The following is a 46489-nucleotide window of genomic DNA, read 5'->3' as shown; positions in this document are numbered from 1 at the left end:
GCCGACCCGGCTTGATGCCCGTCGGCAGCAAAGGCTCAAGCCGGGCCCACTGGTCGTTCGTCAGATCCCCACGTCCCACAGGACGTGATCATCAACGAACAAGATCCACTTTCGCAACAGACCCTAGTCGTCCTCGTGGAGGTTCTCCGGCAACAGGTGGCGTGCGACGTGAAGCAGCCGCTCCACCCGGTGCGGATCAGGGTCCGGCGTCCGCGCCGGTACTCCTTCGACAGCCGACCCAGGGGCAGTTGGACGACGGTGATGTGGTCGGCGACGGTGCTCGAGCCCGCGTTGCCCGGCCTGAGCAGGGCTGCCACCGGTTCCCCGGTGCCGCCCTGTCCGTGGTCGACGAAGCCCGTCAAAGGATGGTGCCCGTAGGTTCGCTTCCAGGTGGGTGCGGCGTCCTCCTTGTCCGAGTGCGCGATCACGAGCACCCCGTCGAGGTCGGCGGTCACCGTCCCGCCCGCATCAGCGGCCCTGTCACCGGCCAACCGCCAAACATGCTCGCGTACTTCGGCCCGAGCGGCGCGGACCGCTCGCAAAGCCTTCTCCCCGGCCGCGGCGAGGGTGTCGATGAGGCGGGAGACCGTCGGGCCGGAGGCGACCGGCCCGAACACGGACGGCTTGGCCCGCAGCATGGCGACATCGACGAGGCAGCCCCCGCCCAGTGCGACGTCCAGGAGGACCTTCCCGGGATCGTGGATGGCCCGCGGCTTGCGCCACGGCGCGAGAGCCGCGGATATCGACTGGTCGAGGCCCGTCTTGCGGACCGCCTCCATCAGCAGGACCGAACCGGCCTGCGAGACCACCTGGCGGCCGTCTCCCCGGACACGGACACGCGGGTACGACGCGATGGCTCTCTCACCTGGAGAATGCTCTTTCCCCCGCAGCCAACAGGATCCTCAGCAAGTCCTGTCGTTGCAGGTCAAGGGTACTTTCCGCGTTTTTGATCAGCTTGTGGACAGGCCACCTCGTGAAAGCGCGAGGCCAGCCATGCCGCGAGGGCGAGGTCGTACATACGGGTGATGGCCTGGACGGCTTGGTGGAGGACGTCGCCGCGCTGCCGTCAGTCGCGGAGGACCTTGTAGGTCCTCATGCGGGAGAAGGTGTGCTCGACGCGGGCGCGGACCTTGCGATACAGCGCGTTGTCCTCTTCTTCGCTCTTCAGCAGCGGCCGTCCGGGGCGTTTGCGACGTCCTGGCTGGGGCGGTTCACGAGGCGGTGTGCCCGCACGGCGTATCCGCCGGTGAGAACCAGTGGGTACGGGGGAGCCGAGCGCGATCACATCCGCCAGGAGCCGCGTGTGCAGCTCCGGCATGTCCGTCACGCGGCGGCCCGGGTGCGGGAGGCGAGCCGGGGGAAGGCGTCTTCCCACACGGTGCGCACGGTGCGGCCGACGCGGGTGCGCAGCACCGGCCACAGCTGGAGGAGCAGGCCCTGGTCGAGGTAGCGGGGCAGGTCGTCGTGCAGGCCCTCGTGCAGGACGGTGCGGTACAGGCCCATGCGCTGGCGCGGCTTGCCCAGGTCGTACGACGTCATCCCGGACCAGGCCATGTGCAGCGGTAGCTCCACGACCCCCTGGGTGGGGCCGTGCAGCTCGTCCAGCGACTCCGGTAGACGCCGCCGGAACTCCTCCTGGTACAACGCGAGATCCTCAGCGGCCGCGTCCGAGAGGCCGCTCGGCACGGGTGCGGGGCGCTGTTGGGGTGGAGGGCACGCCTCCATTATGACCGTAGGGGAGAGCGGTAAGGGGCATGATGCGCGAGCTTGCCTCCGCAGTGAGCGGGACGTGCTCGTGGAGGTGTCTGGGCGTGACAATAGGGCAGTGAGTCGAGAACCCGGTCCGGCCTGTCCTCGTCCGTGAGCCGGTCAGGTCGACGCCCGTCCGGTGACCCATCACGTGTAGTGACGGGCAATCCGTCCCTCAGCTCCTGGGACCGGCAGTCTCCCCGTCGGCCCGAAAGTCCCTGAGAAGTCCCACAGATGAAACCGAATCCCTTCCTGGCTCGCATACGTGCGGGTCAGGAGGGGATTCGCGTTACCTTTTCCTAGAGCTTTCAGATGTCCCGGAAGATCTCGATCTGCGCCCCCACCGAGTTCAGCCGCTCCGCCAGGTCCTCGTACCCCCGGTTGATGACGTAGACGTTGCGGAGCACCGACGTGCCCTCCGCGGCCATCATCGCCAGCAGGACGACCACGGCCGGGCGCAGGGCCGGCGGGCACATCATCTCGGCGGCGCGCCAGCGGGTGGGGCCCTCGACCAGGACCCGGTGGGGGTCGAGCAACTGCAGCCGGCCGCCGAGGCGGTTGAGGTCGGTCAGGTAGATGGCGCGGTTGTCGTAGACCCAGTCGTGGATCAGGGTCTGGCCCTGCGCCACCGCCGCGATCGCCGCGAAGAACGGGACGTTGTCGATGTTCAGGCCGGGGAACGGCATCGGGTGGATCTTGTCGATCGGCGCCTCCAGCTTGGAGGGCCGGACCGTGAGGTCGACCAGCCGGGTGCGGCCGTTGTCCGCGACGTACTCGGGGGTGCGGTCGTGGTCGAGGCCCATCTCCTCCAGGACCGCGAGCTCGATCTCCAGGAACTCGATCGGCACCCGGCGCACCGTCAGCTCGGACTCGGTGACGACGGCCGCGGCGAGCAGGCTCATCGCCTCGACCGGGTCCTCGGAGGGGGAGTAGTCCACGTCGACGTCGATGCTCTCCATGCCGTGCACGGTGAGCGTGGTGGTGCCGATGCCCTCGACCCTGACGCCCAGGGCCTCCAGGAAGAAGCACAGGTCCTGGACCATGTAGTTGGACGAGGCGTTGCGGATGACGGTCACGCCGTCGTGCCGGGCGGCGGCCAGCAGCGCGTTCTCGGTGACCGTGTCGCCGCGTTCGGTCAGCACGATCGGCCGGTCCGGGGCGACGGAACGGTCCACCACCGCGTGGTACTGGCCCTCCGTCGCGGCGATCTCCAGGCCGAACCGGCGCAGCGCGATCATGTGCGGCTCGACGGTGCGCGTGCCGAGGTCGCAGCCGCCGGCGTACGGCAGCATGAAGCGGTCCGTGCGGTGCAGCAGCGGGCCGAGGAACATGATGATGGAGCGGGTGCGGCGGGCCGCGTCCGCGTCGATGGAGTCGAGGTCCAGCGTGGCGGGCGGCACGATCTCCAGGTCGACGCCCTCGTTGATCCACCGCGTGCGGACGCCGATCGAGCCCAGCACCTCGAGGAGGCGGTACACCTCCTCGATGCGGGCGACGCGGCGCAGCACCGTGCGCCCCTTGTTGAGCAGGGAGGCGCACAGCAGTGCCACGCACGCGTTCTTGCTCGTCTTCACATCGATGGAGCCCGACAGGCGGCGGCCGCCGACGACCCGCAGGTGCATCGGACCGGAGTAGCCCAGGGAGACGATCTCGCTGTCGAGCGCCTCACCGATGCGGGCGATCATCTCAAGGCTGATGTTCTGGTTGCCGCGCTCGATGCGGTTGACGGCGCTCTGGCTGGTGGCGAGTGCCTCCGCCAGTTGCGCCTGTGTCCAGCCGCGGTGTTGCCGGGCGTCACGGATGAGCTTGCCGATGCGTACGAGGTAGTCGTCTGACATGAGAGCGAGGCTATCTCAGATATGAGATGGCGCCTCCCGGGGGCCTCTTGGCTGAGCCGTTCGGGTGATGTGAGGTCAGTGTCCCCTGCTGCGCCGGGTGCTGCGCGTGCGCCGCCATCCGAAAGGTCCGGGCAGGTCCATCGATGTCGTACGGCGTCCTGTGCTGCTCGTGGTGTGGCGCGGCCCGCGCCCGCCGCCGGTCGTGATGGACCAGGAGCGCTTGTTGATGTTGAGCCGCACCCCCGGAAAGATCCTGAAGCTCTTGCGGAACGTCAGCGGCATCCCTGTCTCCCTCCCTGGGGTCACGACGTCGGGTTCACGACGCCCTCCCGGTGCGCATACCCCGTCCGGGCCCCGTGATGACGGGCGTCGGCATCTGGAGGCGGCGTTCCGGCGGGGGAGGGGCGCGCCCATATGGCCGGAGGGTTATGTTCCGCATCATTGTCCATGGTGACTTGTTGTTTTCCTCGTGCCTGACAGAACGCCGCATGACGCAGGTTCAGCGCGGATTCCGCTCATCCGTGGGGTTCTTCCGTTCTCCGGGTCCGCGCAGGGAAGGGTGGGCAAGTGCCCGGGGGCCAGTTACGGTGATCCCGTCCCGACCGCGCGTCGAGGCACGGACCTGTGTGCGTCATCCACGCAGCGGTCCCGCCGGCGTGGCACATCGGACTTCCCGTGGGCGGCCCCTTCCTCCCGGCCCCACTTCTGCATCCCTCCTTCTCTCCCGCAGCGGCCCTCCGTGTCCAGGAGCGCTCTTCGGCTGCGACCTCCCCCCTCACCACCAGCGTCTCGTGCCGCCGCACGCCCGTGCGGCGGCGGCAAGAACCCCCGGAGGGGTCGGCCATGAGGAGAAGGGGGTAATCGTGAGCAAGGGCGCGACCTGGAGGGACGGTGCCGGCGGCGCGACGACGCGGCCCTTCGCCACCCGGCGACGGGCACTCCTCGCCATGTCCGTGGGTGTGTTCTGCATCCAGCTCGATTCGTTCGGTCTGAACCTCGCCCTGCCGCAGATCGGCCGCGACCTGCACGCGGGCGGGGACGGTCTCCAGTGGGTGATCAGCGCGTACCTGCTGTCCACCGGCACGCTGATGCTGGGGGCGGGACGGCTCGGCGACCTGTTCGGCCGACGGCGGCTGCTGGTCGCGGGGCTTGCCGTGTTCGGCGCGTCCTCGCTGCTCTGCGCGCTCGCCCCGACCCTGCCCGTCCTCGTGGGCGCCCGGGTGGCCCAGGGCGCCGGAGCCGCGATGATCATGCCGGTGGGACTGTCCCTGCTGACCAACGTCTACCCGGCCGAACTGCGGGGCCGTGCCACCGGCTGGGCCCTCGGCATCGGCGGGATCGCCACCGCCTGCGGTCCGTTCATCGGAGGCGCCCTGACCGAGTCGGTGTCCTGGCGTGCCGTGTTCTGGCTCAACGTCCCGCTCGCCGTACTTGGCGCGGTCTGTGCGTCACGTACCGCCGAGAGCTACGACACCCGTGCGCCCCGCAGCGTCGACTGGAGCGGCCTGGCCGGCTCCACGGCCGCGCTCGCCGCGCTCTGCGTCGTCATCGACCGCGGACCGCGCCGGCCGTGGCCCGCCGCGCCGGCGGGCGTGGCCGTCGCGGTAGCCCTGCTGGTCCTGTTCGTACGGCGTGAGCGGGCCGCGGCCCATCCGTTGGTGGAGCTCAGCCTCTTCCGCAACGGGCCGTACATGGCGCTCACCCTGGCCGGTGCCGCGGCCAACACCACCACCGTGATGTTCCTGTTCGTCGTCCCCCTGACGCTCCAGGGCCAGTGGGATCTCCCGGTCGTCCTCGCGGGTACCGCGTTCCTCGCTCCCGCGCTGGCCATGGCGCTCGCCGGGCCGCTCGCCGGGCGGGTGCCGCCGCGGTCCGCGGTGCGGCTGATGGCGGGCTGCCTGTGCGGGGGAGCGCTGGTTCTGGCGTGCCTCGCCCGGACCTCCTCCCTCACCTTGTACGTAGCCGTGGCCACCGTGGGGGGCGCGGTCCTCGGAGTGGCCAACTCGCTGACGCTCATCGCCACCCAGGCGGTGATCCGGCCGGAGCGGGCCGGGGAGGCGTCGGGAGTCACCAAGACGGTCATCACCGTGGCCGCCGGCCTCGGCGTCGGACTGGCCGGGGCCGTCACCGACCAAGGCCGCGGCGTGGGTTCGGAAGCGGCCGCCGACACGGCACTGCTGATCACCGCATCGGGCTGCCTGGCGGCGTGTGTGGTCCTCGCCGTGTGGATCAGGCTCCGGGAGGGCGTGGCGCGGGCCGGGGCGCATCACTGACACGAAAGCCCGCACGGCCGGGTTCGCTGGGCAGACGCCTCGGTCGGATGAGCACGGACAGCGGGCCCGCGCATGACCATTCGGCCGTCGTGTATTAGGGTTATCTCGACATCGAGATATCTGCCGAAGGTGCACCGCAGCCGCCGCGATCCGGTAAGGGATGCCTAACTTAGCCTTACCTTAGCGGATTCGTCGAGGGGTAGTGGCGGCACCACGCGGCGGTAGCCGCAAAGGGTTTGCGGTGTGGTGGTACGCGCACATCAATGAAGGAGACTGTCGTGTCGGCGAACAGCTTCGACGCCCGCAGCACGCTGCAGGTGGGCGACGAGTCGTACGAGATCTTCCGGCTGGACAAGGTCGAGGGCGCCGCACGCCTTCCCTACAGCCTGAAGGTGCTGCTGGAGAACCTGCTCCGCACTGAGGACGGCGCGAACATCACCGCCGACCACATCCGTGCGCTCGGCTCCTGGGACTCCCAGGCCCAGCCGTCGGAGGAGATCCAGTTCACCCCGGCCCGTGTGATCATGCAGGACTTCACCGGTGTCCCCTGTGTCGTGGACCTCGCCACCATGCGCGAGGCCGTCAAGGAGCTGGGCGGCGACCCGGCGAAGATCAACCCGCTGGCGCCGGCCGAGCTGGTCATCGACCACTCCGTCATCGCCGACAAGTTCGGCACCAACGACGCGTTCAAGCAGAACGTCGACCTGGAGTACGGCCGCAACAAGGAGCGCTACCAGTTCCTGCGCTGGGGCCAGACCGCCTTCGACGAGTTCAAGGTCGTCCCGCCCGGCACCGGCATCGTCCACCAGGTGAACATCGAGCACCTGGCCCGCGTCGTCATGACCCGTGGCGGCAAGGCCTACCCCGACACCCTGGTCGGCACCGACTCGCACACCACCATGGTCAACGGCCTCGGTGTCCTCGGCTGGGGCGTCGGCGGCATCGAGGCCGAGGCCGCCATGCTGGGCCAGCCGGTCTCCATGCTGATCCCGCGCGTCGTCGGCTTCAAGCTGACCGGCGAGCTGCGGCCCGGCACCACCGCCACCGACCTGGTGCTGACCATCACCGAGATGCTGCGCAAGCACGGCGTCGTCGGCAAGTTCGTCGAGTTCTACGGCGAGGGCGTCGCCGCGACGAGCCTGGCCAACCGCGCCACCATCGGCAACATGTCGCCGGAGTTCGGCTCCACCGCCGCGATCTTCCCGATCGACGACGAGACGCTGAACTACCTGCGCCTGACCGGCCGCAGCGACCAGCAGGTCGCCCTCGTCGAGGCGTACGCCAAGGAGCAGGGCCTCTGGCTGGACCCGCAGGCCGAGCCGGACTTCTCCGAGAAGCTCGAGCTGGACCTGTCCACCGTCGTGCCGTCCATCGCCGGCCCGAAGCGCCCGCAGGACCGCATCGTCCTCGCCGACGCCAAGGCCCAGTTCGCCCAGGACGTACGCAACTACGTCAAGGACGGCGGCGACGTCGACGAGGCCAGCAAGGAGTCCTTCCCGGCCTCCGACGCCCCGGCCATCTCCAACGGCGCCCCCAGCAACAAGGTGAAGGTCACCGCCCCCGACGGCACCGAGTACGACCTGGACCACGGCGCCGTCACCGTCGCCGCCATCACCTCCTGCACCAACACGTCGAACCCGTACGTCATGGTCGCCGCCGCCCTGGTGGCGAAGAAGGCGGTGGAGAAGGGCCTGACCCGCAAGCCGTGGGTCAAGACCACCCTCGCCCCGGGCTCCAAGGTCGTCACCGACTACTTCGACAAGGCGGGCCTGACCCCGTACCTCGACAAGGTCGGCTTCAACCTCGTCGGCTACGGCTGCACCACCTGCATCGGCAACTCCGGCCCGCTGCCGGACGAGGTCTCCCGGGCCGTCAACGAGCACGACCTCGCCGTCACCTCGGTCCTCTCCGGCAACCGCAACTTCGAGGGCCGGATCAACCCCGACGTCAAGATGAACTACCTGGCGTCCCCGCCGCTGGTCGTCGCGTACGCCCTCGCCGGCTCGATGACGGTGGACATCACCCGCGAGTCCCTCGGCCTGGACCAGGACGGCAACCCCGTCTTCCTGAAGGACATCTGGCCGACCGAGGCCGAGGTCAACGACGTCGTCGCCAACACCATCGGCGAGGACATGTTCTCCAAGTCCTACGCCGACGTCTTCGCCGGTGACGCCCAGTGGCAGGCGCTGCCGATCCCGACCGGCAACACCTTCGAGTGGGACGCCGAGTCCACCTACGTCCGCAAGCCCCCGTACTTCGAGGGCATGGGCATGGAGCCGGCCCCGGTCGAGGACATCACCGGCGCCCGCGTCCTCGCCAAGCTCGGCGACTCGGTCACCACCGACCACATCTCCCCGGCCGGCGCCATCAAGGCCGACACCCCGGCCGGCCAGTACCTCACGGAGCACGGCGTCGAGCGCCGCGACTTCAACAGCTACGGCTCCCGCCGCGGCAACCACGAGGTCATGATCCGCGGTACGTTCGCCAACATCCGCCTGCGCAACCAGATCGCACCGGGCACCGAGGGCGGCTACACGCGCGACTTCACCCAGGCCGACGCCCCGGTCTCGTTCATCTACGACGCCTCGCGCAACTACATCGACCAGGGCGTCCCGCTGGTCGTCCTGGCCGGCAAGGAGTACGGCTCCGGCTCGTCCCGCGACTGGGCGGCCAAGGGCACCGCGCTGCTCGGCGTCAAGGCCGTCATCGCCGAGTCGTACGAGCGCATCCACCGCTCGAACCTCATCGGCATGGGCGTCCTGCCGCTCCAGTTCCCGGAGGGCCACACCGCCGAGACGCTCGGCCTCACCGGTGAGGAGGCCTTCTCCTTCACCGGCGTCACCGGGCTGAACGACGGCACCATCCCGGGCACGGTGAAGGTCACCACCGACACGGGCGTCGAGTTCGACGCGGTCGTGCGCATCGACACCCCCGGCGAGGCGGACTACTACCGCAACGGCGGCATCCTGCAGTACGTGCTGCGCAGCCTGATCAGCAAGTAAGCGGCAGCGCGGGACAGTCGAGGGCCGCACCCCGTCCGGCGGGGTGCGGCCCCCGTCGTCGGCCCGGTGCCGTCCCCGCGGTGGAACGGCTCGTAACCGCCCCTCGCGCAGGCCCTCGGTGCGCGATCCGTTTACAACCGGAGCCCGCGGCGCTACCTTCCCCGTACGAGTGAGATGGGAGCGCTCCCATCCTTCGTCGGACCGGAACCCGTCGCAGGATGCTCCCATCTCGCTCGGCCCCACGCGTACCCGCGCGACCGTACGCGCGCGCAACGCGCGCACGCGCGCACAGGGGCGCGACCCGTGACCCGCAGCACCCGCAGCGACGGACAGGTGTGTCATGATCACGACAAAAACGAGGGGCGGCACCGCTCCCCGGCTCCCACTCCCCACCCGCGCCAGAGCCCTCTTCCTGGTCCTCGTCTCCCTCCTCGCCACCCTCCCCGCCGTCGGCCTGGTCATGACCACGGGCGGCGAGGCGGAGGCGCACGGGACGCCGATGAAGCCCGCCAGCCGCACCTTCCTGTGCTGGCAGGACGGGCTGACCGACACCGGTGAGATCAAACCGGTCAACCCGGCGTGCAAGGCCGCCGCACAGGTCAGCGGCACCACACCGTTCTACAACTGGTTCTCCGTACTGCGCTCCGACGGCGCCGGCCGTACCGAGGGCTTCGTGCCGGACGGGCAGCTGTGCAGCGGCGGCAACACCGGCTTCACCGGCTTCGACCAGCCGCGCGACGACTGGCCCCTCACCCACCTCACCTCGGGCGCCACCGTCGACTTCTCCTACAACGCCTGGGCCGCGCACCCGGGTTGGTTCCACGTGTACATCACCAAGGACGGCTTCGACCCGACACAGACCCTCACCTGGGACGACATGGAGGAACAGCCGTTCCTCTCCGTCGACCACCCGCCGCTCAACGGGTCCCCGGGCACCGTCGACGCCCACTACTCCTGGACCGGGCAGCTTCCGGAGGGCAAGTCCGGCCGCCACATCGTCTACATGGTCTGGCAGCGTTCGGACAGCGCGGAGACCTTCTACTCCTGCTCCGACGTCGTCTTCGACGGCGGCGACGGCGAGGTGACCGGCATCAAGGAGCCCGGCAACCCGCCGACCGACCCCGTTGCCGGCCAGTGCACCGCCACCCGCAGCACCACGGGCAGCTGGAACGGCGGCCACCAGTCCCAGGTGACCGTCACCAACAGCGGTGACGTCCCCATGCTCGGCTGGATGGTCGACTGGACCCTGCCGGACGGCCAGCGGGTCGACAGCCTGTGGAACGGCGACGCCACCTACCGGGGCCAGGACGTCATGGTCCACAACGCCGGCCACAACGGCTCGCTGAGTCCGGGACAGAGCGCCACCTTCGGCTATGTCGTCTCCGGCCCCGGCGGTGACGGCACGACGAGCCTGCCCTGCCGGGTCGGCTGACGCCGCGCCACGACGAAGCGGGTCCGGGCCGCCACGGCCCGGACCCGCCCGCGACGCACGGTCGGCTCAGCTCAGCAGCTCCACCTCCGTCAGCGCCGCCTCACCGCTGAGGACCAGCCGGTAGTGGCCGTACGTCCCCGGCTCCTCCACCGAGAAGGCCCGTGTCTGCCGGTCCCAGCGGAAGGCGTCCGGGTCGTCCGCCCGTCTGTCGAGGTCCTTCCACGTCGTGCCGTCCGACGACCCCTGCAGGACCCAGCCCGTGGGCGCCTCGGCCTGCTTCGAGGACGTCAGCGTGTACTGGACCGCCTTCGTCCTCCCGCTCACGGGCAGATCGACGGTGGACACCGTGGAGCCGGTCGCCGAGGAGTCGTCGAACAGGGCGCCCCCGCCCTTCAGCACGTCCTCGCGGGGCGTGGGCACCTCGTCGTCCCGGGTGATCGACACGGGCGCCGCCTTCCTGCCGGTGCCCCACGACGACGGCCGCGGGCCCATGTCGAACTCCAGGACCCCGCCCCTGGCGAGCACCGAGTGCGGCAGCGAGGTCTTGTCCCACCTCTTGCCGTTGACCTTCAGACCCTGGACGTACACGTTCTTCGCGCTGTTCCTCGGCGCCTTGACGACCAGCTCGCGGCCGTTCTCCAGGTGCACGGTCGTCTTCTTGAACAGCGGGGAGCCGACGGCGTACTCGCCGCTGCCCATCACCAGCGGATAGAAGCCGAGGGAGGAGAACAGGAACCAGGCCGACTGCTCGCCGTTGTCCTCGTCCCCGTGGTAGCCCTGCCCGATCTCGCTGCCGGTGTAGAGCCGCGACAGCACCTCGCGGACGTTCTTCTGCGTCTTCCAGGGCTGCCCGGCCGCGTCGTACATGTACAGGGCGTGGTGGGCCACCTGGTTGGAGTGCCCGTACATGCCCATCCGGACGTCCCGCGCCTCGGTCATCTCGTGGATGACCCCGCCGTAGGAGCCGACGAACTCGGCGGAGGCCGTCTCCGGGGTGGCGAGGTACTCGTCGAGCTTGTCCGCGAGGCCGTCGCGCCCGCCGTACAGGTTGGCCAGGCCCCGGCTGTCCTGCGGGGCGGTGAAGGCGTAGCCCCAGCCGTTCGTCTCGGTGTAGTCGTGGCCCCACACCCGCGGGTCGTACGTCGAGGAATCGACGCGCCAGTCGCCCTTCGCGTTCCTCCCCTGGAAGAACCCGGCCTCGGAGTCGAACAGGTTCACGTACTCCTGGGCCCGGTCGAGGAAGTAGGCGGACTCCTCCGCGTAGCGCCTGTCGCCGGTCTCCTCGTACAGGGCCTCGCCCATCCGGGCGATGCCGTAGTCGTTGAGGTAGCCCTCCAGGGCCCACGACAGGCCTTCGTGCGTCTCGGTGCCGGTGTAGCCGAGGAAGGGCGAGGTCGCCATGCCCTTGCGGCCGACGCCCGACGACGGGGGCACGACGGTGGCGTTCTTCACGGCCGCGTCGTACGCCGCCTCCGCGTCGAAGTCCACGCCCTTGACGTACGCGTCGGCGAACGCGACGTCCGAGGAGGTGCCGGTCATCAGGTCGGCGTAGCCGGGGGAGGACCAGCGGGAGGTCCAGCCGCCGTCCTTGTAGTGCTGCACGAACCCGTCGACCAGCTCACCCGCCTTGGAGGGGGTCAGGAAGGAGTACGCCGGCCAGGTGGTCCGGTAGGTGTCCCAGAAGCCGTTGTTGACGTACACCTTCCCGTCCACGATCTTCGCGCCGGTGTGCGTCGGGGTGTCCGGCCGGGCCATCTTCGAGAAGGGAGAGGCGTACTTGTACGTGCCGTCGACCTTCTCGAAGCCCGAGTTCGGGTACAGGTACAGCCGGTACAGGCTCGAGTAGAGCGTGGTCAGCTGGTCCGGGGTGGCACCCTCGACCTCGACCTTGCCGAGCAGCTTGTCCCACTGCCGCTGGGCGCTCCGCCTGACCGAGTCGAAGGACCGGTCCTCGGGGATCTCCTGGCGCAGGTTGTCCTTCGCCTGGTCGACGCTGATGAGCGAGGTGGCCAGGCGCAGGGTGACCGTCCGGTCCTCGCCCGCGTCGAACCGCAGATGGCCCTTGACGCCCTCGGCGGAGCCGTCCGTCACCGGCTTGTCGAACGCGCCGTGCACGAACAGCCGGGTGGCGCCCGTGGACAGACCGGACTTCACGTCCGAGTAGCCGCTGAAGGTGCCGTTCTCCTCGTCGAGGGTCAGGCCGGCCTGGTCGGTAACGTTGTCGAACAGGACGCTCGCGTCGTCGCCGGGATAGGTGAAGCGCATGACCGCGGCGTGGTCCGTCGGCGCGATCTCCGCCTTCTGGCCGTTCTCGAACCGCACCCCGTAGTAGTACGGCCGCGCGGTCTCGTTCTCGTGCCGGAAGGCCAGCTCCCGTTCCTCACGGCCCAGTTCCGGGGTGCCGGAGGCGGCGGACGGCAGCACCTGGAAGGTCTGCCGGTCGCCCATCCAGGGGCTCGGCTCGTGGCTCGCGCTGAACGCCTGGATCGTCGGCAGGTTGTCCGCGTTGTTGCCGCGCGCGTAGTCGTACAGCCAGCTCAGGGAACCGGCGTTGGTCACCGGCGTCCAGAAGTTGAAGCCGTGCGGCACGGCGGTCGCCGGGAAGTTGTTGCCGCGCGAGAAGCCGCCGCTGGAGTGGGTGCCCCGGGTCGTCACCGCGTAATCGGACAGGTGGGCCTTCGGCCGCTCGGGTTTCACCGGCTTCAGGGACACGTCGTCCAGCCAGCCCCGGAACTTCGCCGGGCCCTCGGGGGAGTCGTAAGCGACCAGGATCCGGTCGACGGTCCTGCCGGCCGCGACCGAGCCGATCCTTGACGCGACGCTGTTCCACTGGTTGACGTACAGCACCTTGGCGTCACCCTGGCCCCGCGGCGTCAGCGGGAAGCCGTGCTGGTCGGTGGCGCGCAGGTCGCTCAGATAGGTGCCGTCGGTGAAGGCCAGGTCGACGGAGACGTTCGTGGCGTCGTAGTCGAGGTCGCCGTCCGCCATCGACGGGAAGATCTTGTACGACAGCTCCGTACGGCGGTCGACCTTCACATGGACGTCGAAGACCTTGTTGTACGAGTGGGCGCGCCCGTCGGCCGTGTGCCGGCCGGCGTAACGCAGGGCACGCTTTCCGGTGAATCCGGCGCCCGACTTCGCGGTCGGGGAGCCGCTCGGGCCGCGGTCGACCAGCGAGAGCATGTCCCGCGGGACGGGCTCCTCGGTGTCGCCGGTGGAGAACTGGACGTCGGCGAGCTGGAGGGCGCCCGCCCCGCCGTTCCCGGTGATCTCCAGCCGGAAGTGCCGGTACCCGACGACGGCCGACGCGTCCAGGTCGTAGATCTTCGTCTGGAACCGCTCCGCGAACGTCTCGCCCGAACGGGTGTCGAGGGTCGTCCAGTTCTCGCCGTCGGCCGAGCCCTTCAGGGTCCAGTCCCGCGGGTCGCGCGCGGCGAAGTCGTTGGCCGAGGTGAGCGCGTACCGGACCACCTCGACCGGGGCGTCCAGGTCGAACTCGGCCCAGCCGGTGGACGTGAAGGCCAGCCACTTGCTGCCGGGCTCGCCGTCGACGAGGTTCTCCTTCACCTCCCCGGCGCCCGCGTTCTCCGAACTGGCGCGCACGTCCGTGACGTGGTCGGTGACGCTGCCCGGTATGCCGCTGCTGTAACCGCCGTCGACACCCGAGGCGCGTTTCCTTCCGCCCGGTGTGGTGTCGACGGTGTTCAGCCAGTCGGGGGCGGGTTCCCCGGCCTCGAACGACGAGGCGAACTCCCGGTCCGCCTTCGCGGGTGCCCCGGGCAGGGCGACCGCGACGCCCGGGGAGGCCACCGCCACGGCGAAGGCGGTCGTCGCGACGACCGCCGGGCCCCATCTGTGCCGCATTCTGTGCCGAACTCCGTGCTGCATGCGCGAGCACCCTCCCTGGGCTGGACAACGTTGTCAGAATCGCTGCGCAAGCACCAGTAGTGGGTCAAGGGGTGTGTGGTGTCAAGGGTGTTGGATGAGGCCTTCGGGCCCGGTGGCAGGGATTCTTCCGTTTCGGAACGCGGCGCCCGCTCGTATTCCCGCCAGGTCTCAACTCGGAAAAGACCACCGGCGAACCCTGTGTTCGATCTTGCTCCGCCGACGGAAAGCGGACTATACCTGTCGGCACTCCGGGCTTCCTGACAGCTCCCGAACAGCAAGCGCCACCCCGTCCTGCACTGCCCGCACTTCCTGCACGACCCAGCACGACCCGAACGCGGTGCCGGGGAGGATCCGGTTCACCGCCTGAGTCCTGGAGAAGGCGAGGACCTGAGCATGGGATCCGACTCCGCCGAGTACGACGGCACCCGCGAGCGAGGCGTTCCGGGACAGCGCACCCCCGCCCGCCCGGCCGCGGGAGTGGGCCGCCGCGACCTGATCAAGCGGTCCGCGGCGCTCGGCCTGATCTCCGTCCCCACGATGAGCTTCCTGTCCGCGTGCGCCAGCGGCGGCGGGGACGGCCAGGAGAAGGCCGAGGCGGGCAAGAAGACCGCGAAGAACCCGCTTGGCGTCAATGACACGGCGCAGATGGAATTCGTCCTGTTCGACGGCGGCTTCGGCAAGGAATACGCAGAGGACGCCGTGAAGGTGTACGAAAAGGCGTTTCCCGGCGCTACGGTGAAGTTCTCCGCCACCCAGAAGATCCAGTCCACCCTGCAGCCGCGTTTCAACCAGGGCACCCCGCCCGACCTCATCGACAACTCGGGCGCCGAGCAGATGGACATGGGCACCCTGGTCGGCAAGAAGCAGCTCACCGACCTCACCCCGCTGCTGGACGCCCCCTCCTACGACGACCCGGGCACCAAGGTCCGCGACACGCTGCGCCCCGGCATCGTCGAGATGGGCCGGTTCGACGGCGAGCAGGTCTGGATCCTCTACTACGCCTACACGGTCTACGGCGTCTGGTACTCGCAGAAGGCGCTGGACTCGCTCGACGAGCAGTACCCCGAGACCTGGGACCAGATGCTCGCCGTCTGCGCGAAGGCCAGGAAGAAGGGCATGGCCGGCTGGACCTACGCCGGCAAGTACCCGTACTACATCCCCTTCTCGCTGTACCCGATGATCGGCAAGGTCGGCGGGCGCGAGGTGCTCGACGCCATCGACAACCTGGAGCCGAACGCCTGGAAGCACCCCGCCGTCAAGGCCTGCTTCGAGGCCTACTACGAACTCCAGCAGAAGGGCTACGTCCTCAGGGGCACCCCGGGCCTGGACCACATCCAGTCCCAGACCGCCTGGGCCGAGGGGGAGGCGCTGTTCATCCCGAACGGCTCCTGGGTGGAGAACGAGGCGGCCAACGTCATGCCAGACGACTTCGACCTCGCCGTCTCCGCACCCACCGGCCTGGACTCCTCGGACAAGCTGCCCTTCGGCACCATCTGGGCCTCCGGCGGCGAGCCCTTCGTCGTCCCCGCCAAGGCGGCGAACGCGGCCGGGGGCATGGAACAGCTGCGCATCATGCTGGGTGAGGCGTCCTCGAAGAACTTCACGGGCAAGGTGAAGTCACTGACCGCGTACAACGGCGGCACCGACGGCGTCGAGCTGACCCCGGGCCTCAGGTCCGGTGTCGCCGCGCTGGAGGCGGCCGGGGAGAACGTGGTGAACCCGCGCCTGCAGGACTGGTACGTGCAGCTCCAGAAGGAGAAGATCGGCGCCTCCGGGCTCGGCGAGATGATGGCCGGCCGCGCGACCCCGGCCGAGACCGTCAAGAAGATCCAGGCCTTCGCCGACGAGACGGCCAAGGACCCGTCGATCAAGCACTACAAGCACCAGTGAGCCACCAGTGAGCCACCAGTGAGCCACCAGTGAGTCCCCGTCACCGGGGCCGGCCCGGCAGACCGCCGCCGGGCCGGCCCCGGTGACAGCCCGCGCGCAGATCGGGGTCGCAGCACATGCAGCACGGCAAGTACCGTTTCATCGTGGGGTTCCTGGCGGTTCCCCTGGGGCTGTACGCGCTCTTCGTCGTCTGGCCGTTCGTCCAGTCGATCTCCTACTCGTTCACGGACTGGACCGGCCTGAGCCCCGACTTCGAGATGGTCGGGTTCGCCAACTACACACGCATGCTGGACGACGGCATCTTCTGGAAGTCGTTGCGGCACAGCCTGCTGTTCGCCCTGCTGGTACCGGTGGTGACGATCGGTCTGGCGCTGTTCCTCTCCTTCATGATCAACGCGGGCGGCCGGCGACGGCGCGGCGGACCGGTGATCTCGGGGGTCCGGGGATCCGGCTTCTACAAGATCGTCTACTTCTTCCCGCAGGTGCTCTCGATCGCGATCGTCGCCCTGCTGTTCGCGTTCGCGTACAACCCGGACAGCGGCGCGATCAACTCGTTCCTGCGGGCGGTCGGACTCGACGACCCCCAGCCGCTCTGGCTGGGCGATCCGGACCTCGCCCTGTGGGCCGTCATGGCGGTCCTCGTCTGGTCCACGGTCGGCTTCTTCGTGGTCCTCTTCTCCGCCGGTATGGCGTCCATCCCGCTGGACCTCTACGAGGCGGCGCTGCTGGACGGCGCCGACCGCTTCACGACCTTCTTCCGCATCACCCTGCCGCTGCTGTGGGACACCGTGCAGTCCGGCTGGGTCTACCTGGGCATCCTCGCGCTGGGCGCCGAGTCGTTCGCGGTCGTGCAGATCATGACGACCGGTCCCGGCGGCCCCGACTACTCGACCACCGTCATGGTCCTGTACGTGTACCAGAAGGCGTTCCGCGACGGTCAGGCCGCCTACGCCACCACCATCGGTGTCGCCCTCCTCCTCGTCACGCTGGCGTTCGCCGCCCTCGTGATGAAGCTGGGACGGCGCGAGCGGCTGGAGTACTGATCCGATGAAGACGACCGAACCCCCCGCTCCCGTACCGGCCGAGTCCGGTGCCCCCCTCACCCGGGGCGGCCCGCCGCCCGGCACGCCCGCGAAGGAGCCGAAGGGGAAGCGGGAGGGCGGCGTCCTCAACGTCTTCTCGCACGGCGTCCTGGTGATCTGGGCGGTCATGGTGGTGCTGCCCCTGCTGTGGGCCGTGATGACGTCCTTCAAGGACGACGCCTCCATCTTCGGCTCGCCCTGGTCGCTGCCGGACCCGCCGCGCTTCGACAACTGGTCGCGGGCCTGGACCCAGGCCGACATGGGCGACTACTTCCTCAACACCGTCCTCGTGGTCGGCGGTTCCCTGACCGGCACCCTGGTGCTGGGCGCGATGGCCGCCTACGTGCTGGCCCGCTTCGAGTTCCCCGGCAACCGGTTCGTCTACTACCTGTTCATCGGCGGCATGAGCTTCCCGGTCATGCTCGCCCTGGTCCCGCTGTTCTACGTCGTCAACAACATGGGCCTGCTGAACACGATCCACGGACTGATCCTGGTCTACATCGCGTACTCGCTGCCGTTCACGGTGTTCTTCCTGACCGCGTTCTTCCGGACGCTGCCCAGCAGCGTGGCGGAGGCCGCGTTCGTGGACGGCGCCTCGCACAGCAGGACGTTCTTCCAGATCATGCTCCCCATGGCCAGGCCGGGCCTGATCAGTGTGGGGATCTTCAACTTCCTGGGCCAGTGGAACCAGTACATGCTGCCCACCGTGCTCAACACCGACGAGGACAAGCACGTGCTCACCCAGGGCCTGGTGCAGCTGGCCGTCAGCCAGGGCTACAAGGGGGACTGGTCCGGCCTCTTCGCCGGCCTCGTGATGGCGATGCTTCCGGTGCTCGCCGCGTACCTCGTCTTCCAGCGCCAGGTCGTGCAGGGGCTCACCGCGGGCGCCCTGAAGTAACCTCCGGCGGTCACCCTCCGCATCGCTTCGTGCACCCGCCGCTCCCACCCCGGCAGTGGCGGGCGCAGGTGTGTCCAAGGACCTGGAAACGGTTCAACCTCTTGACGGGAGGCGACCCGAACAGCTCATCTTAGAGTTCACTAGTTGGACACGGAACGGGGCCTCACCGAAGCGGCCCCGCGCGCAGGAGGTCGTCGTGGAGACTCCGGGGTCGCAGTCGTCGCTGCACCGAGCCAATCTCGAGCGGGTCGTCCGGGCAGTACGTCTGGCCGGCTCGCTCACCCAGGCCGAGATCGCGAGGACCACGGGCCTTTCGGCGGCGACGGTGTCCAACATCGTCCGGGAACTGAAGGAGAGCGGGACCGTCGAGGTCACGCCCACCTCCTCGGGCGGCCGCCGGGCCCGCAGCGTCTCGCTCAGCGGGGACGCCGGGATCGTGGTGGGCGTGGACTTCGGGCACACCCACCTGCGGGTCGCGGTCGGGAACCTGGCCCACCAGGTGCTCGCCGAGGAGTCCGAGCCGCTGGACGTGGACGCCTCCGCTCCCCAGGGCCTGGACCGGGCGGAACAACTGGTCAACCGGCTGATCGAGGCGACCGGCGTGGACCGTGCCAAGATCGCCGGGGTCGGCCTCGGCGTGCCCGGGCCGATCGACGTGGAGTCCGGCACCCTGGGCTCGACCGCGATCCTGCCCGGCTGGACCGGCACCAGGCCCGCCGAGGAGCTGCGGGGGCGGCTCGGCGTGCCCGTGCACGTGGACAACGACGCGAACCTGGGCGCCCTCGGCGAGATGGTCTGGGGCAGCGGCCGGGGCGTGCGCGACCTGGCGTACATCAAGGTGGCCAGCGGTGTCGGCGCCGGCCTGGTGATCAACGGGAAGATCTACCGGGGGCCGGGCGGCACCGCGGGTGAGATCGGGCACATCACACTCGACGAGTCCGGCCCCGTCTGCCGCTGCGGCAACCGCGGCTGCCTGGAGACCTTCACGGCGGCCCGTTACGTGCTGCCCCTGCTCCAGCCCGGCCACGGCACGGACCTGACCATGGAAGGCGTCGTACGGTTGGCGCGGGACGGCGATCCGGGCTGCCGCAGGGTGATCGCCGACGTGGGCCGCCACATCGGCAGCGGGGTCGCCAACCTCTGCAACGTGCTGAACCCGACCAGAGTGGTCCTCGGCGGTGACCTCGCCGAGGCCGGTGAGCTGGTCCTCGGGCCCATAAGGGAATCCGTCGGCCGCTACGCGATCCCCAGCGCCGCACGCCAACTGTCCGTGCTCCCCGGGGCGCTCGGGGGCCGTGCGGAGGTGCTCGGCGCGCTCGCCCTCGCCCTGAGTGAAATGGGCGATTCGACCCTGTTGGACGGCACCGCGAACGACACCCCCGCCGCGGTCTCTCCCGCCTTCACTTAGAGAACGATTGGCACCGTTGCCATCTCGTTAAGGATTTACTTCTTGACGTCGCACGTGTGGCCGAGTTGACTTCCAGCCACCTCGGCCGCAACGTCGCGGCCTCGTCAGGGAGGTTTCTGAAGTGAACACGCGTATGCGTCGTACCGCCGTTGCCGTGGCCGCCGGAGCACTGGCCGTCTCTCTCGCCGCCTGCGGCAGCGCCGCCGAGTCCGGTGACAACGACAGCGACTCGGGCGACTCCGCCGCCAAGGGAGACGACATCAAGGTCGGTCTGCTCCTGCCGGAGAACCAGACCGCGCGGTACGAGAAGTTCGACAAGCCCCTGATCGAGAAGAAGATCAAGGAGCTCACGAACAACAAGGCCGAGGTCGTCTACGCCAACGCCAAGCAGGACGCCAGCCAGCAGAACCAGCAGGTCGACACGATGGTGACCAACAAGGTCGACGTGCTGATCCTGGACGCGGTGGACGCCAAGGCCATCGCCGGCTCGGTCAAGAAGGCCAAGGACGCCGGCATCCCGGTCGTGGCCTACGACCGCCTGGCCGAGGGCCCGATCGACGCCTACACCTCGTTCGACAACGTGACCGTCGGCAAGACGCAGGGCGAGGCCCTGCTCGAGGCGCTGGGCGACAAGGCCGAGGACGGCCAGATCGTCATGATGAACGGCTCCTCCACCGACCCGAACGCCGCCCTGTTCAAGGAGGGCGCGCACTCCGTCCTCGACGGCAAGGTCAAGGTCGGCCGCGAGTACGACACCAAGGAGTGGAAGCCGGAGAACGCCAACGCCAACATGGAAGGCGCCATCTCCGCCATCGGCAAGGACAAGATCGTCGGCGTCTACTCCGCCAACGACGGCATGGCGGGCGGCATCATCACCGCACTGAAGGCCGCCGGCATCGACGTCCCGGTCACCGGCCAGGACGCCGAACTCGCGGGTGTGCAGCGCATCGTCACCGGCGAGCAGTACATGAGCGTCTACAAGCCGTACGCCCCCGAGGCCGAGGCCGCCGCCGAGATGGCCGTCGCGCTCGCCCAGGGCAAGTCGCTGGACTCCATCGCCAAGGACTCGGTCGACAGCCCCACCACCAAGGGCGTGCCCTCGGTGCTCGTCCCGGTCGTGTCGCTGACCCAGGAGAACATCAACGACACCGTGATCAAGGACGGTGTCTACACCGTCGAGGAGATCTGCACGGCCAAGTACAAGGCCGCCTGCGACAAGATCGGCCTCAAGTAGACCGGTTGATCCCAGCAGTCCCCGAGTCCCCCGAGTCGTACGGGAGTCCGCACCGGACTCCCGTGGGGGACCGACTGCCATGAGCTCCGCCGGCGCCCCGCACACACCAGCCCCGCAAGCTACGCGGGGCGCCGGTCGGAACACCCCCAAACTTCTGCACAACCTCCCGCCGGGTCAGGCGGCGAAGGAGATGGTTCACGTGTCCGCTACGCCCGTGCTGGCGTTGCGCGGGGTCTCCAAGCGTTTCGGTGCCGTCCAGGCGCTCACCGACGTAGAGCTTGAGGTCCGTGCCGGCGAGGTGGTCGCCCTGGTGGGCGACAACGGCGCCGGAAAGTCCACGCTGGTCAAGACGATCGCCGGCGTGCACCCCATCGATGAGGGCGTCATCGAGTGGGACGGCAAGGCCGTCCAGATCAACAGGCCGCACGACGCCCAGAACCTGGGCATCGCGACGGTCTACCAGGACCTCGCACTGTGCGACAACATCGATGTCGTCGGCAACCTCTACCTGGGCCGGGAGATCCGCAAGCGCGGTGTCCTGGACGAGGTGGAGATGGAGCGCCGCTCCCGTGAGCTGCTCGACACGCTGTCGATCCGCATCCCCAGCGTCCGCATCCCGATCGCCTCGCTCTCCGGCGGTCAGCGCCAGGTCGTGGCGATCGCCCGGTCCATGCTCGGCGAGCCCAAGCTGGTGATCCTCGACGAGCCCACCGCCGCCCTCGGCGTCGAGCAGACCGCGCAGGTCCTCGACCTGGTCGAGCGGCTGCGCGAGCGCGGCCACGCGGTCATCCTCATCAGCCACAACATGGCCGACGTCAAGGCCGTGGCGGACAAGGTCGCCGTCCTGCGCCTCGGGCGCAACAACGGCATCTTCGAGGTCAAGTCGACCTCGCAGGAAGAGATCATCTCCGCCATCACGGGCGCCACGGAGAACGCCGTGACCCGTCGTGCGGCCCGTACCAATGGGGAGGTCAGCAAGTGAGCACCGAAAAGACCTCGACGCCCGCGGACCACACGGTCGAGAACACCGGGGCGGCCCCCGAGGCGGTCGCCGCCGTCGACCCCCGGCTGCTGGTGCGCGAGCAGGGCTTCGCCGGCTACCTCGCCGAGTTCAAGCGCAAGATGAAGGCCGGCGACCTCGGGTCCGTCCCCGTCGTCATCGGCCTGGTGGTCATCTGGGCCATCTTCACCGGCCTGAACTCCAACTTCCTCACCGCCGGCAACTTCTCCGACATGTCCGTCGCCATGGTCGGCACCGGCATGATCGCCGTCGGCGTCGTCTTCGTGCTGCTGCTCGGCGAGATCGACCTGTCGGTCGGCTCGGTCAGCGGCGTCGCGGGCGCGGCCTTCGCGGTGCTGAACGTCTCGAACGGGATGAACGAGGTGCTGGCCCTGGTGCTGGCCATCCTCACCGGCACGGTCGCCGGCATCATCCACGGCTTCTTCTTCGCCCGCATCGGCGTCCCCGCCTTCGCCGTGACCCTGGCCGGCCTGCTGTTCTGGCAGGGCTTCATGCTGCAGATACTCGGCAGCAACGGCACGATCAACCTGGACAGCGACGGCATCGTCGGGAAGTTCACCAGCTACTACTTCACCGATGTCGCGGCCGCCTACGGCCTCGCCGTCGTGGCCGTCGTCGCGTACTTCCTCGCCGCGTTCCTGGGCAACCGCCGCCGCGAGGCCGCCGGGATCCCCTCGCGCCCGCTGAACGACATCATCGTGCGCACCGTGCTGCTGGCCGTCGTCGCCTTCGTGGTGGCGATCGTCTACAACCAGCACAAGGGCCTCCCGCTCGCCGTGGTGATCTTCCTCGCGGTGCTCGTGCTCACCGACTTCGTGCTCCGCCGCACCACCTACGGCCGCAAGGTCTTCGCGCTCGGCGGCAGCGTCGAGGCGTCCCGCCGTGCCGGTATCAACGTGGAGATGGTCCGGATCTCGGTCTTCGCGATCGCCGGCACCTTCGCCGCGATCGGCGGCCTCTTCGTCGCCTCGAAGATCGCCTCCGCCAACCAGGGCGCGGGCACCGGCGAGTTCCTGATGAACGTCATCGCCGCGGCCGTGATCGGCGGTACGTCCCTCTTCGGTGGCCGTGGCCGCACCTGGAACGCGCTCCTCGGTGTCCTGGTGATCGTCTCGATCCAGTACGGCCTCGCCCTCGAGGGCATCGCCTCGCCGGTCCAGTACATGATCACCGGTGGCGTGCTGCTGGCGACCGTCGTCATCGACGCCGTCACCCGCAAGACCCAGAAGACAGCGGGCCGCGCCTAGCCGCTCCGGCGGCGGCACCGTCCGCGAAGCACGCCCTGTGCCCGGTACCCGCGCGGTACCGGGCACAGGCACGTCGTGGCACGTGTCGTAGCGCGGTCCGGTCATGGGGAGGGCCGAGGGCGTGACGTACGACGCACCGCCCGGACGCAGGGCGCCGGACCGGAACATTAGACTCGACGAGCCCGGCAACAGCTCGATCAGCTCTACAGCAAGGAGGCACGGGTGCCGCTGCTGACCCGCATCAGGGGACCGCGCGATCTGGACCGGCTCACCCTGGAGGAGCTGGACCAGCTGGCCGAGGAGATCCGGACCTTCCTCGTCGACGCGGTCTCCAAGACCGGTGGCCACCTCGGCCCCAACCTGGGCGTGGTGGAGCTCACCCTCGCCCTGCACCGCGTCTTCGAGTCCCCCAGGGACAAGGTGCTCTGGGACACCGGACACCAGTCCTACGTGCACAAACTGCTGACCGGCAGGCAGGACTTCTCCCGGCTGAAGATGAAGGGCGGCCTCTCCGGCTACCCCTCGCAGGCCGAGTCCGAGCACGACGTCATCGAGAACAGCCACGCCTCCACCGTCCTCGGCTGGGCCGACGGCCTCGCCAAGGCCAACCAGCTGAGGAGGACCGGCGACCACGTCGTCGCCGTCATCGGCGACGGCGCGCTCACCGGCGGCATGGCATGGGAGGCGCTGAACAACATCGCCGATGCCAGGGACCGCCCGCTGGTCATCGTCGTCAACGACAACGAGCGTTCCTACGCGCCCACCATCGGCGGCCTCGCCAGCCATCTCGCGACCCTGCGCACCACCGACGGCTACGAGCGCTTCCTGGCCCGCACCAAGGAGCTCCTGGAGCGTACCCCGGTCGTCGGCCGGCCCCTCTACGACACCCTGCACGGCGCCAAGAAGGGCCTCAAGGACTTCATCGCCCCGCAGGGCATGTTCGAGGACCTGGGCCTGAAGTACGTCGGCCCCATCGACGGCCACGACATCGAGGCACTGGAGTCCGCCCTCACCCGCGCCAAGGGCTTCGGCGGCCCGGTGATCGTGCACTGCCTCACCGAGAAGGGCCGCGGCTACCAGCCCGCGCTCGCGGACGAGGCGGACCGCTTCCACGCCGTCGGCAAGATCCACCCCGACACGGGCCTGCCGATCGCCTCCTCCGGCGCCGACTGGACGTCCGTCTTCGGCGAGGAGATGGTCAGACTCGGCGAGGAGCGCGAGGACCTCGTCGCCATCACCGCGGCCATGCTCCAGCCCGTCGGCCTCGACAAATTCGCCAAACGGTTCCCGGACCGGGTCTACGACGTCGGCATCGCCGAGCAGCACGGCGCCGTCTCCGCCGCGGGCCTGGCCCACGGCGGGGTCCACCCCGTGTTCGCCGTGTACGCCACCTTCCTCAACCGCGCCTTCGACCAGGTGCTGATGGACGTGGCCCTGCACAAGTGCGGCGTCACCTTCGTCCTGGACCGGGCCGGCATCACCGGCACCGACGGCGCCTCCCACAACGGCATGTGGGACATGTCGATCCTCCAGGTCGTCCCCGGGCTGCGACTGGCCGCCCCGCGCGATGCCGACCAGGTCCGCGCCCAGCTCCGCGAGGCCGTCGAGGTCACCGACGCACCGACCGTGGTCCGCTTCTCCAAGGGCGCCGTCGGGCCCGCCGTACCGGCCGTGGGCCGCGTCGGAGGCATGGACGTCCTGCGCGAGCCCGGCACCGACGCCCCGGACGTGCTGCTGGTCTCCGTGGGCGCCCTCGCGCCGATGTGCCTGGAGATCGCCGGCCTGCTCGACCGGCAGGGCATCTCCACCACCGTCGTCGACCCGCGCTGGGTCAAGCCGGTCGACGAGGCCATGGCCCCGCTCGCCGAGAAGCACCGCGTCGTCGTCACCGTCGAGGACAACTCCCGCGTCGGCGGGGTCGGTTCGACGATCGCGCAGGCCCTGCGCGACGCCGGCGTCGACGTACCGCTGCGCGACTTCGGCATCCCGCCGCGCTTCCTCGACCACGCCTCGCGCGCCGAGGTCATGGCGGAGATCGGCCTGACCGCCCCGGACATCGCCCGCCAGGTCACCGGCCTGGTCTCGAAGCTGGACGGCGGATACGCGCGCTCCGCCGACTCGGTCGAACCGGCCCGCGACTGACGCGCGACCGGCCCTGCTCCTCCCGCCGATGCGCCCGAACGGGTCGCCCGTACCACTGTGAAGAGTGGTGCGGGCGACCCTTCCGCGTGAGGGCGCCCGTGCCCGGGCACACGTTTCAGGTCCCCCTCTCGACCATGCCGGGGACGACGCAGCGTGGGAGGCATCCGTGAGCAACACCCTCTTCCGGACGAAGAAGGTCGAGCAGTCCATCCGTGACACCGAGGAACCCGAGCACGCGCTCAAGAAGTCCTTGTCCGCGCTGGACCTGACCGTCTTCGGCGTCGGTGTCATCATCGGTACCGGCATCTTCGTCCTCACCGGTACGGTCGCAAAGAACAACGCCGGGCCGTCGGTGGCCCTGGCCTTCGTGGTGGCCGGTGTCGTCTGCGCGCTCGCCGCGCTCTGCTACGCCGAGTTCGCCTCCACCGTCCCGGTGGCGGGCTCCGCCTACACCTTCTCGTACGCGTCCCTGGGCGAACTTCCCGCGTGGATCATCGGCTGGGACCTGGTCCTGGAGTTCGCGCTCGGCACGGCGGTGGTGGCCGTCGGCTGGTCCGGGTACATCCACTCGCTGCTGGACAACGCGGGCTGGCAGATGCCCGCCTCGCTCGGCGTCCGGGACGGCGCCGAGGGCTTCGGCTTCGACATCCTCGCCACCGCCCTGGTGCTGGTCCTCACCGGCGTCCTCGTCCTCGGCATGAAGCTGTCCGCCCGGGTCACCTCGATCGTCGTCGCCATCAAGGTGGTCGTCGTCCTCGTCGTCATCATCGCCGGCGCCTTCTTCGTCACCGCCGACAACTACGACCCCTTCATCCCCGAGGCACAGCCCGTCGAGGCCGGCGCCGGCCTCGACTCACCGCTCATCCAGCTGATCTTCGGATGGGCGCCGTCCAACTTCGGCGTGCTGGGCATCTTCACCGCGGCCTCGGTGGTCTTCTTCGCCTTCATCGGCTTCGACATCGTCGCCACGGCCGCCGAGGAGACCAGGAACCCGCAGCGGGACATGCCCCGCGGCATCCTCGGCTCGCTGTTCATCTGCACCGTGCTGTACGTGGCCGTGTCGATCGTGGTCACCGGTATGCAGCACTACAGCGAGCTGTCCGTGGACGCCCCGCTCGCGGACGCCTTCAAGGCCACCGGGCATCCCTGGTACGCGGGCTTCATCAGCTTCGGCGCCGCCGTCGGCCTGACCACGGTCTGCATGATCCTGCTGCTCGGACAGACCCGGGTGTTCTTCGCGATGAGCCGGGACGGACTGCTGCCCCGCTTCTTCTCCCGCGTCCACCCCCGGTTCAGGACCCCGCACCGGCCGACCATCCTGCTCGGCGTCGTCATCGCGGTCCTCGCGGGCTTCACCCCGCTGACGGAACTCGCCGAACTCGTCAACATCGGCACGCTGTTCGCCTTCGTCATCGTCGCGCTCAGCGTGATCATCCTGCGCCGGACCCGCCCCGACCTGCCACGGGCCTTCCGCACCCCGTGGGTGCCGTTCCTGCCGGTCCTGTCGGTCGCCGCCTCGCTGTGGCTGATGCTGAACCTGCCCGCCGAGACCTGGGTACGGTTCGGCGTCTGGATGGCGCTCGGCGTCGTCGTCTACTTCCTCTACAGCCGCAGCCACAGCCGCCTGGGACGCGGCGAGGGGACGGAGCCGGGGAAGCCCCTCACCCCGTCCGGCCCGGACTCCCGCTGAACCGCCGGGCCCGGTCCCGAACCGCCGGGGCCCTGCGTCCGGACCGGATCGGAGTGCGGCGCCGGGCCCGCGGGGCCCGGCACGACGCGAGCGGGAGACCCCGGCGGCGCTTCGCCACCGGGGGCGCCCCGCACGCACGACCACGGGACGCCGCCGCCGTCCCCGTCCGGTCGCCGAGCCGGTCAGGAGGCCCTGGCCAGAGCGAGGACGACGTTGTGGCCGCCGAAGCCGAAGGAGTGGCTGACGGCGACGCGGACGTCCTGCCGACGGGGTCCCCCGGTGACGCAGTCGATGTCGAATCCGGGAGCCGGGGCCCGCAGGTTCGCGATCGGCGGCACCGTGCGGTGCTGGAGGGTGAGCACCGTCAGCGCCGCCTCGACGGCGCCCGCCGCCCCCAGGCTGTGACCGAGCACGCCCTTGGGCGCGGTGACGCTGGGGCGGTGCGGCAGTACGCGGGTGATCAGGGCCGCCTCGCCGGCGTCGTTGAGCGGTGTGGAGGTGCCGTGGGCGTTGACGTGGCCGACGTCGTGCGGGGTCAGGCCCGCATCCGCCAGTGCGGTGCGCAGGGCCCTCTCCGTGCCCCGGGCGTCCGGGGCGGGCGCGGTGGGGTGGTGGGCGTCCGAGGTGCTGCCGCAGCCCACGAGCCGGGCGCGGGTGCGTGCACCACGGGCGGCCGCGTCCGCGGTCCGCTCCAGGACGAGGATGCCGGCGCCTTCCGCCAGGACGAAGCCGTCACGGTCGGCGGCGAAGGGCCGGGACGCGCCGGCGACCGCGTCGGTGCGCCGGGCCAGGGTGCCCGCACGCCAGAAACCGGCGGCCGTCAGCGGGGTGACGGCGGCTTCGGTGGCCCCGGCCACCGCGACGTCGCACTGGCCGGTCGCGAGAAGGTCGCGGGCCACGGCGACGGCGGTGGCGCCGGAGGCGCAGGCGGTGGCCGGGGCGAGACTGGGGCCGCGGGCCCCGAGGTCGATGGAGACCTCACCGGCCGCCATGTTCGGGATGATCAGGGGGATGGTGAGCGCGGAGACCATGTCGGCGCCCCGTTCCTCCAGGCGCCTGGCCTGTTCCTCGCGTGCCGCATCCGCCCCCAGCCCGCAGCCGATGACGACGGCGACCCGGTCACCGTTCCACGTCCCGGGGCCGAGGCCGGCGTCGTGGACCGCCTCACGGGCGGCGAGCACCGCCAGTTGGGCGTTCCGGGACATGCGCCAGGCGGTGCGTCCGACCCGCCGGCCCAGGGCTTCGCGCGAAAGGGGGACGCGGCAGGAGAAGTCCACGGGCAGGGCGGCCAGCTCCGGATCGTGGGCCGCGGTGCCCACGCCCCGGCAGACCGTGTCCCAGGCGGCGTCGGCACCTTCTCCGGCGGGGGTGACCAGGCCGAGGCCGGTGACGGCGACGGGCTCGGTCACGAGGAGGCCACCGCCCCCGTGCCGCCCGCGCGCAGCGCGTCGAGGTGGTCGGCGACCTGGGCGACGGTCGTGGTGCGGGATGCGTACTCGCTGCCGATCTTCACCCCGAAGCGTTCGTGGAGGATGAGCACCAGCTCCGTCAGGGCCAGGGAGTCCAGGTCCAGCTGTCCCAGCGTGAGCTGGGGCCGGATCTCGTCCTCGGGGACGCGGAAGGCACTGGTCAGGATGGAGCGGACGGCGTCGTAGGTTTCCGGCACGGGGTGTCCTCGCTGTGGTACGGGGCGGACAGGGCGAGCGGGGCGAGTTCCGCGAGACCGGCCTCGAATCCGATCGGTGGCTCGAAACCCAGACCGCGGCGTGCCGCGGTGAGGTCGAAGTGGTGCGGGTGCAGCAGTTCCGCGACGAGGAAGCGGCTCAGGGCGTGGGTGCGGGGGCTGCGGGTCATGCGCAGGCAGGTGTCGCTGATGGCGGCCGCGGCGGTGGCCAGCCGGGGCGGGACGGCGCACCAGCGGGCGCCGATGCCGGCGGCCCGCAGGAAGTGCCGGGTGATGTCGCGCAGGGGACGCGGGTCGCCCTGGCCGATGAAGTAGGCGCGGCCGCCCGCCGTCGGTGACTGCCGCAGACGGTCCAGAGCGAGGAGGTGGGCGTGGGCGGCGGTACGGACGTGGGTGGTGTCGATGAGGTTGCCGCCGTCGCCGGGCATCAGCAGACGGCCGGCCCGCACGGCGCGCGCGAGGGCGGGGACGAAATGCGGGTCGCCCGGCCCCCAGACGATGTGCGGACGCAGCGACACGGTGGCCAGCTCCGGGCCGTGGGCGGCCAGGACCAGAGCCTCGGCCCGGGCCTTGGTGGCGGGATAGGCGGCCAGGTGGTGCAGGGCGTAGGGAAGGTCCTCGGTGACACCTTCCAGGCCACCGGGCCGGAAGACGACACTGGCGGTCGAGGTGTACACGAGCGTGCGCACCCCGTGGGCACGGCACTGCTCGATCACGTGACGGGTGCCGACGACGTTGGTGGCCCAGTAGGGCCGCGACGGGCCGCTGACGCCGGCCAGGGCGGCGTTGTGGACGACGGCGTCCTGGCCGGCGACGGCACGGGAGACCGCGGCGGCGTCGGCGAGATCGCCCAGGTGCTGCCGGACACCCAGCCGTTCCAGCGTGGCGCTGGGGCGGCGGCCCAGGGAGGAGACGACGACGCCGCGTGCGCCCAGCCGACGGCAGATCTCCTGGCCGAGGAAGCCGCTTCCCCCGGTGACCAGTACCTTCACCGGACCCTCCCGCGCAGGCGCCTGGCGGCCCAGTCGGCCAGCCGCGGACGGTCGATCTTGGAATTGTGCCGGGGGTCGGTGGGGAAGCCGGGATGGAGCAGCAGGGTGCCGACGCGGTGCCCTTCCGGATGGTCCCTCACGACGGCGCGGACGGCTTCCAGGGCAGCGGCGCGGGAGGCGGAGGGCAGGAGTTCCACACACAGGACGGGCAGCCGGCACGCGGCCGTGCCGACTCCGACCAGGGCGGTGCGCCGGACGCCGGGGGCGGTGTCCGCCGCGGCCTCGACGTCCTCGGTGGCCAGGGTGAAGCCGGTGCCGGTGACCAGGTGGGCCTTGCGGCCGAGGAACCACAGGCGGTCCCGGTCGTCGAGCCGGCCGAGATCTCCGGTGCGGTGCAGCACGCCACGGCCGGTGACGCTCTTGGTGGCGGAGTCGGCGTCGGGGCGCCCGTGGTAGGCGGGGCTGACGGTGGGGCCGGTGACGGCGATCTCGCCGAGTCCGGTGGCGTCGGCGTCCAGGATCCGGGCATGGATGCCGGGCAGCGGCCGGCCCAGGCAGGTGCCGGCGTGCCCGGCGGGCGGCCGCATGCGTGAGGCCCGCAGGTCGTGGTCGCCGATCGCGGAGACGGGCAGGCATTCCGTGGCGCCGTAGACGCTGAGGATCTCGGCGTCGTCCGGCACGACGTCGCGCAGGGCGTCGCAGAGGCGGACGCGCAACGGGGCTCCGAAGGACAGCACCTGCCGGACCGAGGGCAGCGAGATGCCGCGGCGGGCGCAGTGGCCGGCGATCAGGGTGAGGACCGCGGGCGACGCCAGGACGATGGTGGCCCGGTGCTTCAGGATCGGCTCGACGAGTTCCTCCGGCGGCGTGCGGGCCGGGGCCAGGTGATTCACGGCCGGGACGACGGTGGTCGGGCCAAGGAGCGGGCCGAGCAGTGCGACCGGCAGGAACCCCGCGAGGAGTACGTCGTCGGGCCGGGGGCCCATCAGCGTCGACAGCGCGTCGAGCTGTCCGGCCAGGGTGGCGTGGCGGTACTCGGCGCCCTTGGGCCGTCCGGTGGAACCGGACGTGAAGGCGATCAGGGCCGGCTCGTCGCCGTCGGGCTCCCGCACCCGCAGGGGCGGGACGCCGCCGGCCGGCGCCCGGGTGACCAGCCGCCGTCCCGGGAGGAGCGGCACGGAGCCGGTGACCAGGGGGATCCGGACGTGCGGGCGGCCCCACCCCAAAACCCGGCGACCGAGGTGGGCCAAGGGCTCGCCGATGAAGACGTCCGGGGCGACGTCCCGCAGGCAGCGACCCACCTCGGCGCGCGGTTCGATCAGGACGGGAACGGCGCCGAGCACCCCGAGGGCGTACGAGACGGCGGTGAGGTCGTAGGCGTCGCGGGTCATCACGACGGCTTTGTGACCGGGCCGGACGCCGACGTCGTACAGGGCCCGCGCGATGTGGTGGCAGCCCCGCGCCAGTTCGCCCCGGCTGACCGTCCGGGAGGCTCCCTTGCGGCAGCGGACGAGGGCGGGGGCGTCGGGCCGGTCGGCCAGGCGTGCGGCGAGGCCGGGAACGGTCTCGGTCATGAAGCTCCCTGAAGGAAGTCACGGATGCGGTCGCCGAGTCCGGCGGCGGCGTCCTCCATCACGAAGTGCCCGGCGTCGGGGAAGCGGTGGACGGCGGCACGGGGGAAGCGGCGGGTCCACTCCTCCAGCAGGACCGGAGTGAAGACGGGATCGCGCATGCCCCAGCCGACGAGCATGGGCAGAGCCGACAGGCCGGCCCCGGCACCGGGGGGCTCGAGCAGCCGCCACACGGGGTCCGCAGGTCCGCGGGGGATCGCGCGGACGGCGTCGGTGATCGCCCGGCGCTCGGCGCGGCGGGCACAGGGCCTGAGGTGGGCGCGGCGCTCGGCCGAAGGCAAGGGGTGGTGGACTCCGGCGCGCAGGGCGGTGCGGGCGAACGCGTTGGTGAGGTGGACGAGGCCGGCGACCGGCCGGTGGTCACGGATCCAGCGCAGGTAGAACGGCAGTCGGAAGCCGTCCGGGAAGGGAAAGGCCACGGTGTTGCAGACGACCAGCCGGGCCACCACGCCCGGGTGCCGCAGGGCCCAGGCGGCGCCGAGCGGGCCGCCCCAGTCGTGCAGGACGAACGTCCAGCCCCGCTCGGGCAGGCCCACGTCCCGCACCAGGTGGCGGTGGAGGATGTCCAGGCCTTCCAGCTGGGCCTCGTAGGGGTCGGGCACTCCATCCGCCGGCCGCAGGTGCCGGGACAGTCCGAAACCCGGCAGGTCGGGTGCCAGGCAGCGGGCGTGCGGGGAGAGCCGGTGCAGCAGCTTGCGCCAGACGTAACTCCACGACGGGTTGCCGTGCAGGAACAGCACCGGCTGCCCGGAGCCGAGGTCGAGGTAGTGCTGTCCGGTGACCGGCACGCGCCGCCAGTGGCGGGGCGCGGGATAGCCCGGCATCAGCCGTTCCAGCGCGGCGGAGCGGGACGCCGGGGCGTGGCCGGCCCGTGCGGTCACCACCGGACGAGAGCCAGGCCGAAGCTGAAACCACTGGCCAGGCCGATCATCGTCACCACGTCCCCGCTCTCGATGCGGTCGGCCTCCCGCGCCTTGACCAGTTGCAGGGGGAGGGAGGCCGCCGCGCAGTTCCCGTGCTCGGCCACCGCGGGCATGCACCGGTCCTCGGGCAGGGAGAACATGTCGAGGGTCTCGCGGTACTGCGGCATGGCGATCTGGTGGAAGGCGACGAAGGCACCGGTGCGCGCCGTCCCGAGTTCTTCCCCGGCGGTGGCCAGGATCCGGGGAAGCGCGTCGAGCGCACCCTGGCGCAGGTCCCCGTTCAGCCGCAGTGTGGTGTGGTCGTCGTGCACGGAGAGGTGGTGCATGCTTCCTCCGCCGGCCACGGTGCAGGCCTCCCAGGCGGCGGAGTTGCTGACGAACCGCAGGGCCAGAACGCCGGGATCGTGTTCGCCCGCGGGACCGGCGGTGAGCACCATCGCGGCACCGGCGTCGGAGGCGGTGTAGCCGGGCAGGGCCCTCAGCAGGGCCTGCCGGTCGGGGACGTGCCAGCGGGTGGCCAGTGTGGCGGGTTCACCGCAGGCGATGAGGACCGTGCGGTAGCGGCCGGTCTCGATGAACGAGGTGGCCACTTCCACGGCGTTGAGGACGCTGTTGCAGGCGTTCTTGACGTCGAACACCGGGCAGGAGGCGTCCAGTTTCGTGGCCACCAGGTGTGACGTGGCGGGTTCGATCAGGTCCTGCGAGGTCGAGGCGAACAACAGCAGATCGATGTCGCCGATCTTCAGGCCCGCCTCGTCGAGTGCCTTGCGGGCGGCCGCCACGGCGAGGTCGGAGGCGTTCTCGCCGTCCTCGTGCACATGGACCCCGCGCACACCGGTGAGATCCTCCAGCAGGCCGGGCGGTGGTGCGTAGCCACCGTTCTCGGCGATCCTGGCACGGATCTCGTCCATGGTCCGGTAGCGGGACGGCAGATGAGCGGCGACGGCCGCGACACGGGCTCGCAGGGCTTCAGGCACCGCGTCACCGTAACGGCGCAGCCGCCGCCGCCAAGCCCTCTGCGCGACGGCCTTCACCCCAACGAGTGACCCGCATTGGCTTTTTCGTCCCGCGGTGTCCTTCACTCCGCCTGGGACCTGTTGCGGAAGCGGCGTCGTCGCCCGAAGGGCGGCCGCGCGGCAGGCATCACTTCCGCAACAGACCCTGATGCCTGCAATCGGCGCGAGGAAGCGGGGACTTGGCAATGCAGCAACTCGAACGGGCCGTGGCGGTGGTGGGAATCGGTTGCCGGCTTCCCGGGGGCATCACCGATCTGGACGGCCTGTGGTCCGTGCTGCGCGACGGGCGGGACATGGTCGGCGAGATGCCCGCCGACCGGCTGCCCAGGGACAGAACGGTCGACCCGGGGGCCGTGCGGCCCGGCCGCAGTTACACCGCCGCCGGCGGCTTCCTCCCGGACGTCGCCTCGTTCGACGCCGCCTACTTCGGCATGTCCCCCGCGGAGGCCAGGTACGTCGACCCGCAGCAGCGACTGCTGCTGGAGATGGCCGCCGAGGCACTGGACGACGCCGCCCTCCCGGCCGAGTCGCTTGCGGGGTCGGACACCTGCGTGTACGTGGGCGTCTCCGACCCCGGCTACGGCGTCGGCCTGACGATGATGCAGGACCACACGAGCCCGCACACCATGCCCGGCGCCACCCTGTCCATCACGGCGAACCGGCTGTCGTACGCCTTCGACCTGCGCGGGCCGAGCATGGCCGTCGACACGGCCTGCTCCTCCGCCCTGGTCGCCCTGGACCGGGCCTGCCGCACCCTGCGCGAGGGCGCCGGCCGTGTCGCCCTGGTCGGCGGCGTCAACGTGCTGGCCACCCCCTACTCCTTCGCCGGATTCTCCTATGCGGGCATGCTGTCGCGGCGCGGACGCTGTGCGGCGTTCTCCGCCGACGCCGACGGCTTCGTCCGTGCGGAGGGCGGCGCGGTGCTCGTCCTCAAGCGCCTCGCGGACGCGGTGGCCGACCAGGACCGCATCCACGCCGTGCTGGCCGCCACCGGCAACAACACCGACGGTCGCAGCACCGGCATGATCGTGCCCAGCGCCGAGACGCAGGAGGCGCTGCTGCACACCGTCTACGCGGAAGCCGGGATCGGCGCGGACGATCTGGTGTACGTCGAGGCCCACGGCACCGGTACCCAGGTCGGGGACCCGGCGGAGGCCGAGGCCATCGGCCGGGCACTGGGCCGGCACCGCCGCGGCGGCCCGCTGCCGATCGGCTCGGTGAAGACGAACCTCGGCCATCTGGAGCCCGCCTCCGGGATGGCGGGCCTGCTCAAGGCGATCCTGGTGCTGCGCCACCGGCTGGTGCCGGCGTCCCTGCACGCCCTTCCGCTCAACCCCCGGATCGACTTCGACGGCCTGGGGCTGGCCCCCGCCGTCGAACCCGTCCCGCTGCCACCGGGGGAAGGGGCCGCCGTGGGAGTGTGCTCCTTCGGCTTCGGCGGAGCCAACGCCCACGCCGTCCTCACCCCACCCCCTGCCCGGCGGCCCGATCCGCGGCCGGTGCCGGGCGAACGCCCGTTGCCGGTGGTCGTCTCCGCACGGTCCCCCGAGGCGCTCGAGCAGATGGCCGGCCGCATGGCGGAGCGGTTGCGGGAGGCGGAGCCCGAGGAGTTCTACGACCTGGCCCACACCAGCACCGTGCGGCGCACCGCGCACCCGCACCGCGCCGCCGTCCTGGCCGCCGACCCGCAGGACGCCGCACGGCAGCTGGACCGGCTGGTGGCCGCGGAGCCCGCCCGCGGGGCGATCGTGCGCACGAGCGGGCGGGACGGGATCGCGTTCGTGTTCTCCGGCAACGCCTCCCAGTGGCCGGGCATGGCCGCCGATCTGCTGGAGCGCGAACCGGCCTTCCGTGCGGCCGTCGAGGAGGCCGACGCGGCCCTGGCGCCCCACCTGGGCTGGTCCGTGGCCAAGGAGCTGGCCCGCCCCTCCCCCCGGACCTGGCAGCGCACGGAGGTGGCCCAGCCCGCCCTGTTCGCCGTACAGGTGGGTCTGACCGCACTGCTGGCCTCGCACGGGGTGCGGCCGCGGGCGGTGACCGGGCACAGCGTCGGAGAGGTGGCCGCCGCCCACGCCGCCGGAGTCCTGACCCTGGAACAGGCCGCGCTGGTGATCGCCGAGCGCAGCCGCACCCAGGGCACCACGGCGGGCCGGGGCCGCATGGCCGCCGTCGGCCTGCCCGAGGAACAGGCCCGCGGGGAACTGCTCCACCACGACGGCGCACTGGAGATCGCGGGCATCAACAGCGACCGCGACGTGACCGTCGCCGGGGCGGCCGGCGCACTGGCCGCCTGGGGCGCCGAGCTGGCCGGCCGCGGCGTCTTCTTCCGCGAACTGGACCTGGACTACGCCTTCCACAGTCGGGCCATGGACCCCATCAGGGAGCCACTGCTCGCCGCGCTGGACGGGCTCGCCCCCGCCCCCGCCCGGATCCCCTTCGTCTCCACCGTCACCGGCACCCCTCTCGACGGGCCGGAACTGGACGCGGAGTACTGGTGGCGCAACGTCCGCGAACCCGTCCGGTTCGCCGAGGCCGCCGCCCGCCTCGCCGCCGAGCACGCCGGCACCCTGATGGAAATCGGCCCGCACCCGGTGCTGCGCCCCTATCTGCGCCGCACCGGCGTCCCCTGCGTCGCCACCCTGCACCGCGACGGGGACGGCCCCCGCGAGGCCGCGGCGGCCGTCGCCGCCGCGCTCGCCACCGGGACCGGGACCGACTGGCGCCGGTACTTCCCCCGCCCGGGCCGTGTGGTCGACCTGCCCGCCTACGCGTGGCAGCACGAGCGGTACTGGCACGGCACTCCGCAGGCCCTGGTCAGCGGCACCAGTGGCAACGGCCTGCTGGACCATCCGCTGGTGGGCGAGCGGATGCCGGCCCCGCACCCCGTGTGGCACGGCACCGTCGAGCCGCAACTGGTGCCCTGGCTGGGCGACCACAGGATCGGGGACGACGTGCTCATGCCGGCGGCCGCCTACGTGGAGATGGCGTTGAGCGCCGGCCGGCGGGCCATGGACCGTCCGGTCGAAGTACGGCACCTGGAGATCGGCCGTCCGCTGCGCCTGCCGTGGCCGGACCCGACGCCGGTCGCCCTGCAGACCGCGGTCACCCCCGACGACGGCGCCCTGACCATCAGCGTCCGCGAGGAACACCACGGGGAGTGCCGACCCGTCGTACGCGCCCAGGTCCGCACCCTGCTCGGCACGGCACCGGCCCCGCTCGACGTCGACGCGCTCCGGGCACGCTGTCACCGGAGCACCGACGGCCCGGACTTCTACCGGACGTGTCACGACATCGGTCTGAACTGCGGGCCGGACTTCCAGCTCATCGACCGCATCGACGCCGGCGACCAGGAGGTGCTGGTCTCCTACCGGCTGCCGCACGCCGCCGACTCCTACACCGCCCACCCGGTCCTGCTCGACGCGCCGCTGCAGGCCACCGTGGCCCTCGCGGGGCCGACGGCGGAATCCGCCGGCTTCCTGCCGACCGTGTTCGGATCCGTACGCGTGTGGCGCACCCCCGCGCCCGCCGGCGTCGTACACCTGCGGCGGCGCAGCCGCAGCGCCAACGAGATGTGCTGGGACATCACCTATGCCGACGCGGACGGCACGGTCACCGCCGAGATCGACGGCTGCCGCACCCGCCGCGGACACATGACCGGGGACACCCCCCTGGCCGTCCAGCGCACCGTTCTGCGGGCCGCCCCCCACCGGGGGTCCCCGGCCCCGCCCTCTCCCCTTCCCCCGCCCACCGAGGTGGCGCGCGCGGCCGAGCCGCGCATCACCGCCGCACACGCCGCCCTGGACGACAACGGCCACCGCCGGTTCGTCACCGCCGCCGAACGGACCGGCGCCCACTGCTGGGCCGAGACGTTGCGCGGCCTTCTCGCCGACCCCGCGGTCCCGTTCTCGACGGGTGATCTGGTGGCCGGGGGGATGCAGCCCCGGCACCGGCGGCTGGCGCGGCTGATGCTGCCCCTGCTGGCCGAGCACGGCCTCGCCCGGCCGGCCGGGGGAACCTGGCAGCTGACCGGCGCCGGCGCCCGGCCCGAGGAACTGCTGCGCGGCCTGGTGGAGGAGCACCCCGCGTACAGCGCCGAGACGCTGCTTCTCAACCGGCACCTGCGCCATCTGCCCGACGTGGTGCGGGGGCAGGTCGACGCGGGCGATCTCCTGCCGACCGGGGACAGCGCGTACGAGCAGCTTCGCGAGACCGGCCCGGCCCACCGCTTCGCCCACCGTGCCGTGCAGGCACTGCTCGACGCCGTCGTCGCCCGCTGGCCCGCCGACCGTCCGCTGCGCGTCCTGGAAGTCGGCGCGGCCACCGGCGCCCTGACGGCCGCGGCCCTGCCCATGCTGCCGGCCGACCGGACCCACTACACCCGCACGACCACCACCGGCAACGGTCTCGCCCGTGCCGAGCACCGCTTCGCCCGCCACGACTTCGTCGAGCACCGCACCCTGGACCTGAACGCCGACCCGGTCGACCAGGGCCTGCCCCGGGCCGGGTTCGACCTCGTCCTGGCGGGCGACGCCCTGCACACCGCCACCGACCTGGCCGCGACCCTGCGACGCCTGCACACCACGCTGGCCCCCGGCGGACACCTGCTGGCCACCGAACCGCACCACGCCCGGCTCCAGGCCCTGTTGTCCGGCACGCTGAACGACTTCTGGGAGCGCGGCGACCACGACCTGCGCCCCGGCTCCCGCGTCCTCGCCCGCGACCGGTGGGCACCGCTGCTGGAGCAGTGCGGTTTCTTCGACGTGGTGCAGACCGGGCCCGAGGACCGTTCCGTCCTCCTCGCCGCGGCGGACCACGGCCAGGGAGCGGACACCGAGGGGCCACGGGCGGATCCCGGCACCGCCTGGGTGATCGCCGTCGAGGACGACACCGAGACGGCGACCGCGCGGGCACTGGCCGCTCTTCTCGGGGAGGCGACCGTCGTCACCGCGCCCGAGGAGGCCGCCGCCTGGCGCGGGACCCTGCCCGCGGACTCCGATCCGCACGTCGTCCTGCTGCTCGCCGAACCCGGTCCGCGGGAGACCGTCACGCGGACCGTCCGCCGCGCGGCCCTCCTGCGCTCCCTGGCCATCGCCTGCGAGGGCCTGAAGGGCGGCACGAGATCCCGGGTGTGGCTCGTCACGCGCCCCACCGGTCTGTTCCCGGCCCCGGAGCAGCCGGCGCACCCGGACGACGCGGCCGTCTGGGCGGCCTCCCGCACGCTCGCCAACGAGCGTCCCGACCTGTGCGTGCGGCGCCTCTCGTGCCATCGCACCGGCGACGCCGGCGCCGACGCCCGCCGCCTGGCCGGAGAACTCCTCGCTCCCGGCGACGACGACCGGAGCGTTCAGGAGGACGAGATCATCCTGACCGCACAGGGCCGGTTCGTCCCCCGGCAGGTCCAGCATCCGGCGAGCGAAGCCCCGGGCGTTCCCGCCGGCACGCCGTTCATTCTGGAGGCCCGTGACCCGGGCCTGCACCGACGGCTGGTCTGGCGGCAGACGGACCTTCCCGAACCCGGACCGGGCGAGGTGACCGTCGAAATGCGGGCCGTGGCCCTGAACTACCGCGATCCCATGAGGGCCAACGGTCTGCTGCCGCCCGAAGCGGTGGAGAACACCCCTCTCGGCCGCGGGCTGGGCACCGACGGTGCCGGCATCGTGCGCGCCGTGGGAGCGGGGGCAGGCGGCCTGAAGCCCGGCGACCGGGTCTACGGCCTCATGCCCGCAGCCCTCGCCTCCCACACGACGACCCCCGCCGCCGCCGTCGTCCGTATCCCCGACGAGCTGAGCTTCACGGAGGCTGCGACCTTCCCCGTCGCCTTCCTGACCGCCCACCACACCCTGGTCCACCAGGCCCGCCTCGCCCCCGGGGAGACCGTGCTCGTCCACGGCGGTGCCGGAGCGGTGGGCCTGGCCGTCCTGCAGTGCGCCCGCCGGCAGGGCGCCCGCGTCATCGCCACCGCCGGCACGGAGACCAAGCGAGACCTGCTGCGCACGCTCGGCGCCGAGCACGTACTCGACTCCCGCAGCCTGGACTTCGTCCCGCAGGTGCGGAAGCTGACCGGCGGCCTGGGCGTGGACGTCGTGGTGAACTCCCTCAGCGGCGAGGCCATCGCCCTGGGCCTCGGCCTCCTGCGCCCCAACGGCCGCTTCATCGAACTCGGCAAGAGGGACATCTTCCTCAACAACACGGTGGCGCTGCGTCCCTTCGACCGCAGTCTCACCTTCATCGGCTTCAACCTCGACGCCGTCATCGACTCCCCGGCCCTGCGCTCCCGCCTCCTCGCGGACTTCGGCGCGCAGGTCACCTCCCACACCTACCGGCCCCTGCCCCACACGGTCTACCCCGCCGCCCGGGTCGAGGAGGCCTTCCACCTCCTGCAGCACTCCCGGCACACCGGAAAGGTCGTCGTCACCTTCGACCCCCTGGACGAACCGGTCCTCGTGGAGCCCGCGCCCGGCACCCTCCGCCTCGACGGCGAAGGCACCTACCTGATCACCGGAGGACTGAGTGGACTGGGCGCCGCCACCGCCCGCCGGCTGGCCGACCACGGAGCCCGGCACCTGGCCCTGCTCTCCCGCCGCGGACCCGACGCCCCCGAGGCGCCCGCCCTGCTCCGGGAACTCACCGGCCGCGGCGTGCACGTCACCGCCCACGCCGTCGACGTAACCGAGGAAGCCGCGCTGCGCCGGGTCATCGACGCGGTGGACGCCACCGGACACCGTCTGTGCGGCATCGTGCACGCGGCCATGCACATGGACGACGCGTCACTCTCCGACCTCACCGACGACCGGTTCGCCGCCGTGCTGGCGCCCAAGGCGGCGGGCGCGGCGCTGCTGGACCGCCTGACCGCCGACCGCGACCTGGACCTGTTCCTCACCTACTCCTCGGTCTCCGCCACCATCGGCAACCCGGGCCAGGCTGCCTACGCGGCGGCCAACGCCTATCTGGAAGCCCTCGCCCGGGCCCGGCACGGCGCCGGCAAACCGGGTACGGCCCTGGCCTGGGGACCAATCGGTGAAACCGGCTATGTCGCCCGCAGCGGCATGGAAACCGCCATGGCCGGACGCGGCCTCGAACTCCTCACCCCTGCCGAGGTCCTGACCACCGCCGCCCACCTCCTGGCCGCCGGCACCGACGTCGCCGGAGCGGGCCGCTACCGCTGGGGAGCCGCACGCCACCTGCTGCCCCTCCTGGCCACCCCCCGGTTCACCCGTCTGGCCCCGTCGTCCTCCATGGCCCTGCCGGACGCCCGCAACGAACTCCTGCGAACGCTGGCGGACCTTCCGGCGGACGAAGCGGTGCACAGGATCACCGACACGCTCACCCAGCTCCTCGCGGGTGTCCTGCAGACCGATCCGGCCGGCCTGGACGCCACGCGCCATGTCACCGATTTCGGACTGGACTCGCTGCTGGGCATGCAGTTCCTGGTCCAGGCGAGGGATCTCTTCGACATCCGCCTCGCACCGGCCGACCTGGCCACCGGACGCACCCTGACCCACTTCGCCCGCCTGGTCCACCAGCGACTGGGCCTGGACACCGGCGGGCAGGAGTAACAGGAGCAGACGGAGGCGGACGCCCGTCGCGCCGGGGCCCCGGCACAGCGGGCGGGGCCGCGCGTCTCAGCGGGGCACGGACCGCGGGCCGGTGACGTTCGCTCCCAGGGCCGTCACCCTGCGGCGCAGCTCGCGGTCGGCCGTGACGACCAGGACGGGGCGGTCGCCGGTGCCGGCACCTGCCACCAGGGCGACCATGTGGTCGTCGCCGCTGCCCGGGGCGGACTCCACCCGGACGCCCGGCACCGACTCCACCCCGCGGGCCGCGCCCTCGACGACCAGGATGATCTCCACCGGTCCGGACCGGCCCGGCAGGCCGTCCGACGCCAGCCGGTCGCGCAGGCGTTCGGCGGCGCCGCGCCGGTCCCGCCACCACCCGTCGGGCACCGACCCGACGACGTTCGCGGCGTCGACGATCACGAGCGGGGCGGCGCTGTTCTCCATGCGGCCAGGCTCCCACGGAACGGAGAAGAGGGGCGGGCCGCACGGAAGCGATCCGTGCGGCCCGCCCTCCCGTCAGGGCCTGCCGGTCAGGCGGGGACGCTCGCCACGCCCGGGGCCAGGAACCGCTTGCCGTTGACGCGCTCGGAGACGCCCTCACGGTCCAGGTACGGCGTGATGCCGCCCAGGTGGAAGGGCCAGCCGGCGCCGGTGATCAGGCACAGGTCGATGTCCTGGGCCTCGGCGACGACACCCTCGTCGAGCATCAGCCCGATCTCCTGCGCCACCGCGTCGAGCACCCGGGCCCGCACCTGCTCCTCGGTGAGGACGGTGTCGCCCTGCTCGAGCAGCGCGGCGACCTCGGGGTCCAGCTCCGGCCTGCCGCTGTCGTGGACGTAGAAGCCGCGCTTGCCGGCCTCGACGACCGCCTTCAGGTTCGGCGAGACGGTGAAGCGGTCCGGGAAGGACCGGTTGAGCGTCTCGGAGACGTGCAGCCCGATCGCCGGGCCGACCAGCTCCAGGAGGACCAGCGGGGACATCGGCAGACCGAGCGGCTCGACGGCCCTCTCCGCGGTCTGGACCGGGGTGCCCTCGTCGATGACGTTCTGGACCTCGCCCATGAAGCGGGTCAGGATGCGGTTCACGACGAACGCCGGGGCGTCCTTCACCAGCACCGCCGTCTTCTTCAGCTTCCGGGCCACGGCGAACGCCGTCGCCAGCGAGGCGTCGTCGGTCCGCTCGCCGCGGACGATCTCGAGCAGCGGCAGCACCGCGACCGGGTTGAAGAAGTGGAAGCCGACGACCCGCTCGGGGTTCTTCAGCTTGGACGCCATCTCGGACACCGACAGCGAGGAGGTGTTGGTGGCGAGGATCGCGTGCGCCGGGGCGACCGCCTCGACCTCGGCGAACACCTGCTGCTTGACGCCCATCTCCTCGAAGACCGCTTCGATGACGAAGTCGGCGTCCGCGAAGCCCTCGGCCTTGTCCAGCACACCGGTGACCAGCGCCTTGAGGCGGTTGGCCTTGTCCTGGTCGACGCGGCCCCTGCCGAGCAGCTTGTCGATCTCGGCGTGGACGTAGCCCACACCCCTGTCGATGCGCTCCTGGTCGATGTCGGTCAGCACGACCGGCACCTCGAGGCGGCGCAGGAACAGCAGCGCGAGCTGCGAGGCCATCAGACCGGCGCCGACGACACCGACCTTGGTGACCGGACGGGCCAGGTCCTTGTCCGGGGCGCCGGCCGGGCGCTTGGCGCGCTTCTGCACCAGGTTGAACGCGTAGAGACCGGAACGCAGTTCACCGCCCATGATCAGGTCGGCGAGCGCCTTGTCCTCGGCGTCGTAGCCCTGCTGGAGGTCGCCGTCCTTGGCGGCGGCGATGATGTCCAGGGCGCGGTAGGCGGCCGGGGCGGCGCCGTGCACCTTGGAGTCGGCGACGAACCGGCCCTTGGCGACGGCCTGGTCCCAGGCCTCGCCGCGGTCGATCACCGGGCGGTCGACGACGATCTCGCCCTTGAGGACGGCCGCCGTCCAGATCAGCGACTGCTCCAGGAAGTCCGCGCCCTCGAAGATCGCGTCCGCGATGCCGAGTTCGTAGACCTGCTCGCCCTTGAGCTGCTTGTTCTGGTTGAGGCTGTTCTCGATGATCACCGAGACGGCCTTCTCGGCGCCGATCAGGTTCGGCAGCAGGGCGCAGCCGCCCCAGCCGGGGACCAGGCCGAGGAAGACCTCGGGCAGGGAGAACGCCGGGATGGCCGAGGACACCGTGCGGTAGGCGCAGTGCAGGCCGACCTCGACGCCGCCGCCCATCGCCGCGCCGTTGTAGTACGCGAAGGTGGGCACGGCGAGCGTCGACAGCCGCTTGAAGACGTCGTGGCCGCCCTTGCCGACGGCGTGGGCGTGGTCCCACTCCTTCAGCTGCTCGACGCCCTTGAGGTCGGCGCCGACGGCGAAGATGAACGGCTTGCCGGTGATGCCGACACCGACGATCCCGCCGTCCGCGGCCTCCTTCTCGACCTGGTCGAGGGCGGCGTCCAGGTTCGCCAGCGACTGCGGGCCGAAGGTGGTCGGCTTGGTGTGGTCCAGGCCGTTGTCCAGCGTGATCAGCGCGAAGCGCCCTGCGTCCAGGGGAAGTTCGAAGTGGCGTACGTGGGCCGTCGTGACGACCTCGTCCGGGAAGAGCGCGGCCGCGCCCTTCAACAGTTCGGCGGTGGTGCTCACTTGTCCCCCTCGAAGTGCGGGTTCTCCCAGATGACCGTCGCGCCCATGCCGAAGCCGACGCACATGGTGGTCAGGCCGTAGCGGACGTGCGGCTGCTCCTCGAACTGGCGGGCCAGCTGCGTCATCAGGCGGACGCCGGAGGAGGCCAGCGGGTGGCCGAAGGCGATGGCGCCGCCGTACTGGTTGACGCGCGCGTCGTCGTCGGCGATGCCGTAGTGCTCCAGGAAGGCCAGCACCTGGACGGCGAAGGCCTCGTTGATCTCGAACAGGCCGATGTCGGAGATGGACAGCCCCGCCTGGGCGAGGGCCTTCTCCGTCGCCGGGATCGGGCCGTAGCCCATGACCTCGGGCTCCACCCCCGCGAAGGAGTAGGAGACCAGGCGCATCTTGACCGGCAGCCCGTTCTCGCGGGCGAAGTCCTCGGAGGCGATGACCGAGGCGGTGGCGCCGTCGTTCAGACCGGCCGCGTTGCCGGCGGTGACCCGGCCGTGGACGCGGAACGGCGTCTTGAGACCGGCCAGGTTCTCCAGGGTGGTGCCGGGACGCATCGGCTCGTCGGCGGTGACCAGGCCCCAGCCCGTCTCGCCGGCCTCCGCGTTGGTGCGGCGCACCGACACCGGTACCAGGTCGGCCTGGATCTTGCCGTTGGCGTACGCCTTGGCGGCCTTCTCCTGCGAGCGGACCGCGTACTCGTCGGCGCGCCGCTTGGTGATCGTCGGGTAGCGGTCGTGCAGGTTCTCCGCGGTCATGCCCATGAACAGGGCCGACTCGTCGACCAGCTTCTCGGAGACGAACCGCGGGTTCGGGTCGACGCCCTCGCCCATCGGGTGGCGGCCCATGTGCTCGACACCGCCCGCGATGGCGACGTCGTACGCGCCGAAGGCGACGGAGCCGGCCACCGTGGTCACGGCGGTCAGGGCGCCCGCGCACATGCGGTCGATGGAGTAGCCCGGGACCGAGGTCGGCAGGCCCGCCAGGATGCCGGCGGTGCGGCCGATGGTCAGACCCTGGTCACCGATCTGCGTGGTCGCGGCGACCGCGACCTCGTCGATCTTCTTCGGGTCGAGTCCGGGGTTGCGGCGCAGCAGCTCCCGGATCGCCTTCACGACGAGGTCGTCGGCACGGGTCTCGTGGTAGATGCCCTTCGGGCCCGCCTTGCCGAACGGGGTGCGGACGCCGTCGACGAAGACGACGTCCCTGACGGTACGAGGCACGATGGCTCTCCTCCAGGGTGCGGGATGGCACTGCTGCGTTGCGCTGAGCGCGCGCTCAGAGCCTATGCTACTTGTGGGTAATGTGGCTGCCCAGTCCCGCGGGTCCGAGCGGTGAAGGTCACACCGTCGGCGGAGCCCGTCGCAGCACGCCGGACGAGGGCCGTGGCCGGGCGCACGCTTCACAGCCCTCAGGGATCTTGGCGTGATCTCGACGCCCCTGTTCCGTTTCAAGGGCCCATGAGGGGGCGGCGAACCAGGGGTGGTCCGTGACCGGAGGCCGGGCCGACGGCGCCTTTCACCGGGACGGAGCCGTATCGCCGTGCGGCTCCGCCGCGGGCGGCCGCACGAGGGGCACTCCCAGGGGCACGGGGCCGTGTCGGCCTGCGGCTCCGCCGCGTGGGCACGACCGGCCGCAGTCCACCCGTACCCGCTCCGCGCACCCGCTCCGCGCCCCGGACCTGCATTGGCGACGGCGCTCAGGCCTGTGTCGAACCGCCGGAGTCAAGTGCGGCGACGAGTACCGGCGTCACCTGCTCCACCCGTCCCGCACCCGCTCCGCGCCCCGCACCCGCTCCGCGCCCCGCACCCGTCCCGCACCCGCTCCGCGCCCCGGACCCGCATTGGCGACGGCGCTCAGGCCTGTGTCGAACCGCCGGAGTCAAGTGCGGCGACGAGTACCGGCGTCACCTGCTCCACCTGCCACGGCCGCGCCCCGTACCCCGCCAGCGCGGCCGCGACGGACTCCGGGCCGGCGGGCTGCGGCGGCTCCCAGCACACCCTCCGCACCGTGTCCGGCGTGATCAGGTTCTCCTGCGGCATGTTCAGCCGCTCGGCGAGCGCGCTCACCCCCGCGCGGGCCGCGGACAGCCGGGCCGCGGCCACCGGGTCCTTGTCCGCCCAGGCGCGCGGCGGCGGGGGACCGGTCACCGGCTGGCCGGGCTGCGGCAGCTGCGCCTCGCTCAGCGCCCGCGCCCGGTCCACGGCCGCCTGCCACTGCTCCAGCTGTCGCCGCCCCACGCGCGACCCGAACCCGTTCAGCGCGGCCAGGGCGTGCACGGTGGCCGGCACGGCGAGCGCGGCTTCGACGATGGCCGCGTCCGAGAGCACCTTCCCCGGCGAGACGTCCCGGCGCTGGGCGATCCGGTCCCGGGTCTGCCACAGCTCCCGCACGACGGCCATCTGCCGGCGTCTGCGCACCTTGTGCATGCCGGAGGTGCGCCGCCAGGGGTCCTTGCGGGGCTCCGGCGGCGGCGCGGACGCGATCGCGTCGAACTCCTGCCACGCCCACTCCAGCTTGCCCTGCCGGTCCAGCTCCTTCTCCAGCGCGTCCCGCAGGTCGACCAGGAGCTCGACGTCGAGGGCGGCGTAGCGCAGCCAGGGCTCGGGCAGCGGGCGGGTGGACCAGTCGACGGCGGAGTGGCCCTTCTCCAGGACGAAGCCGAGCACGTTCTCGACCATGGCGCCGAGTCCGACACGGGGGAAACCGGCGAGGCGGCCGGCCAGCTCGGTGTCGAAGAGACGGGTGGGCAGCATCCCTATCTCGCGCAGGCAGGGCAGGTCCTGCGTGGCGGCGTGCAGCACCCACTCGACGCCGGACAGCGCCTCGCCCAGGCCCGACAGGTCGGGGCAGGCGACGGGGTCGATCAGCGCGGACCCGGCGCCCTGGCGGCGCAGCTGGACGAGGTAGGCGCGCTGGCCGTAGCGGTAGCCGGAGGCACGCTCGGCGTCGACGGCGACGGGGCCGGTGCCCGCGGCGAAGGCGGCGGTCACTTCGGCGAGGGCGGCGTCGTCCGTGACCACGGGCGGAATGCCCTCGCGCGGTTCGAGCAAGGGGATCGGCGCCTCCGTAGCAGAAGAAGATCCGTCGTCGTCCGGAGGGGCGCCTCCGGTGGTTCGCAGGGCACTGTCTGCTGCGGTGTCGTGGGCGTCGGTCACCTGTCAAGAGTATCCGTGCCGCGAAGGGGTCCGGCGACGGGAAGGTCCGTCGGCGGGCCCCGGGGGGGCGGCAACAACGGCGGC

General features: G+C 71.4%; 28 protein-coding genes and 1 pseudogene. 13 read left to right on the top strand and 16 right to left on the bottom strand.

Going from position 1 to position 46489, the window contains the following annotated elements:
- Positions 1-35 precede the first annotated feature (35 nt).
- The 5 genes and pseudogenes from ORI94_RS14010 to ORI94_RS13990 all read right to left on the bottom strand — a co-directional run bounded on the left by ORI94_RS14010 (position 36) and on the right by ORI94_RS13990 (position 3869).
- Entirely contained in the window at positions 36-890 is an 855-nt protein-coding gene (locus ORI94_RS14010; protein ID WP_266075068.1) for a transposase, read from the bottom strand.
- A 110-nt stretch (positions 891-1000) separates the two neighbouring features.
- Positions 1001-1192: pseudogene (locus tag ORI94_RS14005) on the bottom strand (IS5/IS1182 family transposase); the annotation flags it as partial.
- Between the two features lie 131 nt (positions 1193-1323).
- Entirely contained in the window at positions 1324-1725 is a 402-nt protein-coding gene (locus tag ORI94_RS14000; protein WP_266075044.1) for a hypothetical protein, read from the bottom strand.
- Between the two features lie 332 nt (positions 1726-2057).
- A complete protein-coding gene (locus ORI94_RS13995; protein WP_266075042.1) occupies positions 2058-3587 on the bottom strand; it encodes a UDP-N-acetylglucosamine 1-carboxyvinyltransferase in 1530 nt (509 codons plus the stop codon).
- A gap of 75 nt (positions 3588-3662) precedes the next feature.
- Positions 3663-3869: a DUF4236 domain-containing protein gene (locus ORI94_RS13990; RefSeq protein ID WP_266075040.1), complete on the bottom strand. Its 207-nt coding sequence runs from the start codon at positions 3867-3869 to the stop codon at positions 3663-3665.
- Positions 3870-4450: 581 nt separating this feature from the next.
- On the opposite strand from ORI94_RS13990, the gene ORI94_RS13985 reads away from it, so the two are divergent.
- From ORI94_RS13985 to ORI94_RS13975, 3 genes are all read left to right on the top strand, one after another.
- Entirely contained in the window at positions 4451-5860 is a 1410-nt protein-coding gene (locus ORI94_RS13985; protein ID WP_266075038.1) for an MFS transporter, read from the top strand.
- A 278-nt stretch (positions 5861-6138) separates the two neighbouring features.
- Positions 6139-8862: an aconitate hydratase AcnA gene (gene acnA, locus ORI94_RS13980; protein WP_323056051.1), complete on the top strand. Its 2724-nt coding sequence runs from the start codon at positions 6139-6141 to the stop codon at positions 8860-8862.
- Positions 8863-9202: 340 nt separating this feature from the next.
- A complete protein-coding gene (locus ORI94_RS13975; RefSeq protein WP_266075034.1) occupies positions 9203-10294 on the top strand; it encodes a lytic polysaccharide monooxygenase in 1092 nt (363 codons plus the stop codon).
- Positions 10295-10360: 66 nt separating this feature from the next.
- Here ORI94_RS13975 and ORI94_RS13970 read toward each other — a convergent pair whose 3' ends face one another.
- On the bottom strand, positions 10361-14158 hold the full coding sequence (locus ORI94_RS13970) for a GH92 family glycosyl hydrolase (RefSeq protein ID WP_266075032.1): 3798 nt from the start codon (positions 14156-14158) through the stop codon (positions 10361-10363).
- Positions 14159-14575: 417 nt separating this feature from the next.
- Here ORI94_RS13970 and ngcE point away from each other — a divergent pair, with 417 nt between their 5' ends.
- From ngcE to ORI94_RS13925, 9 genes are all read left to right on the top strand, one after another.
- Positions 14576-16072: an N-acetylglucosamine/diacetylchitobiose ABC transporter substrate-binding protein gene (gene ngcE / locus ORI94_RS13965; RefSeq protein ID WP_266075030.1), complete on the top strand. Its 1497-nt coding sequence runs from the start codon at positions 14576-14578 to the stop codon at positions 16070-16072.
- Between the two features lie 116 nt (positions 16073-16188).
- Positions 16189-17115, top strand: coding sequence for a carbohydrate ABC transporter permease (locus ORI94_RS13960; protein ID WP_266075028.1), 927 nt, complete (start codon positions 16189-16191; stop codon positions 17113-17115).
- 4 nt (positions 17116-17119) lie between these two features.
- Complete coding sequence (locus ORI94_RS13955) at positions 17120-18052, top strand: carbohydrate ABC transporter permease (protein ID WP_266075026.1); 933 nt, start codon at positions 17120-17122, stop codon at positions 18050-18052.
- Between the two features lie 196 nt (positions 18053-18248).
- Positions 18249-19460 carry an ROK family transcriptional regulator gene (locus ORI94_RS13950; protein ID WP_266075024.1) on the top strand — a complete coding sequence of 404 codons (1212 nt, stop codon included), beginning with the start codon at positions 18249-18251 and terminating at the stop codon, positions 19458-19460.
- A 133-nt stretch (positions 19461-19593) separates the two neighbouring features.
- Positions 19594-20694, top strand: a complete 1101-nt coding sequence (locus ORI94_RS13945; RefSeq protein ID WP_266075066.1) for a substrate-binding domain-containing protein — start codon at positions 19594-19596, stop codon at positions 20692-20694.
- Positions 20695-20884: 190 nt separating this feature from the next.
- Positions 20885-21676, top strand: coding sequence for an ATP-binding cassette domain-containing protein (locus tag ORI94_RS13940; RefSeq protein WP_266075023.1), 792 nt, complete (start codon positions 20885-20887; stop codon positions 21674-21676).
- Complete coding sequence (locus tag ORI94_RS13935) at positions 21673-22962, top strand: sugar ABC transporter permease (RefSeq protein ID WP_266075022.1); 1290 nt, start codon at positions 21673-21675, stop codon at positions 22960-22962. Before ORI94_RS13940 ends, ORI94_RS13935 begins: the two co-directional genes overlap by 4 nt.
- Before the next feature lie 222 nt (positions 22963-23184).
- Positions 23185-25104, top strand: coding sequence for a 1-deoxy-D-xylulose-5-phosphate synthase (gene dxs / locus ORI94_RS13930; RefSeq protein ID WP_266075021.1), 1920 nt, complete (start codon positions 23185-23187; stop codon positions 25102-25104).
- Between the two features lie 166 nt (positions 25105-25270).
- Complete coding sequence (locus tag ORI94_RS13925) at positions 25271-26794, top strand: amino acid permease (RefSeq protein ID WP_266075020.1); 1524 nt, start codon at positions 25271-25273, stop codon at positions 26792-26794.
- Positions 26795-26976: 182 nt separating this feature from the next.
- On the opposite strand, the gene ORI94_RS13920 is transcribed toward ORI94_RS13925, so the two are convergent.
- Genes ORI94_RS13920 through ORI94_RS13895 form a run of 6 tightly spaced genes read right to left on the bottom strand, consistent with a single transcriptional unit; the run spans position 26977 to position 33001 of the window.
- The gene (locus tag ORI94_RS13920; protein WP_266075019.1) at positions 26977-28203 is read right to left on the bottom strand and encodes a beta-ketoacyl-[acyl-carrier-protein] synthase family protein; all 1227 of its coding nucleotides are present in this window, start codon (positions 28201-28203) and stop codon (positions 26977-26979) included.
- Positions 28200-28460 (bottom strand): acyl carrier protein, encoded by a 261-nt coding sequence (locus tag ORI94_RS13915; RefSeq protein ID WP_266075018.1) that lies wholly within the window; start codon positions 28458-28460, stop codon positions 28200-28202. Before ORI94_RS13915 ends, ORI94_RS13920 begins: the two co-directional genes overlap by 4 nt.
- Positions 28424-29470 carry an NAD-dependent epimerase/dehydratase family protein gene (locus ORI94_RS13910; protein WP_266075017.1) on the bottom strand — a complete coding sequence of 349 codons (1047 nt, stop codon included), beginning with the start codon at positions 29468-29470 and terminating at the stop codon, positions 28424-28426. The genes ORI94_RS13915 and ORI94_RS13910 overlap by 37 nt, the downstream gene beginning before the upstream one ends.
- Positions 29467-31044: an AMP-binding protein gene (locus tag ORI94_RS13905; protein ID WP_266075016.1), complete on the bottom strand. Its 1578-nt coding sequence runs from the start codon at positions 31042-31044 to the stop codon at positions 29467-29469. Before ORI94_RS13905 ends, ORI94_RS13910 begins: the two co-directional genes overlap by 4 nt.
- On the bottom strand, positions 31041-31982 hold the full coding sequence (locus ORI94_RS13900; protein ID WP_266075014.1) for an alpha/beta fold hydrolase: 942 nt from the start codon (positions 31980-31982) through the stop codon (positions 31041-31043). Before ORI94_RS13900 ends, ORI94_RS13905 begins: the two co-directional genes overlap by 4 nt.
- Positions 31979-33001, bottom strand: coding sequence for a 3-oxoacyl-ACP synthase III family protein (locus tag ORI94_RS13895; protein ID WP_266075012.1), 1023 nt, complete (start codon positions 32999-33001; stop codon positions 31979-31981). Before ORI94_RS13895 ends, ORI94_RS13900 begins: the two co-directional genes overlap by 4 nt.
- A gap of 224 nt (positions 33002-33225) precedes the next feature.
- On the opposite strand from ORI94_RS13895, the gene ORI94_RS13890 reads away from it, so the two are divergent.
- Positions 33226-40596, top strand: a complete 7371-nt coding sequence (locus tag ORI94_RS13890) for a type I polyketide synthase (RefSeq protein ID WP_266075064.1) — start codon at positions 33226-33228, stop codon at positions 40594-40596.
- A gap of 66 nt (positions 40597-40662) precedes the next feature.
- Here ORI94_RS13890 and ORI94_RS13885 read toward each other — a convergent pair whose 3' ends face one another.
- The 4 genes from ORI94_RS13885 to ORI94_RS13870 form a co-directional block, all read right to left on the bottom strand.
- Positions 40663-41040: an NTP pyrophosphohydrolase gene (locus ORI94_RS13885; protein WP_266075010.1), complete on the bottom strand. Its 378-nt coding sequence runs from the start codon at positions 41038-41040 to the stop codon at positions 40663-40665.
- An 86-nt stretch (positions 41041-41126) separates the two neighbouring features.
- Positions 41127-43256, bottom strand: a complete 2130-nt coding sequence (locus tag ORI94_RS13880) for a 3-hydroxyacyl-CoA dehydrogenase NAD-binding domain-containing protein (protein WP_266075007.1) — start codon at positions 43254-43256, stop codon at positions 41127-41129.
- Entirely contained in the window at positions 43253-44470 is a 1218-nt protein-coding gene (locus ORI94_RS13875) for a thiolase family protein (RefSeq protein ID WP_266075005.1), read from the bottom strand. The genes ORI94_RS13880 and ORI94_RS13875 overlap by 4 nt, the downstream gene beginning before the upstream one ends.
- Before the next feature lie 633 nt (positions 44471-45103).
- Entirely contained in the window at positions 45104-46405 is a 1302-nt protein-coding gene (locus tag ORI94_RS13870; protein ID WP_266075004.1) for a ribonuclease D, read from the bottom strand.
- Between the last annotated feature and the right edge of the window lie 84 nt (positions 46406-46489).

Origin of the sequence: Streptomyces sp. NEAU-W12 (assembly GCF_026242095.1) — a bacterium.
Taxonomy (GTDB): domain Bacteria; phylum Actinomycetota; class Actinomycetes; order Streptomycetales; family Streptomycetaceae; genus Streptomyces.
This window is presented reverse-complemented; position numbering and strand designations above follow the sequence as displayed.

Excerpts from the sequence above, each read along its gene's own strand:
- ORI94_RS13885 (WP_266075010.1), bottom strand. The coding sequence starts at position 41,040 with ATGGAGAACAGCGCCGCCCCGCTCGTGATCGTCGACGCCGCGAACGTC.
- ORI94_RS13905 (WP_266075016.1), bottom strand. The coding sequence starts at position 31,044 with ATGACCGAGACCGTTCCCGGCCTCGCCGCACGCCTGGCCGACCGGCCC.
- ORI94_RS13970 (WP_266075032.1), bottom strand. The coding sequence starts at position 14,158 with ATGCGGCACAGATGGGGCCCGGCGGTCGTCGCGACGACCGCCTTCGCC.
- ORI94_RS13990 (WP_266075040.1), bottom strand. The coding sequence starts at position 3,869 with ATGCCGCTGACGTTCCGCAAGAGCTTCAGGATCTTTCCGGGGGTGCGG.
- ORI94_RS13945 (WP_266075066.1), top strand. The coding sequence starts at position 19,594 with ATGCGTCGTACCGCCGTTGCCGTGGCCGCCGGAGCACTGGCCGTCTCT.
- ORI94_RS13995 (WP_266075042.1), bottom strand. The coding sequence starts at position 3,587 with ATGTCAGACGACTACCTCGTACGCATCGGCAAGCTCATCCGTGACGCC.
- ORI94_RS13940 (WP_266075023.1), top strand. The coding sequence starts at position 20,885 with ATGGTTCACGTGTCCGCTACGCCCGTGCTGGCGTTGCGCGGGGTCTCC.
- ORI94_RS13890 (WP_266075064.1), top strand. The coding sequence starts at position 33,226 with ATGCAGCAACTCGAACGGGCCGTGGCGGTGGTGGGAATCGGTTGCCGG.
- ngcE (WP_266075030.1), top strand. The coding sequence starts at position 14,576 with ATGGGATCCGACTCCGCCGAGTACGACGGCACCCGCGAGCGAGGCGTT.
- ORI94_RS13955 (WP_266075026.1), top strand. The coding sequence starts at position 17,120 with ATGAAGACGACCGAACCCCCCGCTCCCGTACCGGCCGAGTCCGGTGCC.
- ORI94_RS14000 (WP_266075044.1), bottom strand. The coding sequence starts at position 1,725 with ATGGAGGCGTGCCCTCCACCCCAACAGCGCCCCGCACCCGTGCCGAGC.
- ORI94_RS13960 (WP_266075028.1), top strand. The coding sequence starts at position 16,189 with ATGCAGCACGGCAAGTACCGTTTCATCGTGGGGTTCCTGGCGGTTCCC.
- ORI94_RS13975 (WP_266075034.1), top strand. The coding sequence starts at position 9,203 with ATGATCACGACAAAAACGAGGGGCGGCACCGCTCCCCGGCTCCCACTC.